This is a genomic window from Roseomonas indoligenes, assembly GCF_017813365.1.
GTDB classification, from domain to species: Bacteria; Pseudomonadota; Alphaproteobacteria; order Acetobacterales; family Acetobacteraceae; genus Roseomonas; species Roseomonas indoligenes.
On sequence record NZ_JAGIZA010000024.1, the window covers coordinates 1 to 55,783 of the forward strand.

The 55,783-nt window shown below is 70.2% G+C and carries 51 protein-coding genes and 1 tRNA gene; 24 read left to right on the forward strand and 28 right to left on the reverse strand.

Annotated elements, in window-relative coordinates; translation table 11 throughout:
* Positions 1–427: 427 nt before the first annotated feature.
* The 4 genes from J5Y10_RS24385 to J5Y10_RS24400 all read right to left on the reverse strand — a co-directional run bounded on the left by J5Y10_RS24385 (position 428) and on the right by J5Y10_RS24400 (position 6,892).
* Positions 428–1,618 (reverse strand): DUF1501 domain-containing protein, encoded by a 1,191-nt coding sequence (locus J5Y10_RS24385; protein ID WP_209376739.1) that lies wholly within the window; start codon positions 1,616–1,618, stop codon positions 428–430.
* Positions 1,615–2,868, reverse strand: coding sequence for a DUF1800 domain-containing protein (locus tag J5Y10_RS24390; RefSeq protein ID WP_245215057.1), 1,254 nt, complete (start codon positions 2,866–2,868; stop codon positions 1,615–1,617). Before J5Y10_RS24390 ends, J5Y10_RS24385 begins: the two co-directional genes overlap by 4 nt.
* Positions 2,869–3,335: 467 nt before the next feature.
* Positions 3,336–6,056, reverse strand: a complete 2,721-nt coding sequence (locus tag J5Y10_RS24395; protein ID WP_209376741.1) for a glycosyltransferase — start codon at positions 6,054–6,056, stop codon at positions 3,336–3,338.
* A 26-nt stretch (positions 6,057–6,082) separates the two neighbouring features.
* On the reverse strand, positions 6,083–6,892 hold the full coding sequence (locus J5Y10_RS24400; RefSeq protein ID WP_209376742.1) for a hypothetical protein: 810 nt from the start codon (positions 6,890–6,892) through the stop codon (positions 6,083–6,085).
* Positions 6,893–7,723: 831 nt separating this feature from the next.
* On the opposite strand from J5Y10_RS24400, the gene J5Y10_RS24405 reads away from it, so the two are divergent.
* Positions 7,724–8,146 (forward strand): BLUF domain-containing protein, encoded by a 423-nt coding sequence (locus tag J5Y10_RS24405; protein ID WP_209376743.1) that lies wholly within the window; start codon positions 7,724–7,726, stop codon positions 8,144–8,146.
* 767 nt (positions 8,147–8,913) lie between these two features.
* Here J5Y10_RS24405 and J5Y10_RS24410 read toward each other — a convergent pair.
* The 3 genes from J5Y10_RS24410 to J5Y10_RS24420 form a co-directional block, all read right to left on the reverse strand.
* Positions 8,914–8,989 (reverse strand) — tRNA-Glu (locus J5Y10_RS24410).
* Positions 8,990–9,011: 22 nt separating this feature from the next.
* Positions 9,012–9,209: a DUF2256 domain-containing protein gene (locus J5Y10_RS24415; protein WP_209376744.1), complete on the reverse strand. Its 198-nt coding sequence runs from the start codon at positions 9,207–9,209 to the stop codon at positions 9,012–9,014.
* Between the two features lie 4 nt (positions 9,210–9,213).
* A complete protein-coding gene (locus J5Y10_RS24420) occupies positions 9,214–9,504 on the reverse strand; it encodes a DUF6476 family protein (RefSeq protein ID WP_245215058.1) in 291 nt (96 codons plus the stop codon).
* Here J5Y10_RS24420 and J5Y10_RS24425 point away from each other — a divergent pair.
* Both J5Y10_RS24425 and rpoH read left to right on the forward strand, forming a co-directional pair.
* Entirely contained in the window at positions 9,491–10,501 is a 1,011-nt protein-coding gene (locus J5Y10_RS24425; RefSeq protein ID WP_280855978.1) for an RluA family pseudouridine synthase, read from the forward strand. The genes J5Y10_RS24420 and J5Y10_RS24425 overlap by 14 nt on opposite strands.
* 302 nt (positions 10,502–10,803) lie before the next feature.
* On the forward strand, positions 10,804–11,688 hold the full coding sequence (gene rpoH / locus J5Y10_RS24430; protein WP_209376746.1) for an RNA polymerase sigma factor RpoH: 885 nt from the start codon (positions 10,804–10,806) through the stop codon (positions 11,686–11,688).
* Positions 11,689–11,751: 63 nt separating this feature from the next.
* On the opposite strand, the gene J5Y10_RS24435 is transcribed toward rpoH, so the two are convergent.
* Together J5Y10_RS24435 and J5Y10_RS24440 are read right to left on the reverse strand one after the other, a co-directional pair.
* On the reverse strand, positions 11,752–12,918 hold the full coding sequence (locus J5Y10_RS24435) for an MFS transporter (protein WP_209376747.1): 1,167 nt from the start codon (positions 12,916–12,918) through the stop codon (positions 11,752–11,754).
* Positions 12,919–13,054: 136 nt separating this feature from the next.
* Positions 13,055–14,338 (reverse strand): Gfo/Idh/MocA family protein, encoded by a 1,284-nt coding sequence (locus tag J5Y10_RS24440; protein WP_209376748.1) that lies wholly within the window; start codon positions 14,336–14,338, stop codon positions 13,055–13,057.
* A 149-nt stretch (positions 14,339–14,487) separates the two neighbouring features.
* Here J5Y10_RS24440 and J5Y10_RS24445 point away from each other — a divergent pair, with 149 nt between their 5' ends.
* Together J5Y10_RS24445 and J5Y10_RS24450 are read left to right on the forward strand one after the other, a co-directional pair.
* Positions 14,488–14,997 carry a VOC family protein gene (locus J5Y10_RS24445; protein WP_209376749.1) on the forward strand — a complete coding sequence of 170 codons (510 nt, stop codon included), beginning with the start codon at positions 14,488–14,490 and terminating at the stop codon, positions 14,995–14,997.
* A gap of 32 nt (positions 14,998–15,029) precedes the next feature.
* Positions 15,030–16,403, forward strand: a complete 1,374-nt coding sequence (locus J5Y10_RS24450) for a deoxyribodipyrimidine photo-lyase (protein WP_209376750.1) — start codon at positions 15,030–15,032, stop codon at positions 16,401–16,403.
* Positions 16,404–16,424: 21 nt separating this feature from the next.
* On the opposite strand, the gene J5Y10_RS24455 is transcribed toward J5Y10_RS24450, so the two are convergent.
* The 6 genes from J5Y10_RS24455 to ykgO all read right to left on the reverse strand — a co-directional run bounded on the left by J5Y10_RS24455 (position 16,425) and on the right by ykgO (position 23,437).
* A complete protein-coding gene (locus J5Y10_RS24455; protein WP_209376751.1) occupies positions 16,425–17,456 on the reverse strand; it encodes an ABC transporter substrate-binding protein in 1,032 nt (343 codons plus the stop codon).
* 95 nt (positions 17,457–17,551) lie between these two features.
* Positions 17,552–18,217 carry a hypothetical protein gene (locus J5Y10_RS24460; protein WP_209376752.1) on the reverse strand — a complete coding sequence of 222 codons (666 nt, stop codon included), beginning with the start codon at positions 18,215–18,217 and terminating at the stop codon, positions 17,552–17,554.
* Between the two features lie 91 nt (positions 18,218–18,308).
* Positions 18,309–19,499, reverse strand: a complete 1,191-nt coding sequence (locus tag J5Y10_RS24465) for an FAD-binding protein (RefSeq protein WP_209376753.1) — start codon at positions 19,497–19,499, stop codon at positions 18,309–18,311.
* Entirely contained in the window at positions 19,496–20,944 is a 1,449-nt protein-coding gene (locus J5Y10_RS24470; RefSeq protein ID WP_209376754.1) for an FAD-linked oxidase C-terminal domain-containing protein, read from the reverse strand. Before J5Y10_RS24470 ends, J5Y10_RS24465 begins: the two co-directional genes overlap by 4 nt.
* A gap of 64 nt (positions 20,945–21,008) precedes the next feature.
* Positions 21,009–23,075, reverse strand: coding sequence for an MASE4 domain-containing protein (locus J5Y10_RS24475; protein WP_209376755.1), 2,067 nt, complete (start codon positions 23,073–23,075; stop codon positions 21,009–21,011).
* 236 nt (positions 23,076–23,311) lie between these two features.
* Positions 23,312–23,437, reverse strand: a complete 126-nt coding sequence (ykgO, locus tag J5Y10_RS24480) for a type B 50S ribosomal protein L36 (RefSeq protein ID WP_209376756.1) — start codon at positions 23,435–23,437, stop codon at positions 23,312–23,314.
* A gap of 315 nt (positions 23,438–23,752) precedes the next feature.
* On the opposite strand from ykgO, the gene J5Y10_RS24485 reads away from it, so the two are divergent.
* Complete coding sequence (locus J5Y10_RS24485; RefSeq protein ID WP_209376757.1) at positions 23,753–24,082, forward strand: hypothetical protein; 330 nt, start codon at positions 23,753–23,755, stop codon at positions 24,080–24,082.
* Here J5Y10_RS24485 and J5Y10_RS24490 read toward each other — a convergent pair.
* Positions 24,073–25,335 carry an Hsp70 family protein gene (locus tag J5Y10_RS24490; RefSeq protein WP_209376758.1) on the reverse strand — a complete coding sequence of 421 codons (1,263 nt, stop codon included), beginning with the start codon at positions 25,333–25,335 and terminating at the stop codon, positions 24,073–24,075. The two genes, J5Y10_RS24485 and J5Y10_RS24490, sit on opposite strands and share 10 nt — an antisense overlap.
* A 64-nt stretch (positions 25,336–25,399) precedes the next feature.
* The gene (locus J5Y10_RS24495) at positions 25,400–26,230 is read right to left on the reverse strand and encodes a sulfite exporter TauE/SafE family protein (RefSeq protein ID WP_245215059.1); all 831 of its coding nucleotides are present in this window, start codon (positions 26,228–26,230) and stop codon (positions 25,400–25,402) included.
* A gap of 119 nt (positions 26,231–26,349) precedes the next feature.
* Here J5Y10_RS24495 and J5Y10_RS24500 point away from each other — a divergent pair, with 119 nt between their 5' ends.
* Genes J5Y10_RS24500 through J5Y10_RS24510 form a run of 3 tightly spaced genes read left to right on the forward strand, consistent with a single transcriptional unit; the run spans position 26,350 to position 29,495 of the window.
* A complete protein-coding gene (locus tag J5Y10_RS24500; RefSeq protein WP_209376759.1) occupies positions 26,350–27,111 on the forward strand; it encodes a sulfite exporter TauE/SafE family protein in 762 nt (253 codons plus the stop codon).
* A 25-nt stretch (positions 27,112–27,136) separates the two neighbouring features.
* Entirely contained in the window at positions 27,137–27,856 is a 720-nt protein-coding gene (gene cuyB / locus J5Y10_RS24505) for a cysteate racemase (RefSeq protein WP_209376760.1), read from the forward strand.
* 52 nt (positions 27,857–27,908) lie between these two features.
* Positions 27,909–29,495: an ABC transporter substrate-binding protein gene (locus J5Y10_RS24510; RefSeq protein WP_209376761.1), complete on the forward strand. Its 1,587-nt coding sequence runs from the start codon at positions 27,909–27,911 to the stop codon at positions 29,493–29,495.
* 7 nt (positions 29,496–29,502) lie between these two features.
* On the opposite strand, the gene sugE is transcribed toward J5Y10_RS24510, so the two are convergent.
* The 3 genes from sugE to J5Y10_RS24525 all read right to left on the reverse strand — a co-directional run bounded on the left by sugE (position 29,503) and on the right by J5Y10_RS24525 (position 31,376).
* Positions 29,503–29,823, reverse strand: a complete 321-nt coding sequence (sugE, locus tag J5Y10_RS24515; RefSeq protein ID WP_209376762.1) for a quaternary ammonium compound efflux SMR transporter SugE — start codon at positions 29,821–29,823, stop codon at positions 29,503–29,505.
* A 102-nt stretch (positions 29,824–29,925) separates the two neighbouring features.
* Complete coding sequence (locus J5Y10_RS24520) at positions 29,926–30,165, reverse strand: hypothetical protein (protein WP_209376763.1); 240 nt, start codon at positions 30,163–30,165, stop codon at positions 29,926–29,928.
* Positions 30,166–30,305: 140 nt separating this feature from the next.
* Positions 30,306–31,376, reverse strand: coding sequence for a tartrate dehydrogenase (locus tag J5Y10_RS24525; RefSeq protein WP_209376764.1), 1,071 nt, complete (start codon positions 31,374–31,376; stop codon positions 30,306–30,308).
* Positions 31,377–31,477: 101 nt separating this feature from the next.
* Here J5Y10_RS24525 and J5Y10_RS24530 point away from each other — a divergent pair, with 101 nt between their 5' ends.
* Positions 31,478–32,764 (forward strand): NAD(P)/FAD-dependent oxidoreductase, encoded by a 1,287-nt coding sequence (locus tag J5Y10_RS24530; RefSeq protein WP_209376765.1) that lies wholly within the window; start codon positions 31,478–31,480, stop codon positions 32,762–32,764.
* Between the two features lie 70 nt (positions 32,765–32,834).
* Positions 32,835–33,440 (forward strand): hypothetical protein, encoded by a 606-nt coding sequence (locus tag J5Y10_RS24535; RefSeq protein WP_209376766.1) that lies wholly within the window; start codon positions 32,835–32,837, stop codon positions 33,438–33,440.
* Positions 33,441–33,443: 3 nt separating this feature from the next.
* Here J5Y10_RS24535 and J5Y10_RS24540 read toward each other — a convergent pair whose 3' ends face one another.
* Positions 33,444–34,442, reverse strand: coding sequence for a mitochondrial fission ELM1 family protein (locus tag J5Y10_RS24540; protein ID WP_342453006.1), 999 nt, complete (start codon positions 34,440–34,442; stop codon positions 33,444–33,446).
* A gap of 105 nt (positions 34,443–34,547) precedes the next feature.
* Here J5Y10_RS24540 and J5Y10_RS24545 point away from each other — a divergent pair, with 105 nt between their 5' ends.
* Positions 34,548–35,273: an orotate phosphoribosyltransferase gene (locus J5Y10_RS24545; RefSeq protein WP_209376768.1), complete on the forward strand. Its 726-nt coding sequence runs from the start codon at positions 34,548–34,550 to the stop codon at positions 35,271–35,273.
* Positions 35,274–35,327: 54 nt separating this feature from the next.
* Here the strand turns inward: J5Y10_RS24545 and J5Y10_RS24550 are convergent, their stop codons facing one another.
* Positions 35,328–35,948, reverse strand: a complete 621-nt coding sequence (locus J5Y10_RS24550) for a hypothetical protein (RefSeq protein WP_209376769.1) — start codon at positions 35,946–35,948, stop codon at positions 35,328–35,330.
* A 213-nt stretch (positions 35,949–36,161) separates the two neighbouring features.
* On the opposite strand from J5Y10_RS24550, the gene J5Y10_RS24555 reads away from it, so the two are divergent.
* The 6 genes from J5Y10_RS24555 to J5Y10_RS24580 all read left to right on the forward strand — a co-directional run bounded on the left by J5Y10_RS24555 (position 36,162) and on the right by J5Y10_RS24580 (position 43,137).
* Positions 36,162–37,499 (forward strand): Nramp family divalent metal transporter, encoded by a 1,338-nt coding sequence (locus J5Y10_RS24555; RefSeq protein ID WP_245215060.1) that lies wholly within the window; start codon positions 36,162–36,164, stop codon positions 37,497–37,499.
* Positions 37,500–37,574: 75 nt separating this feature from the next.
* Complete coding sequence (locus J5Y10_RS24560) at positions 37,575–38,507, forward strand: 2-hydroxyacid dehydrogenase (RefSeq protein ID WP_209376770.1); 933 nt, start codon at positions 37,575–37,577, stop codon at positions 38,505–38,507.
* An 11-nt stretch (positions 38,508–38,518) separates the two neighbouring features.
* Positions 38,519–39,652 (forward strand): DUF2252 family protein, encoded by a 1,134-nt coding sequence (locus tag J5Y10_RS24565; protein WP_209376771.1) that lies wholly within the window; start codon positions 38,519–38,521, stop codon positions 39,650–39,652.
* A gap of 32 nt (positions 39,653–39,684) precedes the next feature.
* Entirely contained in the window at positions 39,685–41,379 is a 1,695-nt protein-coding gene (locus J5Y10_RS24570; protein ID WP_209376772.1) for a peptide ABC transporter substrate-binding protein, read from the forward strand.
* A gap of 1 nt (position 41,380) precedes the next feature.
* On the forward strand, positions 41,381–42,319 hold the full coding sequence (locus J5Y10_RS24575) for an ABC transporter permease (protein WP_342453007.1): 939 nt from the start codon (positions 41,381–41,383) through the stop codon (positions 42,317–42,319).
* The gene (locus J5Y10_RS24580) at positions 42,316–43,137 is read left to right on the forward strand and encodes an ABC transporter permease (RefSeq protein ID WP_209376773.1); all 822 of its coding nucleotides are present in this window, start codon (positions 42,316–42,318) and stop codon (positions 43,135–43,137) included. Before J5Y10_RS24575 ends, J5Y10_RS24580 begins: the two co-directional genes overlap by 4 nt.
* A gap of 9 nt (positions 43,138–43,146) precedes the next feature.
* Here J5Y10_RS24580 and J5Y10_RS24585 read toward each other — a convergent pair whose 3' ends face one another.
* Positions 43,147–43,743 carry a TetR/AcrR family transcriptional regulator gene (locus J5Y10_RS24585; RefSeq protein ID WP_245215061.1) on the reverse strand — a complete coding sequence of 199 codons (597 nt, stop codon included), beginning with the start codon at positions 43,741–43,743 and terminating at the stop codon, positions 43,147–43,149.
* A 140-nt stretch (positions 43,744–43,883) separates the two neighbouring features.
* On the opposite strand from J5Y10_RS24585, the gene J5Y10_RS24590 reads away from it, so the two are divergent.
* The gene (locus J5Y10_RS24590) at positions 43,884–44,282 is read left to right on the forward strand and encodes a RidA family protein (RefSeq protein WP_209376774.1); all 399 of its coding nucleotides are present in this window, start codon (positions 43,884–43,886) and stop codon (positions 44,280–44,282) included.
* Between the two features lie 13 nt (positions 44,283–44,295).
* On the opposite strand, the gene J5Y10_RS24595 is transcribed toward J5Y10_RS24590, so the two are convergent.
* Together J5Y10_RS24595 and J5Y10_RS24600 are read right to left on the reverse strand one after the other, a co-directional pair.
* Positions 44,296–46,269, reverse strand: coding sequence for a PhoX family protein (locus tag J5Y10_RS24595; RefSeq protein WP_209376775.1), 1,974 nt, complete (start codon positions 46,267–46,269; stop codon positions 44,296–44,298).
* 98 nt (positions 46,270–46,367) lie between these two features.
* The gene (locus J5Y10_RS24600) at positions 46,368–46,940 is read right to left on the reverse strand and encodes a DUF2585 domain-containing protein (RefSeq protein WP_209376776.1); all 573 of its coding nucleotides are present in this window, start codon (positions 46,938–46,940) and stop codon (positions 46,368–46,370) included.
* A 131-nt stretch (positions 46,941–47,071) separates the two neighbouring features.
* Between J5Y10_RS24600 and J5Y10_RS24605 the strand changes: the two genes are divergently transcribed.
* Positions 47,072–48,331, forward strand: a complete 1,260-nt coding sequence (locus tag J5Y10_RS24605) for an O-antigen ligase family protein (protein WP_209376777.1) — start codon at positions 47,072–47,074, stop codon at positions 48,329–48,331.
* Positions 48,332–48,413: 82 nt separating this feature from the next.
* Complete coding sequence (locus J5Y10_RS24610) at positions 48,414–49,148, forward strand: NADPH-dependent F420 reductase (RefSeq protein WP_209376778.1); 735 nt, start codon at positions 48,414–48,416, stop codon at positions 49,146–49,148.
* A 7-nt stretch (positions 49,149–49,155) separates the two neighbouring features.
* Here J5Y10_RS24610 and J5Y10_RS24615 read toward each other — a convergent pair whose 3' ends face one another.
* Together J5Y10_RS24615 and J5Y10_RS24620 are read right to left on the reverse strand one after the other, a co-directional pair.
* A complete protein-coding gene (locus J5Y10_RS24615) occupies positions 49,156–50,352 on the reverse strand; it encodes a Zn-dependent hydrolase (RefSeq protein ID WP_209376779.1) in 1,197 nt (398 codons plus the stop codon).
* Positions 50,353–50,432: 80 nt separating this feature from the next.
* Positions 50,433–51,620, reverse strand: coding sequence for a calcium-binding protein (locus J5Y10_RS24620; protein WP_209376780.1), 1,188 nt, complete (start codon positions 51,618–51,620; stop codon positions 50,433–50,435).
* Positions 51,621–51,817: 197 nt separating this feature from the next.
* On the opposite strand from J5Y10_RS24620, the gene queA reads away from it, so the two are divergent.
* Genes queA through queF form a run of 3 tightly spaced genes read left to right on the forward strand, consistent with a single transcriptional unit; the run spans position 51,818 to position 54,494 of the window.
* A complete protein-coding gene (queA, locus tag J5Y10_RS24625) occupies positions 51,818–52,885 on the forward strand; it encodes a tRNA preQ1(34) S-adenosylmethionine ribosyltransferase-isomerase QueA (RefSeq protein ID WP_209376797.1) in 1,068 nt (355 codons plus the stop codon).
* Positions 52,882–54,036, forward strand: coding sequence for a tRNA guanosine(34) transglycosylase Tgt (gene tgt / locus J5Y10_RS24630; RefSeq protein ID WP_209376781.1), 1,155 nt, complete (start codon positions 52,882–52,884; stop codon positions 54,034–54,036). Before queA ends, tgt begins: the two co-directional genes overlap by 4 nt.
* Positions 54,033–54,494, forward strand: a complete 462-nt coding sequence (gene queF, locus J5Y10_RS24635) for a preQ(1) synthase (protein ID WP_209376782.1) — start codon at positions 54,033–54,035, stop codon at positions 54,492–54,494. Before tgt ends, queF begins: the two co-directional genes overlap by 4 nt.
* Positions 54,495–54,519: 25 nt before the next feature.
* Here the strand turns inward: queF and J5Y10_RS24640 are convergent, their stop codons facing one another.
* Positions 54,520–55,245: a GntR family transcriptional regulator gene (locus J5Y10_RS24640; RefSeq protein WP_209376798.1), complete on the reverse strand. Its 726-nt coding sequence runs from the start codon at positions 55,243–55,245 to the stop codon at positions 54,520–54,522.
* Positions 55,246–55,783 lie beyond the last annotated feature (538 nt).

Consider the following 55,783-nt stretch of genomic DNA (forward strand, 5'->3'; position numbering starts at 1 on the left):
GCCATGAAGGGCAACGTCGTCCTCGACCTCCGCAACGCATGGGACCCCGAGGCCTTCCGCGAGTGCGGCTTCCAGTACAGCTCCATCGGACGACAGTAAGAAAAGCACCAGCCAGGCCAGCGCTGAGGAGCAATGGTGAATGGGGTCTGGAGCGCCGCTCCTGAATTCGAGCGGCTCGAACCACCAACGCCGCGCGCTCGGAGCGGCAGCCGATGGAGCAGCTGGACGACGGCCAATTGCACCATCGGTTCGTGGTGCGTCGATGGATGGGCATGAGGCGCCGGTGGACCGCGGCCCCGCCCTGCGCGGCCATTCCCGATTGCCCCGTTCGCCGGATGGCCGATCCGGTGTGGCGAGCGGCTAGGTCACCAACACCTTCGCGGGTCCCATACCGAGCACGTCGAGTTCAGGAGCGTCCCTCGCCTCTTCAGGTTACGAGCAACCCACCCTTCGGCTTGATCGCCTCACTGTTCGGGAAGGCAACGGCGATCGCGGGATCAGGCAGTTGAAGGTGGCTCGACAGCAGTCCCTTCGCCACCGACCGAAGATCGAGAGTCGGCTGGAGGTCACGCTGCTCTAGTAGCTTGTCCGGGCCCAGACCCGGCCAGTCCGCCAAGACCCGCCCCCCCGACACCGCGCCGCCCAGCAGGAAAGCGGCACTGCCCGTTCCGTGGTCCGTGCCGTTGCTGCCATTCACGCGCACGGTGCGGCCGAATTCCGTCATGACCAGGACGACCGTGGTCGACCAGGCCGCTCCCAGGCTCAGACGCAGCGCGTCCAGCCCATCATCCAGCTGAGCGAGAATGGGCACCAGACGATTGGCCTGGTTCTGGTGCGTATCCCAGCCGCCGATTTCCATTGCGGCCACGCGTGGACCATCCTGGGCCGCCATGAGGCGTCCGGCGGCGCTCGCCAGCTCGGCAAAGCCGCCGCGCTGCTCGTTGCGGGGCACCACGCCGGCGGTGAAGCCGCGCGCCCGCAATCCCTCGGCCAGGGCCGGGCCGATCAAAGGGTCGGCGTGGTTCAGCTCCATCAGCTGGCTGTAGACGTCGTTCGGGGGGCGATCCGTACGAGAGGGGGTATACATCCCGACCGGCTCGGCACCGCGCAGGATCAGCGGCAGATCCGCGCCGATCGCGAAGGCCTCCCTGTTCCGCGCGTTCATCTGGGCGGGCCGGCTTGCCAGAGCCCGGTTCAGCCAGCCCGAGGCCATGCGCTGCTCCGCCCCGCTCTCCAGCATATCCTGCGCCTCGAAATGGCTGCGGGAACGAGTGGGACCGCAAACGGCATGCAGCGGCATGAGCTGACCGCTCGTGAACATGGCGTGCATCTTCGTGAGGCGTGGATGCAGCCCGAAAAAGCCGCCGAGATCGAGCAGCCCGCCTGCGGCACCCGGCTCCGGCGAGGCGAGCGACCCGCGTAGGCCAGCCAGGGCCGGATCGCCGTATGGTTGGACCGCCGAGAGGCCATCCAGCGCACCGCGCAGCAGAACAACGACGAAGCGCTGCCCCCCACCCGGCCCTGCGGCGAAAGCCAGGCGGGAATTGCCGAACACCGCTGCCGTCGCGAGGCCGAGCAGGAAGCCGCGCCGGCCGATCCCGGGAGAGTGGTGCCTCATCGCCGCTGGAACTCCGGGCTGCCGAGAAGGAAGGTGAGCGCCTCGCGATTGGAGCCTGCGCGCAACACGGCTTCACGCGTCGATGCGGAGGCGAGCGGGCCGAGAGTGACGTCGAGCGCCTGCCGCGCATCAGTCCGGGAGAAGCGGCCGGCCAGGTCGTAGGCCCAGTCCAGGCGGAGCAGCAGGCCCTCGGGGCTCGCCCAGCCCTCGGCCTTATCCGGCCAGCCGTTCGGACCGACGGCATTCCAGACGCCCTGCCCCAGCGCCTGAGAGGTGTCCGAGGCCGTTTTGGCCGCCTCGGCACCGGCGCCGAGCGCCCGCAGCCACGCGATCGAAATATCCAGCGGGGAGCGCAGCTTGGACAGGGAGCGATCCCACGCCTCAGGCAGGGCCACCAACTCTCGAGTAACGGCGCCGAGATCGCCGCCCGTCGCTCGCAGCAGCCTCGCCAGGCGGTCCACGACAGGCGTCGGCGGCTCATCAGCGACAAAATGCCGCGCGAGCTTCAGCGCGACGTGACGCTGGGTGGAGGGATGGTTCGCCAGCCACTCGAATGCGGCGTCGATTGAGGCCGCGCCTTCTACAAACGTCTTCCCGAGAATGGTGCGGGTGCCCGGCTCGTGACGGGCCGCCCGGAAGATGGTGCCGCGCGGTTCCTGCCTCGTTTGGACCGTGAGGCCGGTGAGCAGGCGCGCGAATTCGGTCACGTCCGCCTGGGTGTAGCCCGCCGCGGGGGTGAGAGTGTGCAGTTCCAGGATTTCACGCGCTAGGTTCTCGTTCAGCCCAACCTTGCGGCTGAGGCCGACGGGACTGTTCGGCCCCACGGATGCGGCCTGGTTGAGATAGGCCAGCATGGCGGGATGAAGGACCGCGGCACGCAAGAGATCGACGAACCGGCCCGTGACATGCGGCCGAATAGCAGTCCGAACGTAATCTCCCGCCAGCACGGCCACCGTGCGGCCACCACGCAGGCTGATCGTGAAGTGGTTTGCCCAGAATGCGACCAGACGCTCCCGGAACGGGGTGGGGGTGACGATCAGGCGGGCGAGATAGGCCAGCACTTCCGCATCGGGGATCTGCCGCCTGGGGAGGGACGGTGCTTCACCAGGAACGGAGGGACCGCCCGAGGTCGAAAGGATTGCGAGCAAACCGTCCAGCTTGGGCTCGGCTTCCGACCCTTTCAGCGGTTGTGGCGGGTCCGGCGGAGCGTCAAGCTGGGCTAGCAGCCAGTCTCGTGTGCTTCCCGCCATCTCAAAATCGGGACGAGCGCCGAGTCCAAATCGGATTGCTGCGATGTGACTTGGCGACGACATGTCTCACAACCTAACCCAGTGGGCAGATCCCGAGAACAGCGGCGTTGTTTCGTAATGCATCAAGGTGCCACTTCCCGAAAAGGGGGATCGGCCCGCCCGAGCCGGTGAAGGCTGAAGGTTGACCCGTCCCTTGTCGGCGAATTTGGCCGAATTGCCGCCGGGAGGGTCCGCTTTCCTCGCCCATCAGCGCAATTCACCGCCGTGATTCTGAGTTTCGTGCGCGCCGTCTTCATCAAGGGCAGTTAGGTGCCGACTGGCTTCTGGCCCGCGCCATCCTGGCGCTGCAGAAACAGCCGGTACCAATCTGATTTACGTATGCGATCTCGGACGGAAATCCTTGGGAAGCGGTAAACCTAGCACGAGCTGACCGACCCGCCGGCACCACTTACCGGCGGCGGTTGCCCTTAAGATTTTCGAACAGCCCAATCCTGCGCATTGTGAACCCCCGCATCCGCCAAGCGCGACATGTGCAGCTCGTAGCTGAAGTTGCTGCTGACATAATTCAGGGCTCGGTTCACTTGCGCTGCATAGGCTTCATCATTGGCGTGCAGCGCCTTCGCAAGACCGACGACTTCTTCCGGTTCCGCATAGATCGCCGCGTCCTGGAACAAGGGCCTGTAAACCGGGGGCAGGATGACAGGCACACCGACCGCCATTGCCTCGATGATCGACCGACCGAAGGACTCGATCCAGTCTGGGTGGGTGAAATAAACGAAGACATCGACCTCCGCGAGGAATGCGCGCGGGGAGCGCGCCCCGAAGTCATAGACCGTCCAGTTCTGAGGGACGTGGCCAATGAGGGACGCCGGTGTCGAAGCGCCGCCGAGTACGTGAACCTCCACATCGTCGCTCTCGGGATAGGTCAGCAAGACCAATTCCCGGGTATTCGGCCACTTGACCATATTGTCCCGCGAATGCCGCCCGATCCGGAGGCGATCCTTCGCACTCCGCGTCCTCGGTCCACGGAACCAGCCACCGAAGTCGATGATGTTGTACCAATCATCCGGTGAGAGTTTGATGTGGTCCAATTCGTGACTGTGATGGTCGTTCAAAGCGTCCCGAACGAGTGGACCGATCGGGTACCATTCCGCGTCCTTGCCGAAAAAGCGCCGGCAGTTCTCCGCGGCTTCACGCATCGTGAACCGAACATCTCCCTCTCCGGAGTAATCGCTAAGAGGGGTTTGGTTGACGATCACGTTCACCTTGGAAGCATTCACCTTCGGCAGGAATCGTTGAAAGTGCTGCAACACCGGTGGATAGCGAACAATCAGGAGATCACAGGACGCTTCCTCACCATAGACCAGGCAGTTCAGTTCGCTGACATCCATCTTTTCCCGGAAGACGTTGAGGAAGTTCCTTCTCGGGTCGATATCGTAGCGGAACATCTGCATGATCGCGGTATTCAGGCCAAACTTATTCTGACAGAGGAGCTCTTCGATGCTCGAACGTGTGCTGCCACCCGTCATACGGAAATCCGAGGCGATGATGACGTCGAAATGCCTCGGCTTCAAAGGAAGCTTTCTTTGCGGCAGCATTGGATAGGGTGCCGGGAACGACCGCTTAGAGTGATCCTTCCCATATCGGAGCTTCTGTGGATCCTCGTGCACCGAAGTGTAGGAATCCAGATACGCGTACCTGGCTCCGAAATGCGCTCCTTCAATGCCGAAGAATTCGTTGGCCACGATACTGGATGACGATATGCGCTGAAACGAGAGAGGGCCCGTTTTCATCATTCCAAGGCCGGTCTTGGGTGCCAGGGTCTGGATGCGCTTCAGCATCTCGGTGTCCGCCCCGAAGCGGACAGTATCCCAGTATCCCAGCTTGTCCCTGACCGCAGCGGCCCGGAACATGAGGGAGGACGTGTTGAGCGTCGTCAGATCGCCATTCTGATTCGGGCGCTCAAAAATCAGGTCCACCGTTGCCCTTGCCTGCTTGGAGGTGCACGCAAGCATGGCTTCATTCGCCAGGAGAAATTCGGCCTGGGTTCGCAGCTTGATCGGGTGGGACCAATCATCGGCATCATGGATGGTGGCAATGGCGCCACTGGCCTCGTCCAATCCCCGGTTGCGTGCGACATAGGCGCCGCCGTTCTTTTCCATTTTGATGAGGCGAACGCGATCGTCGCTTTTCGCGATTCTCCGAACGACCGCGCGTGTCTGGTCGGTACTGCAATCGTCAATGACGAGGATTTCGAGCTTGCGCCAACTCTGCAGGAGCAGTGAACGCAGCGTTGTCGGAATAGTACGCTCGGCATTGTACGCGGCGATGATGACGGAGATAAGTGGCTCGGACTCATCATTTCCCGAAGCGGTACTTGTGCCGGTCAACTGATCGTACAGCTCCGTGGAAAGCGACTCATCAAGCCTGACCGGCGGTATGCCGGTCTCCTCCAGGGCAGTGTTGATGAGGGCGAGACGCTCTCCGTTGTCCGTTGCAAAATTGGCTTGCGCCAGGAGGAAATCGGTGTTGTTCGCGGTCGCCCGCCTCTCCGGGCGGAGAGCTATTCCGTCCGATTTGTGGTTCAGTCCGTGAAGGCACAGGCTCTGCAGCGTGAGGGCCTGGGTGAATTCAACATCGTCCTGGGCTGTCGAAAGGCAAACCTCAGATAGCCGGTAGGCCTGCTCAAAATCGGAAGGAGAGCGTCTTCTGTAATGCCAGAGTAGCAGCGTCTTGGCCGCCAGGAAGCGCTCGACCGGCTGGATGCTCTGAGAAAGTTTTGTCAACTCGTCGATTGGCAGGTCTACGAACCCGCAGGGGTACATTTTCAGCGCGATCTGGGATACCCTCTGGCGCGCCCTCTCCCTGCGCTGCTGAAGGTCTTCCAGACATTGAAGCCGGCCTTCGTTCTTTCCATGCAAGATATAGTGGATAAGAGGATTCAGGCCGGAATCCCGGACGTCCGGGTATCTGTCAAGATAGAAGTTTGTATCAAATCCGTTCCGAGGGCGCCGGCCCATCCTCGCACCGTAAAGAAGGTAATGCTCGAACGGGTCCATTCCCGCGAGCTGGACGTCCGGGTACTCGGCCAGATACCACTTGGGATGCATCTGCTTTGATTTCTTGATAACACTAACTTCAGCCTCCAGAGACAGAGGTTTCGACTTTTTGAAATCGTCAACTCCCATCGATTATCTCCTCTGTCTGGCTCGTGTCAGCGCTGAATGCGGAGCAGCGGAAAGACCTTTGCAATCTCACTCAGCTCGACTTTCTCGGCAGTCTCCTCAATCCGTTCCTCAGAAAACTGGGCTTCGAACCGTAGCGGCCGGCTCGGGTCGAACACGCCGTCGTCTCCGAGGAAGCTCAGGTTGGAGCCGTGATTCTTGATATAGACGACGTGCGGTTCCCGGGACTTCTGCCAGGCTCCGCCGAACCGCTCGATAAGCTTCTGCCAGAGCTTATGGCTCATCGGGACCTTTGAAAGACCGTCCCCGTCCAGGTTGGTTCCACCCTTGCCATTCGCGCCGAAAAAGAGAGCGCAGGCACTGCCGCAGAACTGATCGAACCGCTCCCGCAGATAGATTTCCTGCGTCTTCTCGTTGAACACGTAGCCTACGCGGAAAATGATGGATGTGTTCCCCTTTGACCTGATGTGGGACACGATCGAGTTGCTCACGACGTCGTCGGCATCCAGCACGAAGAGGTGGCAGCTGCCGTCCTTCGAGGCGTGCTCCACCAGGGCGCCCATCTTTCGATGCTTGTCCTGACGCCGCTCCATCTTGCTCGCGTCGTTCGCGGGCGGCGGGGTATCGGATTGCAGAAAGGTGACTTTCTCGAGCAGATTGTCGGAAGAAAGCTTTAGTTCCGGAACCTCATGGCAAGCGATCACCACCCTGACATCAGCATCCTCATTCAACAGGCAGCTTTCAACGGTCCTGCTTACCAGGGAGCATGTCAGTTCCCAGTTCGGGCTCACTTGTTTGGAAAGCAGCGGTATGCCGAAGTAAAATGCAGAGCCGGACATCAAAGCCTCCTCACGATCCGCCATGCTTCAGAAACCCCCGATAGGTGGGAGCAAGGTATGGCCGCGCGTGACGTTAGGTGATCGCCGTATCACATTTTGATCTTACCGCAAACGGCGGTTCCGAGCATGCGGGGCGGCCTGAACTGAGCCTGCTGCGCATGGCTTGCCGGCCGATCGGACGCTTTGCCGGTTTTCACCTCGGGCCAGCACCGCTCCTCAGACCGCAAGCGGCATTCGGACATGTCATGACCGTGACTGGCGGCGTGGCGGGGCACCGCTTCCCGGGGTGGGTTGCCACTGACTTGGCCGCGGCGGCAACCGACCGATACGGCCTGGCTCGCAGGACCTGCTTGTGGGGCCGACGAGCCTCATAGGCTGGCGCAGGACGCGGCGAACTGGGCACGCGACGCGAGGCGCCGAAGCAGCGCGTGACCGAGTCTGAATGGGGAGAACTGGCAGCCAGCGCCAGCCACCGTCGTTAGGCTGCGCCTTTCGGTTTTCAGAAGTTCGGAGAGGCGGCCGATCCGAGTACCCTCTCGGCAACAGCGAACGGCACACGGGGGGAGCTCGACGTGCACGCGTTCGATAGATTGCCGTTTGCGCTGACAGTCGGTCTTCTTGCCTCCTCCCATGAGTTAAGGCTCAAGCCGGCCATGCCCGATGTATCTGATGCGGATACAAAGGTCCTGCTCGCATCAGGGAAGTCACGAAAATTGCGCGTTGCCCGCTGGGCATCAACGATTACCCGTTGTTTAATTGTTTGCACAACGACGGGACGCTCGGGACCGCAGGCCGAGCCAAGGAGTTAGCTTGTCTGCCCAAGAACCACGCTTGTTTCGACTCATTTACAAAAGTACATCCAACATTGCTACGGCAGGGCACCCGTTCAACGAGGACATCCTGAGCATCCTCGAACATTCCCGGACACTGAACCCGGTCTACGGAGTGACTGGCGCCCTGATGGCGAGTAACAGCCAGTTCGCCCAGGTTCTCGAAGGGGAACGGGAGGCCTTGCGCGTCCTGTACGGCAGAATCGCCTGCGATCCGAGGCACCGCTTCTGCACCCTCCTGCAGTTTGAGCCGGTGAATGCCCGCACCTTCGGCGATTGGTCCATGGCGTTCGTGGACGAAGAGCGTCAGCGGCGCATTCCGTTGTCGGCAAGGCCGCCGGGATCCGATCTGACCCAACCCTCCGTTTCCGCCTCAGGCATCCTGTCGCTGCTGCAGTTTCTGGCGCGGGAGGGCGAGCCTTAGCTGCTCACTCCGCCTTCAGCATTGAATCGGCAGGGGACCCATGAGCGCGTGAAGGCCAAGTCCTGCCATGGCTAGGCTTGCCGCCCCCCTGCAAAGCCAAGCGCCCCGAGGTGATAAGATGCCCGGGGCGCCTGTGGCTCATGCTAGCCGGTCCGCGCCGCCACTATCGGAACTACCATCCGACGATCTGGCCTAGGATTTCGCCCGGCCCCTGGCGGCTCTCATCCCGGTATGCATCGCGGCGGCCCTGCTCATAGGCTCTGCGCCTCTCGTAGTCAGCATGCCGGCCACGATCATGGTCGCCACGGCGATCGCGTTCCCGGCGATCCCGCTCCGACCATCTCCGCTCCTCACGGTTCTCGTGACGCCCACGGCGCCCGTTACCACTCTCGTCTTTCCACGGGTCTGCCAGGGCAAGTCGCTGGCGCCAGCACCACCGTTGCCAGTCCGCCCATCAGAAACAGTCGGCTCAGGTTCAGTCCATGGATGAGGAATGGTTCAGTCGTACCCGGCCGGAGAATAACCCGGGGCCTGGCCAACCGACCGAAAACCAGAGGGGCAGGCTGAAAACGACGGTCTGATCGTCTTTTGAGGTCCGATACGGCGCTGCGAGCCATTCATTAGAATGGGGGATGCTGAAGCCTGAACCAACCACGACAGCACTGCTTTTCAGCAGCAGCATTCGCCAGCGTTCGGAACTGAGTGTGAGGGGGATTGTGGGGTGCTGGTCCGCACTGACCATACAACCCTGCAAAACCAACGCCGGATGGCGTCCCCAAGGGGATTCGAACCCCTGTTACCGCCGTGAGAGGGCGGTGTCCTAGGCCTCTAGACGATGGGGACATTGGCCGTCGGGAGGCGCCTTCTATCCGCGATGCGCAGGGCGGGCAAGCCGGTCGGGGACGGATTTTTCGCTCTTTTTTTCCTCAGTCCGCCGTGCCCGCCGGCAGGCATCGGAGCAGTGCCGCACGGCTTCCCAGTCCCGCGCCCACTTCTTCCGCCAGGTGAAGGGCCGGCCGCAGGTGGCGCAAGGCTTCTCCGGCAGGTGCGGCTTGCGGTGCACCGCCTCACTCCCCGACGCGGATCTCGCCCAGCACCGTGCCCCCGCGCGTGTCCAGGATCACCAGCCGCTCCCCGTCCGGCCTCTGCACCCACACCGCCAGCCGGCCTTCCGCGCCGGGCGCGATGCCGGCAATCCGGGTCCCAGGAGGCTGGCGGAGCGAAAGATCGGCGGCGGCGGCCGCCGGCGCGGCAGGAACGGCCTTGCCGGCGCGCTGCACGATCATCACAACCAGCGTCACGGTGCCGCCGATGATCAGCACCCCCATGACAGCGACGAGAATCTTGAGCGCGCGCAACGACACCTCCGATGATGGACCCGGCGAGAACGGGCCAGGGATCCTCTCCTTCACCGCCACCGCCGAACAGGCGGGGGATCGGCTGGACAGGGCCTTCGCCGGCATGGGCGGTCTCTCCCGCTCCCGCGTCAAGGCGCTGATGGAGAGCGGGCACGCGGCGCGGGACGGGGCGGTGACACGCGACCCCTCGGAATCGGTGCGGCCTGGTGCGGTCTACTCCCTGACCGTGCCGCCGCCCGATGCCGCCACACCTCTGCCCCAGGCCATGGACCTGACGATCCTCTACGAGGATCGGGACCTGATCGTGCTCGACAAGCCGGCGGGGCTGGTGGTCCACCCCGCACCGGGCAACCCCGACGGCACGTTGGTGAACGCCATCCTCGCCCATGCCGGGGAGGAACTGTCCGGCATCGGGGGGGAGAAGCGGCCGGGAATCGTCCACCGGCTGGACAAGGACACAAGCGGGGTGATGGTGGTGGCCAAGTCCGAGGTCGCCCATCACGCTCTTTCCACCGCCTTCGCGGAGCGGGACCTGGACCGGAGCTATCTGGCCCTGGCCTGGGGCGTCCCCTCCCCCGCCTCCGGCAGCGTGGAAGCCGCCGTCGGGCGCCACCCGGCGGATCGCAAGCGGATGGCCGTGGTGACCCGCGGGGGCAAGCATGCCCTGACCCACTACGTGACGGAGCGGGCCTGGGGCACGGCCTGCGCCCTGGTCCGCTGCAAGCTGGCGACCGGGCGCACCCACCAGATCCGCGTGCACCTGGCGCATATCGGCCACCCGCTGGTGGGCGATCCGGTCTACTGCCGGCGCGTCCCGGCCGTGTCGCGGAGCCTCGCGGAGGAGGCGCGTGAGGCCCTGATGGCCTTCCCCCGGCAGGCCCTGCATGCCCAATCCCTGGGCTTCCGGCATCCCGTGACGGGGGTGCCCCTGTCCTTCTCCTCCCCGCTTCCCCCGGACATGGCCGCGCTGGTGGCGGCCCTGGACACAGCTGCGTGACCCCCGGGCTTAACCTGACCTGGACGGTCTAGTTTAGCTTGCGAACAGGGCGGGAATAGATTACAAGCTCGTCAGCTTCAGCTGGCCGGGTGCCGCGTCAGGGCACCGTAAGGAAGTCGGCCCACTCTCGCTTCGCGTCCGCAAAATCGGACGGAAAACATCGGGGGTGGCGGGCGTTCTTCAGGGCTCAAGGGCCCGGTGCGCGGAAGAGAGGTACGGATGTTCCGTGCCGACGACTTTGCCGTCCGCGCGCCCGCCGCTTCCCGGGGGCTGCCCGGCCGGTTTAGGAGGCAATTGCTTCTATGGCTTCCACTGCGATGATCCCGATTGCCCCCGAGGGCAACCTCTCCCGCTACCTGCAGGAGATCCGTAAGTTCCCAATGCTCGCTCCCGAGGAGGAGCTGAACCTCGCCAAGCGCTGGCGCGATAGCCAGGACGAGGGCGCGGCGCACAAGCTCGTCACCTCGCACCTCCGCCTCGTTGCGAAGATCGCCATGGGCTACCGCGGCTACGGCCTGCCGGTGGGTGAGCTGATCTCCGAGGGCAATGTCGGCATGATGCAGGCGGTGAAGCGGTTCGATCCGGACCGCGGCTTCCGTCTGGCCACCTACGCCATGTGGTGGATCCGCGCCGCGATCCAGGAGTACATCCTGCACTCCTGGTCGCTGGTGAAGATGGGCACCACGGCCGCGCAGAAGAAGCTGTTCTTCAATCTGCGCCGCCTGAAGGGCCAGATGGCCGCCCTCGAGGAGGGCGACCTGAAGCCGGAGCAGGTGGAGAAGATCGCCCGCGTGCTCCAGGTGCCGGAGCAGGACGTGGTCTCCATGAACCGCCGCCTGGCCAGCCCGGACAACAGCCTGAACGCGCCCATCCGCTCCGACAGTGAGGGCGAGTGGCAGGACTGGCTGGTGGACGATAGCGAGAGCCAGGAGGAGGAGCTCGCCGACCGGGAGGACATGACCAACCGGCGCGACCTGCTCAACTCCGCGCTGCAGTCGCTCAACGACCGGGAGCGCCACATCCTGATCGAGCGGCGGCTGAAGGACGAGCCGACGACGCTGGAGGAACTCTCCCAACAGTACAACATCTCGCGCGAGCGGGTGCGCCAGATCGAGGTGCGCGCCTTCGAGAAGCTGCAGAAGAACATGAAGCGGCAGATCGTCGAGCGCCGGCTCGCGGTGGACTGAGAGGCGGCATCAAGGCCGGAGCGAGAAGGGGCGGCGGAGTGATCCGCCGCCCCTTCTGCTTGCTTACGCCGTGCTCTGCGGCCTCCGGCGGATCAGGAGGAGCGGTCCGATCAGGCAGCCGATCGCCCCCGCCAGGAATACGGCGGGGTAGCCGCCGATCCCCACGATCAGCCCCGCCAGAGGGCCTGCAAGGCCGACGGCAATGTCGAGGAACGCGCTGAAGCTGGCGATGGCGAGGCCCCGGCTGGCCTCCGGCACGCGCCGCACCACCTCCACGCCGAGGGCGGGGTAGATGAGCGAGAAGCCAGCGCCGGTGAGGGTGGCGCCCAAGAGGGCCATCGTCACGTTCGGCGCGGTCCAGAGCAGCGCCTGGCCGAAGGCCTCCACCACCAGCGAGACGATCGCCACCTTCGCCCCGCCAACCCGGTCCGGCATGTGGGACAGGAAGGCGCGGACGGCGATGAAGCCGATCCCGAAGCCGGTGAGGGTGAGCCCCGCCCCTTCCCAGCCACGGCTGGCGAAGTAGAGGGCGACGAAGCTGGCGAGCACGGCCTGGGGGGCAATGCCCAGGCAGAGCGCGAGCCCCTCCCTCCAGACCAGCCCGATCATCCCGATGAAGGAGGTGCGCCCGCCGCGCGCGACAGGAGCGATGGCCGGCCGGGAGAGCGCGATGGCAAGCCCGGCCAAGGGCAGGGCGGCAGTGACCAGGGCGACGGCAACGAAGCCGCCCTGCGCCATGAAGAAGAGCCCGATCGGCGCCCCGAGGCCGATCGCCACGAACATGGCGATGCCTTGCCAGGTCATCACCACCCCCGTGCGCCGCGGGCCGAGGGTGAGGATGCCCCAGGTCATGGCGCCCGTGAGGAAAAGGCTCTCCGCAGGCCCCATGATCAGCCGCCCGATGATGAGGACGGCGAGTGAGACCTGCGGATCGGCGATGAGGGTTGAGGCGAGGTAGGTAAGGCCCGAGAGGACGGCCAGCGGCAGCCCCGCCAGCGCGCCCCAGCGCGGGCCGCGCCGGTCGATCATGGAACCCGCCCATTGGCGGGTGAGGATGGTGGCAAGGGACTGGATCCCCGCCACCCAGCCGGCGGTGACGAGGCTGAAGCCCAGCTCGTTGTGGACGCGAAGGGAGAAGACGGGCAGCGGCAGTGCTATGGCCAGGAAGCCGGTCAGCACGATGGCCACGAAGGGCCAGAGCCGCCACGCGGGGACAGATTCGGAATTCATGCGCGATGCGCCTCGTTCAGGGCCGTTAGCGGCCCGGGGGCGCGTTGGATGACGCTAACGCTTGCGGCCGGCACAGGCAGCGCCGGGCGGCGATTTCTGCCCGCCCGGCGCGCGCGTCGTCAAGGCGTCAGCCCCCTCACCCGGCCTGGACCGGCTCCGGCCCGCGGGTGGGGCCGGGGGGCTTCGGCAGGTCCACCGGGCGGCCTTCAGCGGCGGAGCGGTATATGGCAGCCATCAGCGCCTGGTCATGCGCGCCCTCCTCACCGGGAGTGTGGGGCTGGCGGTTCTCCTTCAGGCATTGCGCGAAGTGGTCCAGCTCCAGCGCGAACTGGTTTTTCGGCTCGATGCGCTTCTGCTCCCGCACGGCCACCCCGCCTTCCCGGCGGGACACGTACATCTGCTGGCCGTGATAGGAGAAGGCGTCCGGCATCTCCACCGTCCCCTTCTCGAAGTGCAGGGTCATGCTCTTGTCGTTGAAGCTGTCGTAGGAGGCGAGGCAGTTCGCGATCACGCCAGAGGGGAAGCGCAGCATGAAGGAGACGCTCTCCTCGATCTCCTTCCAGCGCGCGTCGACGGGCGGGGAATAGATGCGCGCGAAGACGTCGTTCGGCTCCTCTCCCGTGATGTAGCGCGTCGCGTTGAGGCAGTAGAGGCCGATATCCGGCAGCGCGCCGCCACCGGCCAGCGCATGGCTGAAGCGCCACTGGTCCACCGTGCCGGAGGATTGCACGTTCACCGCCTCGATGGAGCGCAGCTTGCCCAGTTCCCCGCTGCGGGCGATGCGGATGGCCTCGCGGTTGAAGGGCTCGTACTGGCAGCGATAGGCGATCATCAGCCTGACCCGCGCCCGTGCGCAGGCCGCCACCATCGCGGCCGCGTCCTCCGGCGAGGTGGCCATGGGCTTCTCGCAGAGCACGTGCTTGCCGATCCCGGCGCATCGCTCCACGTACTCGCGGTGCAGGGCATTGGGCAGGCCGATATAGACGGCCTGCACCGCCGGGTTGTCCCGCAGCTTCTCCAGGTCCTGGTAGGAATGGACGGCGCTCTCGGGGATGCCGTAGCGGCGGGCCACGGCGCGGCCCTTCTCCGGGCTGCCCGTCACCAGCGCCACGGGGCGGGCCATCTTCGCCTCGCCAAAAGCCGGCAGCGTCTCCTCCACGCTGATGCGGCCGAGGCCGATGATCGCGTATCCCACGCGCTCGCCGGGCGGCAGCGGGTTCGGGGTCGGCGCCGGGGGTGGCTCCGCCTCGCCGCGCCAGTTGGGAAAGCGCACGCGGCCGTCCTGCACGCCGCCGAGATCGGTCTCCGTCGCCGGCGGGTAGCCCGGCGCGCCGGCGGCGCCCAGGGCAAGGCCGGCGGCGGTCAGCCCGCCCGCGCGCAACAGGCCGCGGCGGCTCGCGCCTTCGGAATCCTGGGCCATGTCATTCTCCGGCTCTGTCGGGGTCGCCCGTGAAAACGCCCGCCGGCAGGGGCCGTTGCCCATTGGCCGCGTCCATGCCGCCCATTCCCGATGACGATTGGGCGCGCGGGGCCGAAGGGACCAGATTGGCGGGGACAAGGATACTCCCCATGCCCGACACCAACGCCGCCCCGCTGCAACAGCCCGCCATCGCGCCCGCCGGGCTGCGGATCGGACACACGCATCTGAAGGTCTCGAATCTAGAGCGCGGCCTGGCTTTCTGGCGCGACGTGATCGGGCTGGAGGAAACCGCCCGCTACCCCGGCGCGGTCTTCCTCTCAGCTGGCGGCTACCACCACCACATCGCGATCAACACCTGGGAAAGCGAGAACGGCCCGCCCCCACCCCCCGGCACAACGGGGTTGTTCCACGTCGCGCTGCTCTACCCGGACCGCACCTCCCTCGCCCGGGCAGTGAAGGCGGTGCTGGCGGCGGGGATCAGGCTGGATGGCGCTTCGGACCACGGCGTGTCGGAGGCGATCTACCTGCGCGACCCCGATGGGAACGGCGTAGAACTCTACGTGGACCGGCCGGAGGCGGAGTGGCCGCGCAACCCGGACGGATCCTTGGCCATGTTCACACGGCGGCTAGACCTGCCGGGGCTGCTGGCGGCGGGCTGACAAAGCGGCGCCCGGCCCTACATGGCCGGGCAATGATCCAGACCAGCCGCATCGAAACGATCAAGGACGCGCCGGAGAACCCGGCCGGCCGCTACGTCCTCTACTGGATGGGCCTGTCCCAGCGCGCTCGCTTCAATCCCGCGCTGGAGCACGCGGTGGACCTGGCGAATGAGCGCGGCCTGCCCGTGCTCGTCTGCTACGGCATCGCCGAGGACATCCCGGAGACGACGGCCCGCCACTGGGCCTTTCTGCTGGAGGGATTGGCGGAGGTAGGCCCCGCGCTGCAAAAGCGGGGGATCGGCTTCGTGGCGCGCCGCAGCCCGCCGGTGGAGACGGCGCTGGAGTTCGCGGGAGATGCGGCCCTGGTCGTTTGCGACCGGAGCGAGATGCGCCCCGTCCTCGCCATTCAGGCACAGTTCACGGCGCGTGCGCCCTGCCGCGTGGTGCGGGTGGAGGGCGACGTGGTGGTGCCCGTGGGCACCGCATCCCCCAAGCACGAGATCGGGGCGCGCACGCTGCGGCCGCGCATCGGGCGGCTGCTGCCGGAATACCTGGTGCCAATGGAGGAGCGGCGGGTGCGGCGGAAGATCGAGGCGGTGCCGGAGAGCACGCTGGACCTCTCCGACATTCCCCGGCTCGTCGGGCAGTTGAGGACCGACCAGTCGGTGCGCCCGGTGCGCCGCTTTCGCGGCGGCACGGCGGAGGCGGAACGGCGGTTGAAGGCCTATCTGTCCGGCCCCTTCGGCGACTACGGCACCAACCGCGGGCGGCCGGAGGCGGGCGCGGCCTCCCATATGAGCCCCTATCTCCATTTCGGGCAGATCTCGCCGGTGGCGATCGGACTGGCCGTGCGGGAATCGCCCGTGGGCGAGGCGGAGGACCGGCAATCCTATCTGGAGGAGCTGGTCGTCCGGCGGGAGCTGGCGATGAACCACCTGCGCTACGAGCCGCGCTACGACAGCTACGAGGCCGCCCCGGCCTGGGCGCGCAAGACCCTGGACGCGCACCGCACCGACCCCCGCCCCTTCCTCTACACGCGGGAGCAGTTCGAGCAGGGGCTGACGCATGACCGCTACTGGAACGCGGCCATGAAGGAGATGCGGGAGACGGGTTACATGCACAACCATATGCGCATGTACTGGGGGAAGAAGATCCTGGAATGGTCCGCCTCCCCGGAGGAGGCCTTCGAGACGACGCTGCGGATGAATAACCGCTTCTTCATCGACGGGCGGGACGCGAATTCCTTCACCAACGTCACCTGGCTCTTCGGCCTGCACGACCGGCCCTGGGGACCGCGCCCGGTCTACGGCAACGTGCGGTCCATGGGCGCCGCGACGCTGAAGAAGTTCGACGCGGACGCCTATCTGCGAACCGTCGATGAGCTGGCCGCGGCGGAGGCGGGCTGAGGGCCCGCCCCCTTCCCTGCCTCAGAGCATCCGCAGGTTCTTCGGCGGCAGGAACTCGTCGGTGAAGGCCTGCTCCGGTGTCGGACGGGTGGGCAGCTTGAAGGTGTCGACCGTGGCGTCGATCTGCCGCCGCAGCCGCGCCGCTTCCACGTAGGACAGGCCGTTCTGGCGCACCGGATCGGAGAGCAGCATCTGGTCGAAGGCGAGCTTCTGCCGCTCCGCCTCGATGGCCACGTCCGTCAGCGCCTCCCGCGCCTTCAGGGCGGCAATCGCCTCGTTCGGGTTCCTGTAGGCCCAGACCATGCCCTCGGTCAGCGCGCCCACGGCGGCGCGGATCGCCTCCGGCTTCTCGCGCAGCACCGCGCGGGTGGTGACGAGGCCGGAGCCGTAGAAGTCCAGCCCTGCATCCCGATAGTAGAAGATGCGCTGCTGCGGCAGATCCATGCCCAGCGCCTTCAGCGAGAGCGCGGTGGAGGTGACGAAGCCCGTGATGCCATCGGCCCGCTTCTGCACGAGCATGGGCTCCCGCAGTTCCGGCGAGACACTCATCCAGTTGATGGAGGCGAGGTCGATGCCGATCGCCTGCGCGAAGACGGGGAAGATCTGCCGGCCGCCGTCGAATTCCGGCGCGGCGAGCGTCTTGCCGGCGAGCTGCTTCGGCTCCTTGATCGGCCCGTCCATCCGCACCGTGGCGGACAGGGGGGAGCGGTCATAGAGCACGGCGATGCAGACGAGGTTGCGGTCCGGGTTCTCCGCCATGAAGCGGAGCTGCGGCGTCAGGTCGCCGAAGCCGAGCTCATAGGTGCCTGCGGCGATGTCGATCGGCACGCGGCCGGAGCCGTAGCCGCGATTGATCGGCATCTCCAGGTTGTACTTGCGGAAGAGGCCGTTCCGCTCAGCCGCCACGGCGAAGGAGTAGCCGCCGTGGATCGTCCAATCGAGCGTGAACTTCAGCCGGTGCGGCGCCTGCGCGAGGGAGAGGCGCGGGGCCGCAAGCAGCCCCGCCCCCAGCCCCGCCATGCCCAGTGCCCGGCGGCCGATCGGTCCCGTCATGCCCTGCTCCCCCTCACGATGGGCGCTTCCGCCCGATCGTGTTGGGATCGCAAGAACCGGGCCGCGTGTCCGGCGGTCCCGGTCAGCCCCCTCTTTCAGCCCCGGTCGGGGAAGGTCACGTCGCTGACGCTGCAGAGGTCCACGCCGTGCACCTCCTCGGCGGAGCGGTTCTCGTACTCCACGCGGACATCGTAGTTGCACTCGCCGGCGGGCAGGCGGATGGCGAAGCGGCCGCCGGGAGCCACGGTGGCGTTGCCCAGCCGGTCCTCGCCCCAATTGCTGTCGGAGGCCGGGGAGGCGCGCAGGACCGAGATCGTCTTGTTGGTGCGGTTCACCAGGTTGAAGGAGGGATTGCCGGAGCGCCCGGGCTGGGCCGCGCCGCCGCGCTTGCCATCGGCCCCGCGCTGGCCCTGCCCCTGGCCGGCTTGGCCGAAGACCACCTCGTTCGTGCGGCAGGTATCCACGCCGCGACGCTCCTCGGAGCGCCCGCCCTCGTAGACCACGCGGATGTCGTTGGTGCACTGGCCCGCGGGCAGGCGCACGGCGAAGGTGCCGCCGTTCTGCAGCACGTCATTCCCCAGCAGGTCGCGGCCCCAGGTGCTCTGCTGGGCAGAGGACGCGTAGGCCTGCTCGATCGTCTGGCCGGAACGGTTCACGAGGTTGAAGCTCGGGTTGCCCTGCCCCTGTGCGAGGGCCTGACCGGAAAGGCCGGCGATGAAGGCGAGGGCCAGGGCGCCCTGGCGGGAAGTCGGCAACCGCATCACGTCTGTTGTTCCTCCGCTGGATTCGGAGGCGGAGATTGGCCGTGACGACGCATCTGCAACAGACAGCAATGCGTGATCAGGCCCCCTATCAGACGCCGGCGCGCATCCGGCCGGGGTTCAGCCGGCCAGCCGGGTCCAGCGCGGCCTTCACGCGGGCGGCGATGGCGGCCAGCGCCGGCGGTTCCGGCGGGATCACGGCGATGGCGGCGCGCAGCGCGTCCGGTGCGCGGAACAGGGTGAAGGTGCCGCCCGACGCGCGGGCTGCCTCCATCACCGCCGCATGCGCCGATTCGGTGGCGGGACCCACCGCCCAGACGAGGCCGCCGCCCCAGTCCAGCAGGCAGCGGGCGCCGATCGCGGCCCGCAGCGCCCCCACGGCGAAAGGTGCAGCGGAGGGACGGAGGGAAAGGCGCCAGACCGCCTCCCCCTCCCCCGGCACCAGGGGCGAGGCATCGCGGATGGCGCGCCAGAGGGCCCGTGATTCCTCGCCCTCCAGCACGCGGCCGCCGGGCAGGGCTACCTGCAGGCGGCCCATGCGGTAGTTAACGGAAGCCTCCACGTCCTCCAGCCGCAGCAGGGCCAGGGGACCGGAAAGACCCGCCACCGCGGCGCCCGCCGGCAGCATCGCCGCGCCGGTGATGCCGTAGGGGCTGGTCAGGCCGGTCGAAAGGACGGCGATGCCGGCCGCCTCGTCCTCGACGGGCACGGCCAGGGTGGCGGTGCGTGCGGCGGCGGGGCCGAGCTTCAGCGTCACCTCCGTGATGATCCCGAGCGTGCCGTGGCTGCCCGCCAGCAGCTTGCAGAGATCCAGGCCGGTGACGTTCTTGTGGACCCGCCCGCCGGAGCGCAGCACCTCCCCCGCGCCGTTGACGAACCGGATGCCCAGCACGGCGTCGCGCAGGGCGAAGCCGGTGATGCGCCTGGGGCCGGAAAGGTTGGCCGCGACGAGGCCGCCGATGGTGGGGGGCGGCGCGTCCTCCGCGCCCATCAGGGCGCGCAGGTCGGGCGGCTCGGGCACGATGATCTGGTTCTTCTCCGCCAACGCGGCCTCGATCTCCGGCAAGGTCGTGCCGGCGCGGGCGGAGAGGACCATCTCCTGCGGCCGGTAGAGGGTGATACCGGTCAGGTTGCGGGTGGACAGGGTGCGGGAGGCCTGGACGGGGCGCAGCATGCCCCGCTTGCTGCCGTTCCCCTCCACCGCCAGCGGCGCGGCGGCGTTGCGCAGCGCGGTGGCGATCCCTTCCTCGGTGCCGGGCGCGAGGTCGAGGACGGCGCTCATTCCGCGGCGACGGAGAGGGCGCCGTTACCCTCCAGCGGGAAGACCTTGGCAGGATTCAGCAGCCAGTCCGGGTCGAAGGCGGACTTCACGCGGCGCTGCTGGGCGAGTTCCGGGGCGGTGAACTGCACGGGCATCAGGTCGCGCTTCTCCACGCCCACCCCGTGCTCCCCCGTCAGGCAGCCGCCCACCTCCACGCAGAGCTTCAGGATGTCGGCGCCGAAGGCCTCGGCCTTGCGGAAGCTCTCCGCATCGTTGGCGTCGAACATGATGAGGGGATGCAGGTTCCCGTCGCCGGCGTGGAAGACGTTGGCGACGCCCAGCCCGTACTCCTCGCTCATCTCCCCGATCCGGCGCAGCACGTGCGGCAGCTCCCCAGTGGGGATGGTGCCGTCCATGCAGAGGTAGTCCGGCGAGATCCGGCCCACGGCCCCGAAGGCGCCCTTGCGGCCCTTCCAGATGGCCGCCGACTCCTCCGCGCTGGTGGCCACGCGCATGGAGATGGGATCGAAGCGCGCGCAGATGCCGCGGATGCCGTCCAGGAGCACGTCCTGCTCCTCCGCGCTGCCCTCCACCTCGATGATGAGCATCGCCTCCGCATCCAGCGGGTAGCCGGCATGGGCGAAGGCCTCGCAGGCGTGGATGCAGGGGCGGTCCATGAACTCCAGCGCCACGGGGATGACGCCGCTGGCCATGATGGCGTCCACGGCCGCGCCCGCGACTTCCGTGCTGCGGAAGGCGGCGAGCATGGCGCGCTGGCCCTCGGCCGCGCGGAGGATGCGGACCGTCACCTCCGTCACGATGCCGAGCTGCCCCTCGCTGCCGGTAATGATGCCCAGCCAGTCCAGCCCCGCCGCGTCCAGGTGGCCGCCGCCAATCTCCAGCACGTCGCCGTCGACCGTGACGATCTTCACGCCGAGCAGGTTGTTGGCGGTGACGCCGTATTTCAGGCAGTGCGCACCGCCCGAGTTCATCATCACGTTGCCGCCGATCATGCAGGCGAGCTGGGAGGAAGGATCGGGCGCGTAGAAGAAGCCCTGCCCCTCCACCTCCTTCGTGATGCCGAGATTGGTGACGCCGGCCTCCACCACCGCCAGCCGGTCCTCGAAGGAGACCTCCAGGATGCGGTTCATGCGCATCATGCCGATCACCACCGCATCCGCCAGCGGCAGGGCGCCGCCGGACAGGCTGGTGCCGGCGCCGCGCGGCACCACCCGCACGCCGTTGTCCCGGCAGAAGCGCAGTATGGCGGCCACCTGCTCGGTCGAGCTGGGCAGGACGACGGCCAGGGGCATCTGGCGATAGGCGGAGAGCCCGTCCGTCTCGTAGGGGCGCAGGCGCAGGGGCTCCCCGATCACGCCGTCCCCCGGCACCAGGGCGCGGAGCCCGGCCAGGATCTCGTTGCGGCGGCCCAGCACCTCCGGCTTGGGCAGGGGCAGGGCGATCATGGGGGCGTCCTCCGGTTCTTGCTGGCCAGAATGGGATCGGGGGGCCGCAGGGGCAAGCGCGCCCTCAGTCGCCCGCGTGGCGGCTGGCCTGGCGCGCCACCCTCAGGCGGTCGGCCAGTTCCTCACGCCGATAGGGCTTGGTGAGGATGGGCACGTCGGAGGGCACGCCGTGCTGCCCGCTCAGCGCCTCGTCCGTATAGCCGGAGGTGAGGAGCACGCGCAGGCCCGCGCGGAGGCGCCCCGCCTCCACCGCCAGCTGCACGCCGTTCATGCCGCCGGGCATGACCACGTCGGAGAAGAGGATATCCACGCGGCCACTGCCGCGCAGGTGCTCCAGCGCCTCCGCCGCGTCCCGGGCGGGGATGACGCGGTAGCCGAGGTCCTGCAGGTTCTCCACCACGGCCGCGAGCACGGCAGGCTCGTCCTCCACGGCCAGCACCACCTCGCCCTCCTCCGCGCGGCGGAGGGAGGAGGCGCCGGTCGCGGTGCCGGCGACCGGCGCCTCCTGCGCGACGTGCTGTGCCCGGGGCAGCCAGATCTCCACCAGCGCGCCCCGGCCGGGGCTGGAGGTGATCTCCACGGCCCCGCCGGCCGCGCGGGCGAAGCCGTAGACCTGGCTCAGGCCGAGGCCGGAACCCTTGCCGAACTCCTTCGTCGTGAAGAAGGGTTCGAAGGCCTGCAGCCGGGTGGCCTCGTCCATGCCCCGGCCGTTGTCGGCCACCGAGAGGACGACATAGTCCCCGGCCGGCAACGGCTCCGGCAGCAGCTCAGCCGCCGCGGGCCGGGCGACGCGGGACCGGGTGCCGGTGGTGATCGTCACGCGCCCGCCCCCGGGGGGCAGAGCATCCCTCGCGTTGACGACGAGGTTCAGCACCGCGGCCTCGAACTCCCCGGGATCGACGCGGGCGGGGTGCAGCGCCGGGTCAAGCTCCAGGCGCAGTTCCGCCGCCTCGCCGAGGGCGCGGCGCACCAGGGGCTCGAACTCCAGGAGGGTGGCGTTGAGGTTCATCGTCTCCGGCCGCAGCTTCTGCCGCCGCGCGAAGGTGAGGAGCTGGCGGGTAAGCCTTGCGCCGCGCTGCGCCGCCTCCAGCCCCGCATCGGCAAGCTTCAGCACCCGGGCATGGTCCTCCGGGCGGCGCCGGATCATGTCGAAGCCTGAGGTGACGACCATCAGCAGGTTGTTGAAGTCGTGCGCGATGCCGCCGGTCAGGCGGCCCACCGCCTCCATCTTCTGTGCCTGCCGCAGCGCCGCCCCGGCCAGCGCGGCCTCCGCCGCCGCTGCCTCGGCCCGGGCGCGCAGCGCATCCACCTCGTGCAGGTAGGCCCAGAGGATGACGAAGGCGGAGACCAGCGCCTCGATCCGCCCGACATACCAGCCGACGGAGCCGCGGGAGGCCCCGGCCATGGTCAGGAAGTTGTCCAGCACCAGCAGCAGCATGGAGGCCGCCACCCAGAGGTCCAGCACCGTGCGCCGCCCCCTGGCGGCCCGCCAGACGAGGACCAGCGCGGCGATGGTGAGAAGCTGCACCGCCGGGCCGACGCCGGAGGTGGTGAGGGCCGTGTAGTCGTCGCCAGTGACCTGATGCGGCAGCCAGGGCAGTCCGAGGGTAGAGATGACGGCGGAGAGCCCGGCCGCGGAGAGGGCGGCGAGCGCGGCCAGCGCACCCGCCTTCCGCGGCATCGGGCGGTCCTGTGCACGGCGCAGCGTCAGCGCATAGGCGATGGTGCAGGCCGGCGGGCCGAGGTGCCAGAAGGTCCAGAGCCAAGTCGTCGTCTCCGGCCCCGCGCCGAGCACCCGGCCGCCAGCGACGAGGTTCGGCACGCTGAGGAGCTGCAACAGGACGATGGCGGCCGTGTAGAGCGTGCCCGCGGCGATGAGGAGAAGCGGCATTGCCGGGGCGCGCCGGAACTGCGCGAAGAGGACCCATGCGCTCAGCCCGTATGCGATGACGAGCGAGGTCTGGTGGACGAGCATGAAGCCCGGAATCGCGGGCCCGGCCACATCGGCGAAGGGCAGCAGGAACACTGTGGCGACGACCGCCAGGAGGCAGAGGCACCCGGCGGCGAGCCGCTGCCCGCGCATGGCCGGCGTGCCGGCCGGCGCCGCGGAGAAATCATACACCTTTTGCATGACGTCGCTGTCCCACCCGGCGGCACCCCGGCCGGAAGATGGCGCGCGGGCCGGGCAAGATGCATGAGGACGGCCCGGCGCGCCAGACGGCGCTCGGCCCGCCCCTGTCACAAGCTGGCCCGAAGAAGGCCCGGAAACGCCGAAAGCCGCCGGGGCAGGCCCTGGCGGCTTCGCGACGCATCCCAACCTGACGGGAGAGCCTCCGGCCAGAACCCCGGCCGGTCAGCCCTCGCCGATCAGCCCTGGCGGGCCTTCAGGCGCGGGTTCTTCTTGTTCAGGACGTACAGGCGGCCGCGGCGGCGGACCAGCACGCAGTTCTTGTCCCGGGTCTTCGCGGTCTTGAGGGAGTTACGGATCTTCATCTGTCAGCCTGGCCACACGTCGAGGGGCGGGGCGACGTGAGCCGTCCCCCGGGGAAGGGGCGCGGTATATGGGCCTCGGCGCGCCGGGTCAACCGCGCGGGCGGCGAACCATGTCGGCGCGGTGACGTTCCGTTCACCGACCGCACGGCAACATGGCCCTGACAAGGGGGCCTTCCCATGATCCAGCGCCTGCGCCGCGCCCTGCGCAGCCTTCTCTTCCGCTCCGCCTACCGGCCGGAAAGGCGGTATATGCGCGGGAACCGCGCCGCGGGCTAACCCCGAGAGCATCCGGGCGGCAGCTGAGGAGAGGACCCGATGCCCGATCCCGCCCCGCCGGAAGACCTGAAAGTCGCGCGCCAGGTGCTGCCCAGTGCCGCCACGATGATCGGCATCTGCACCACCCTCGTAGGATTGGTGAAGATCATGGAGAACCAGAGCGGGGCGGATAGCCGGGCGGACGAGCTGGGCGGGATGCTCAGCGCGATCTTCCTGGCCAGCGTCATCCTCTCCTACGCGGCGATACGCCTGGCCGGGCTGCGCACCGGCCTCAGCCAGTGGCTCGAGCGTGGGGCGGACCTGCTTTTCGTGGTCGGACTCCTGGGGATCGCCGGCCTGACGCTGCTCTTCGCCTACGATCAGATCTGATCCCGCCCCATCAGGGCCAGCCCCTCCGCCACGGAGACGAACTCGCCCCCGCCGAAGATCCTCTCCTCCCCGAAGCGGCGGGCGAACAGGGCGCGCACGGCCGGCACGAGGGAAGTGCCGCCGGTGAGGAAGACCCGGTCCACCGCTTCCGGGCCCAGCCCGGCATCGGCCAGGGCGGCGTCCACGGCGGCCTCCATCCGGGCCAGGTCGGGGGCGATCCAGGACTCGAAATCGGCCCGGGCGATCGGGGCCTCGATGGTGAAGTCCTCGTGCCGGAAGGTCAGCACCGCCTCCTCAGCGGAGGAGAGGGCGGCCTTGGCGGAGGAGACGGCTCGGTAGAGGGCGTAGCCCGCCTCGTCCTCGATCAGCTGCACCAGCCGGTGCAGCCGCTCCGGATGATCGGCGGTGCGGGCCACCTCGGCGATCTCGCGCAGGGTCTTCGGGCCGCGCATCAGGGGCAGCTGGTGCCAGCGGGCGAAGCTGGCGTACCAAGCGGGCGGCACGGGCAGCGGCTTGCCCATGATCCGGTACTCGTCCCCCTTCCCCAGCTGGGGAGAGACGACGCGGTCGATGATCCGGGTGTCGAAGGCATCCCCTGCAAGGCCGACGCCGGCATGGCCCAGGGCCGTCACCGCCGCCGGGGGGCCGGGATCGAAGCGCATGACGGAAAAGTCGCTCGTGCCACCACCGAAATCGCCTACCAGCACGGTGGCGGGGCGATCGATGCCCGCGGCGAAGCGCTGGCCGGCGGCGGCGGGCTCCAGCGCCACCTCCACCGCGGGCAGTCCGGCGGCGGCGAAGGCGGCGCGCAGCCGCGTCTCGCCGAAATCGTCGTCGGCGCCCTTGGCCGAGGGGTTCGCGCCGACGAAGCGGACGGGGCGGCCCACCACCACGCGCGCCCCCTCCATCGCCGCGCCGAAGGGGGCCAGCAGATCGCGCAGGAAGAGGGCGATAAGGGATTCCAGCGTGAAGCGGCGGCCGAAGATCCGCGTCTCCGTGAAGCTCCGCTGGGCCAGGTAGCTTTTCATGGACATGACGAGGCGGGAGGCGAGAGGCTCCTCCAGATAGGCCTCGATCCCCGCGGGGCCGGCAGCGTGGCGCGTGGCGCCGCCCTTGGGGTCCGACCAGAAGCAGAGGACGGAGCGGAACACCTCCCCCGTGTCCCGCGTCAGCGTCTCCGCCGTGCCGTCCGGGCGCAGGGCGGTGACGACGCTGTTGGTGGTGCCGAAATCGATGCCGATGACGGGCTGCATGCGCCGGGGCCCCTTCGCAAAAGGGGGCGGGTTCAACCCCGCCCGGCGCGGGATGGCAAGCCCCTCAGGTGACGAGGGAGTAGATCATCCGGACCGCGGTGATGCCGAGGAAGACCGCGAAGGCCCGCTTCAGCGCCAGCGGCGGGATGGTGTGCGCGAGATGCACGCCCCAGGGGGTGGCGAGCATGGAGGTGGGCACGATCAGCAGGCAGCCGATGAGGTTGACATAGCCCAGGCTGAAGGGGGGCAGCAGCGGGTTGCCCCAGCCGGCATAGATGAAGCCGAGCGCCGCCGGGATGGAGATGACGATGCCGAAGGCGGAGGCCGTGGCCACCGCCGAGCGGATGGAGGTGCCGAACAGGTTGAGCAAGGGCACGCCGACGGTGCCGCCGCCGATCCCCATCATGGCGGAGACGCCGCCGATGAAGATCCCGAGGATCTGCCGGAGGATGCCCGTCGGAAAGGTCTCCCGCAGTCGCGAGTCGACGCCGGTGAAGCCCATGTTGAGGGCCACCAGCAGGGCGATGACGGCGAAGACGGCCGTGAGGGTGGAGCCGCGCACCCAGATCGCGATCACCGTGCCGATCAGCACGCCCACGACCAGCGAAGGGATCATCGCCTTCAGCAGCGGCACGTCCATCGCCCCCTTCGCGTGGTGCTTGCGGGCGGACTGGATGGAGGTGGGGATGATGGTGGCGAGCGAGGTGCCCACCGCCAGCTTCATCTGCACCGCCTCCGGGATGGAGAGGAAGGGGAAGACGTTGAACAGCACGGGCACGATGACGATGCCCCCGCCCACCCCCAGCAGCCCGGCCAGGGTTCCGGAGACGAGCCCGGTGGCCGCCATGACGGCCGCCAGGGCGGCGATCCAGACGGGGTCCTGCATGTGGTCCATGGGCATGTCCTGCGGCGGAGCGGCGAGGCAGGGGCTGTAGGCCGGAACGCGCGGCCTGTCAGGCCCCGATCAGGCCGGGGCGCTGGCGCGGGGCTGCCCGGGGGCGCATCCTTCCGGCCGTGCCGCTGATCACCGACCCCTGGTTCTATGCCCTGGCCATTCCGGGCTTCCTGCTGAACGGGATCAGCAAGGGGGGCTTCGCCTCCGGGGCGGGGAACATCGCCGTGCCTGTCATGGCCACCGTGGTGCCGGCCCCGCAGGCCGTGGGGATCGCCCTGCCCGTTCTCTGCGTGATGGACGTGGCGGGGCTGCGCGCCTGGTGGGGGCGCTGGAGCGGGCGGGAAATGCGGGCGATCCTGCCCGCGGGGCTGCTGGGCGTGGTGGCCGGCAGCCTCACCATCGGGCTCTTCACGGCGCAGGGGATCAGCCTGCTTCTGGGGGTGCTGACGCTGGTCTTCCTGGCGCGGGGCATCCTGCAGCGCCTGCGCGGCGTGCTGCCGCCACCGGCGGCGCCCAGCACGCCGAAGGCCTGGTTCTTCGGCGCCGCCTCCGGCTTCACCAGCACCCTGGCCCATCAGGGCGGGCCGCCGCTGGCCATGTATCTCTATCCGCTGAAGCTGGACCGGCAGGCGCTGGCGGCCACCACCACCGTGTTCTTCGGGGTGATGAACTACGTGAAGCTGGTGCCCTATGTCGGGATGGGGCTGATCGACTGGAGCAACCTCCTCACCAGCCTTGTCCTGATCCCCTTCGCGCCGATCGGCGTCCACATGGGCATCTGGCTGCAGAAGCGGGTCAGCGACCGCGCCTTCTACAACGTGGTGTATGTGCTGCTGGCGGTCAGCGGCACGAAGCTGGTCTGGGACGGGCTGGGGGGCTGAGCGCCCACCCATGGGGAGTGATGCGATGACGGATCGGGTGCTGGGCGTCCTCGGCGGCATGGGCCCGCTGGCGAGCGCGGAGTTCATGCGGCAGCTCACCCTCCTGACCCCGGCGGAGAGGGACCAGGACCACATCCCCGCCATCCTCTGGTCCGACCCGCGCGTGCCGGACCGCACCGCCGCCCGCCAGGGGCGCGGGCCGGATCCCCTGCCCGCCCTGGTCCGGGGCATCCGGGGCCTGGAGGCGGCGGGGTGCGGCGCCATCGCCATCGCCTGCAACACCGCCCATGGCTGGATCGACGGCATGCGGGCGGCCACGCACCTCCCCATCCTGCACATCGTGGAGGCGGCCGCCGAGGCGCTGCGCCTCCAGGGGATCGGGCCGGGACCCGTAGGGGTGATGGGCACGGCCGGGACGCTGGCAATGGGCCTGTACCAGCAGGGGCTGGAGGGCGATGGCTGGGCCGTCTCGGTGCCCACGGAGGAGGAGATGGCGCGCCTCGTCTCGCCCGGCATCGCGCTGGTGAAGGCGAACCGGGTGGCGGAATCCTATGCCCCCCTGGCGGAAGCGGCGCGGGCCCTGGCGGAGCGCGGCGCGCGGGCGGTGGTTCTGGGCTGCACGGAGATCCCGCTGGGGATCGCCGCCGGCCCCGCCCTGCCCTTCCCCGTCGTGGACACGATCGAGGCGCTGGCGCTGGCGGCGATCCGCTGGGCCAGCCCGGATGCGGCGCGCGCGGCGGCCTGATCCGCCCCGCTTCTTGCATAATCCTGCCGAACCGGAAGCCGAGGACACCGCGATGAGCACCACCCGCCGCAATCTTCTTGCCGCCGGCGCCGCCATCGGCGCGGCGGGCATGCCCTGGATCGGGCCGGCCCGCGCGCAGGCCGCCGCGCCGCTGCGCTTCATCCCCTCCACGCCGCTGCCCTCGCTCGATCCCATCGTGGCGACGAGCTACGTGATCCGGAACCACGGATACCTCATCTACGACACGCTCTTCGCGACGGATGAGAACTTCCAGATCAGGCCGCAGATGGTGCAGCACTGGGAAGGCGCGCCGGACGGGCTGCGCTGGACCTTCCAGCTCCGCGACGGGCTGATGTTCCACGACAACACGCCCGTGCGGGCGCAGGACTGCATCGCCTCCATCCGCCGCTGGTCCGCGCGCGATGCCTTCGGGCAGACCTTCGCGGGTTTCGTCGACGGCTACGACGCGGTGGATGCCCGCACCTTCGCGGTGAGGCTGAAGCGGCCCTTCCCGCAGATCACGGCGGCGCTCGGCAAGCTCTCCTCCAACGTGCCCTTCATCATGCCGGAGCGCGTGGCGAGCACGGACCCGGCACGTAACATCACGGAGGCGGTCGGATCCGGTCCCTGGCGCTTCCAGACCGGCCAGTGGATCCCCGGACAGAACGCGATCTACGAGCGGTTCGCCGCCTACAAGCCGCGCGAGGAAGCGCCCTCATGGGCGGCCGGCGGTAAGGTCGCGAAGATCGACCGGATCGAGTGGCTGGCGCTGACCGAGCCTTCCGCCGCGGTGGGCGCGATGATCCAGGGCGAGGTGGACTGGTACGAGCAGCCACCGGTGGACCTGCTGCCCGTGCTGCGGCGCGACCGCAACGTCACCATCCAGAACGTCCCGCTCGGCCTCGCCCTGCTGATGCGGTTCAACCACCTGCAGCCGCCCTTCAACAACCCGAAGGTCCGGCAGGCCGTCATGACGGCCATGAGCCAGGAGGACTACATGCAGGCGGTGGTCGGCAGCCCCGACTACTACGCCGAGGCGAAGACCTTCTTCACCCCGGGCTCACCCATGTCCACCGGCGCGGGCGGGGCGGAGGCCATTCGCGGCGACATCGGCCGCGGGCGGGCCATGCTGCGGGAGGCCGGGTACAAGGACGAGAAGGTCGTGCTGCTGGCGCCGGCGGACCAGCCCATCGCCTACAACCAGTCCCTCGTGACGCAGGAGCTGCTGAAGAAGCTCGGGATGAACGTGGAGCTCGTCTCCACGGACTGGGCGAGCTTCATCGGCCGGCGGGCGAATCGCGGCGCGCCGGATGCGGGCGGGTGGTCGGTGTTCCACACGCTGTGGTCGGGCGCGGATACGCTGAATCCCGCGCTGCACCCGCTGATCCGCGCCAACGGGGCCGCCGCCTGGTTCGGATGGCCGGAGGATCAGGAACTGGAGTCGCTGCGGGACCAGTGGATCGCCAGCGACGACCTCAACACCCAGAAGACGCTCGCGGCCCGGATCGAGCGCCGCGCCTTCGAGGTGGCGCCCTATGCCCCGGCGGGGAAGGTCGAGCAGCCCATGGCCTACCGGAAGAGCCTGACGGGCATGGTCGTCTCCCCCGTCCAGTTCTTCTGGAACATGGAGAAGAGGTAGCCGCGCCTCAGGAGGGCGTGGCCAGCTTCAACCCGATCAGACCGGCCAGGATCAGGGCGGCGCTGCCGATCCGCATCGGCGTCGCCGCCTCCCCCAGCGCGAGAATGCCGAGGAGGAAGGCGCCCAGCGCACCGATTCCTGTCCAGATGGCATATGCGGTGCCGAGGGGCAGGCTGCGCATGGCCAGGGCGAGCAGCCCCACGCTCGCGGCCATGCCGGCGAGGGTGACGGCGCTCCAGAGCGGGCGGGTGAAGCCCTGGGATGCCTTCATCCCGTAGGCCCAGAGGATTTCAAGAAGTCCGGCGAGGACGAGGTAAAGCCAGGCCATGGCAGGGCCCCTTCGGATGGGGCCGGGCCGTCCCGGCGGGTCAGAAGTTTCCGTGGGGTCGTCCCCGGCGGGATCGGGCGCCCGTGGTAGCGCCCGGAAGTGTCAGTCGCACTCGCAGCCGGCGGTCGGGCCGGGATCGACGCGGACGACATGATGGTCGATCCACTCCGCGACGAGGCGGCGGGCCTCGGCCACCGAGGCCTCGGGGTGATGGATGCGGTACAGCGAGGTGCAGGCACCGAAGGCGCTGTAATCGTTCGTGCCGACGTCGCGCAGCTCACGATAGGCCGTGACGACCGCCCGCTCGCAATTGCGTGCGATGTAGCTGTAGTCGTGCCCCATCCGATCCAATCCCGTTCCCCGTGCTGCGATGTTGTTGAGAATAACTCGCAACACCTGATCGTGTTATACCGATAGCTGAACAAGCGTTCAAGTGTTCAGTGGTGACCGGGCCGCGCAAACGCCACCCGGCCGGCGAAAGGCTAGCCCCGCCCGACCACCTCGGCCAGCGCCTTTCCGACTTCCAGCGTGCCGGCATTGCCCCCCAGATCACGGGTGCGTGGTCCGCCGTCGGCGAGAAGGGACTCGATGGCATCCGTCACGGCGGCGGCGGCCTCGTGCTCGCCCAGGTGCTCCAGCATCAGCGCGCCAGACCAGATCTGTGCGATGGGGTTGGCGACACCTTTCCCCGCGATGTCGGGCGCCGAGCCATGCACCGGCTCGAACATGGAGGGGTGCGCGCGCTCCGGGTTGATGTTGGCGGAGGGCGCGATGCCGATGGAGCCGGCGACCGCCGGGCCGAGGTCGGACAGGATGTCGCCGAAGAGGTTGGAGGCAACCACCACGTCGAACCAGTCGGGGTGCTGCACGAAATGGGCGCAGAGGATGTCGATGTGGAACTGGTCGGTTTTGATATCCGGGTAGGCCTTCGCCATCTCGGCGAAGCGCTCGTCCCAGAAGGGCATGGTGAAGGTGATGCCGTTGGACTTGGTGGCGGAGGTCAGCTTCTTCCGCGGGCGCCTCATCGCCAGCTCGAAGGCGTACTTCATCACGCGGTCGCAGCCCGTGCGGGTGAAGACGCTCTCCTGCGTGACGAATTCCCGCTCCGTCCCGCGGAACATGCGGCCGCCGGAGGAGGAGTACTCGCCCTCCGTGTTCTCCCGCACCACGACGAAGTCGATCTCCTCGGGGGTGCGGTTCGCGAGCGGGGAGCGCACGCCCGGCATCAGCCGGCAGGGGCGCAGCGAGATGTACTGGTCGAAGTCCCGGCGCATGGGGATCAGCAGGCCCCAGAGGGAGACATTGTCCGGCACGCCCGGCCAGCCAACGGCGCCGAGGAAGACGGCGTCCGACTGCCGCAGTTGGTCCAGCCCGTCCTCCGGCATCATCCGGCCGGTCTTCGCATAGGTCTCGCAGGACCAGTCGTAATGGGTCAGCTCCAGCTCGAAGCCGAAGCGGCGGGCGGCGGCGTCCAGCACGCGAAGCCCCTCGGGCGTGGTTTCCTTGCCGATCCCGTCCCCGGGGACCACCGCGATGCGGTGCTTGCGCGCCATGACCGTTTCCTTCGCCTGAGGCTTGGGGTTGGTGCCCCGCAACCGGACGGCCGGCAAGCCCCTTCAACCCGGAGGCGATCGAGCGCGAGAGGGGGAACCCAATGACCGGACCGCACCGGCTGGTGGTGGTGGGCGCAGGCGCCGGCGGGCTGGACCTCGCCACGCGGCTCGCGCGCCGCGGCGTGCCGGGGCTGGTGGTGACGCTGGTGGACCGCGCCTCCTCCCATGTCTGGAAGCCCAGGCTGCACCAGGTGGCGGCGGGCACGCTGGACACGGCGCAGGACGAGATCACCTACCTGGATCACGCGGCGCGGCTGGGCATGGCCTTCCGCCCGGGCCTGCTGCGCGGGATCGACCGCGCGGCGCGGCGCATCACCCTCGGCACGGTGCAGGACGAATCCGGGCGGGACGAGGTGACGGCGGTGGTACCCTACGACACGCTGGTGCTGGCGATCGGCAGCACGGCGGATGATTTCGGCACGCCGGGGGTGCGGGAGCATGCCGTCTTCATCGACAGCCGGGAGCAGGCGGAGGCCTTCCGCGTGCAGCTGCGCCGCGCCGTGATCCGCGCCCTGGACGACCCGGCGGTGCGGGAGGTCTCGATCGTCATCGTCGGCGGCGGGGCCACGGGGACGGAGCTGGCGGCGGAGCTGCACCAGGCACTGGACCTCGCCTCCGGCTACGGCGTGCCGGACCTGCGCGGGCGCCTGCGGGTGACGCTGGTGGAGATGGCGCCGCGCATCCTCTCCGCACTGCCGGAGAAGGTCTCCGATTCGGCCACCGTCGTGCTGCGGGATCTGGGCGTGAAGGTGCTGACCGGGGCGGCGGTGGCCTCGGTGGATGAGACGGGGGTGGTGCTGAAGGACGGGAGGCGGATCGAGGCCTCCATCCGGGTCTGGGCCGCCGGCGTCCGCGCCCCCGCCGTCACGCGCGAGTTGGATGGGCTGGAGACGGACCGGGCCGGGCGAATCCGGGTGGGGGAGGATATGGTGAGCGTGACGGATCCCGCGATCCTCGCGCTCGGCGACTGCGCCGCGCTGGTCCCGGCCGGCCAGGAAAGGCCGCTGCCCGCCACGGCCCAGGTGGCGCACCAACAGGCCCGGCATTTGGCGCGGCACCTGCCGGCCTGGCTCTCCGGCACGCCGATCCCGCCTTTCCACTATGTGCAGCGCGGCTCCCTCGTCTCGCTCGGGGACTACGACGCCTTCGGCAGCCTGGGGCGGCTGGGCATCCTGAAGGGCGCCTTCATCGAGGGATGGCTGGCCCGGCTGAGCTACGCGATGCTGTACCGGCAGTTCCAGCTGGTCGTGCATGGATGGCGGGCGCCGCTGGTCTGGCTGGCGGGGGCGCTGCGGTCGCTGGCACGGCCCTCCGTGCGGCTGGACTGACCCGCGCGGGCGGGGCTTGGAAGCTTTCTGCGGAACGGGCAGACCGGCGCCGCATCGTCGAGGAGCCGGCATGAAGGCGGCCTTTGTCCTGGTTCCCGCGTTCTGGCTCGCCCTGGCTGCCGGCGTCCGTGCCCAGGAAGCACCGCCGGGGGCAACGCCAGGGGCGTCGCCCTCCTTCACCCCGTCCCGCGACGTGGCCGTGACCTACCGCATTTCCGGCGCCGGGCCGGGGACGGCGGAGATGCGGGTGGCCTGGACCGCCGCCGGCCTCTCGCGGATGGACCCGCCGGGCGCGCCGGGCTGGATCCTGGTGGAACGCGACCCGCCCCGCGCCACGATGGTGGTGGATTCCGAGCGCGCCTTCATGGAGATGCCGGCCGAGATGGCCGCCGGGATGCGGCTGGACCCGCCCCCCGGTGCCGCCCTGACGAAGGGCAAGGAGGACCGGGTGGCGGGCGAGGCCTGCACCCAGTGGGCCGGGCCGCGCCGGACAACGGTCTGCGTGACGGCCGACGGGGTGCTCCTCCGCTCCGTCTCCGCCCTGCCCAATGGGGGCGAGAACCGGATCGAGGCGATCTCGGTCCGCTACGGCCCGCAGGACCCGGCGCGCTTCCGGGTTCCGGCAGGCTACCGGCGGAAGCAGGCGCCCGCGCCGCTGATTCCCCAGAGGCGGTGACGGTCAGCCGCCCAGAAAGCGATCCCGGACGATGGCCGCCACGCGCCCGCTCTCGTCCAGCGGCGCGCGGGGCGGGGATTCGGGGAAGGACTCGAGGGGAACGGCCTGGCCGGCGGCGATGAGGCTGTCCCGCAGGGCCCTGTGGCGGGGCGCATCGGGCGGGGTGCCGGCGATGAAGACGGGCGCGGCGGTCGTCAGCGCCTCGGAGAGCATGGAGACGGAATCGCCCGTCACCACCACCGCGTCGGCCAGGGCAAGGAAGGCGGCATAGGGATTCGGCCCCTCCCCGCCCCAGCGGTGCAGCAGGCCGGGCACGCCGGACAGGCGCGCGGCCACCGCCCTCCCCGCCGCAACGCCGGTGCGCCGGCTGGTGGTGGCGAGGACGCTGCCGGCGCCGGGCAGCACCCGGTCGATGATCGCGGTCGCCTCGGCGGGGTCCATGCCCTCTCCCCGCACCGCGCCGCCGAGCAGCACGGCCACGCGCGGCCGGGGCAGCGCGGCCAGGTCCGGGCGGGATACGCGCGCCGCCTCCAGCACCGCAGGGGAGATCCGGTGGGTGGCGCCCAGGACCGTCAGGATGTTCGGGGCGGGCGCGGCGCGGTCGTGCCGGCCGATCACCAGCAGGTCGAAATCACCCGCCCCAGCGCCCGGCCGCATGCAGTGCACTGTCCGCGCCCCTTTTCGGCGCAGCCAGCGGGAGACGGGGGCCGAGCGGCGCCCGGCGCCGATCACTAGGGATGGCCATTCCGGCACGATCCGGGGAATCGTGCCGGGCGGCACGCGGGACCAGGGCCCCTCCAGCGCTGCCCGCCACAGCCCCTCCCGCGACGTCCTCGTCAGCCCGGCCAGCCCCGGCCAGGGCAGCGGCAGCCGCGCCAGGAGGCCCCATTCCAGATGAATCGTGCGAAAGGGCCGGTCCAGGCGTTCGGCGATCCCCAGCGCCTGCGCCGCCGTGCCCGCGCGCGGGTCGGCGAGGACCCAGATCCTCTCCTCTCCGCTCACCCCTGCCCCGCCCTTCCCTCGCATGGACGCGGCCGGGCCGGGCCGCTAGGGATCGCCCGATTTGCGCCGCCCATTAAGATACCGGCAGGGACGGGAGATACCGACATGGCCATGCAGCACGCCTCCGAGTGGGACCGCGACGCGGCGCTCACCACCGCCCGCATCCTCCTGGAGATCAAGGCCGTCAACTTCCGGCCGGAGGAGCCCTATACCTTCACCTCCGGCTGGAAGAGCCCGGTCTATATCGACTGCCGCCGCATCATCTTCTTCCCCCGAGCGCGCCGCGTGATCTGCGACCTGGCAGCGGAGAAGATCGGCCGGCACATCGGCTACGAGGCGATCGAGGCGGTTGTGGGCGGCGAGACGGCGGGCATCCCCTTCGCCGCCTGGATCGCGGACCGGCTGATGGCGCCCATGGCCTATGTCCGCAAGAAGCCCAAGGGCTTCGGCCGCAACGCGCAGATCGAGGGCGACGTGCCCGAGGGCAAGCGCACCGTGCTGGTGGAGGACCTGACCACCGACGGCGGCAGCAAGATCCGCTTCACCCAGGCGTTGCGCGACGCCGGCGCCATCTGCGACGACACCTTCGTGGTGTTCTTCTACGGCGTCTTCCCCGGCGCCTTCGACACGATGAAGGCGATGAACCTCAACCTGCACCACCTCTGCACCTGGTGGGACGTGCTCGAGGTGTGCCGCGAGCGCCCCTATTTCTCCGAGGAGGCGCTGCGCGAGGTGCGGCGCTTCCTGGAGAACCCGATGTCCTGGTCCAAGGCGCGCGGCGGCATCGGCAGCGCGGAGGAGGCGGTGGCCAAGGGCATCACCGCGGGCTGAGGCCGCGCTGAACCGGGAAAGGGCGGGGCCGGGCGGCCCGGCCTCCCTCTCACCCTACCGGGCCGGCGGCGCCCCCGGGGCGCCACCCGGCGAGCCGGGCATGCCCGGCATTCCCTGCATCGTCTGGTAGCCCTGCGGCACCTGGAAATGGGCAGGGTCCTGCGTGCCGTAGCGCACCTCCGTCGCCTCGATCCCGCCCTGCTGGCCGTTCGGGCCCTGGCCCGTGGCGCGCAGGGTCACGCCGTCTTCCGTCAGGCAGGCCACGCCCTGCCCCTGCGGGCCGGAGGCCGCCCATTCCGTGCAGCCCAGCCCGGCGATGGTCGCGGTGCCCCGGCGCTCGAACCGCACGCCCTCGGGCACGGACTGGGTCAGCGCGCGCACGGCCTGCGACGGCATGGGCATGAGCATGCGCTGCGCGTCCATCACCATCACCGCGGTGCCCGCCTTGCGGTCCACCAGCATCCAGCCCATCCCGCCCGGCGGGTCCACGCGCTGCTTTCCATCGGCCACCGACCAGGCCATGCGGAAGGGTTCCGGCGGCGCCCCGTTGCCGAGGGCACGGTAGGTCACGGCCACATCGCGCGTGGGCAGGGTGGCGGGCGGCGCGTTCTGGGCCATGGCCGGCAGGGCGGGCAGGACCAGGGCCGCGATCGCGGCGAGCCTGAGAAGCGGCATGCGTTGTCTCTCCATGGCCGCTCTATTGGGGTGCGCGGGCCGCGGCTGCCCAGGGATCCGCCCTGCACGATTGGGCGAGGAAAGCGCGCCCACCTGCTTGCGGCGCTGCGGCAAAGCATCCACATTCGTGCAAAGCCTTGAGAATCAATAGGATACCTGGACAGGTCTCCACCTGAACAGCTGTTCATCCATGCTCTGCAACGAGGAAGAAGGATGTCGATGGCCCGAAACGACCTACCCCTGGCCGGTCGGACCGAGGACAGCCTGAGCCTGCCGGAGGTGAACCGCAGCGTTGCCGTCCCGAATGCCGGGTCCTGGCTCCGGCGGCTGATGGCCTTCATCGGGCCGGGCTACCTCGTCGCCGTGGGCTACATGGACCCGGGCAACTGGGCCACCGCGCTCGCGGGCGGCTCGGCCTTCGGCTACACGCTGCTCACCGTCGCCCTGCTCTCCTCCCTCATGGCCATCCTTCTGCAGGCGCTCTGCGCGCGGATCGGGATCGCGACGGGGCACGACCTCGCCCAGCTCTGCCGGGACCGGTTTCCGCGCTGGGTCGGGATCCCGCTCTGGTTCCTGGCGGAGATCGCGATCTGCGCGACGGACTTGGCGGAGCTGATCGGCACGGCCATCGCGCTGCAGCTGCTGTTCGGCATCCCGCTGCTGTTCGGCGTGCTGCTGACGGCGCTGGACGCCTTCCTCATCCTCTGGCTGCAGAACAAGGGCATGCGATGGCTGGAGGCCTTCATCATGGGGATGATCGCCCTCATCGCCGGGTGCTTCGTGGTGCAGGTGGTGCTGGCGGACCCGGTCTGGGGCGAGGTCCTGCAGGGCTACCTTCCCTCCACCTCGATCGTGACGAACCAGACGCAGCTCTACATCGCGCTCGGCATCCTCGGCGCCACGGTGATGCCCCACAACCTCTACCTGCACACCGCCGTCATCCAGTCCCGGGACATCCGGCGTGACGAGGAGGGGAAGAAGGAGGCGATCCGCTTCGCCACCATCGACAGCACGGTGGCGCTCGGCCTCGCGCTGCTCATCAACTCCTCCATCCTCATCCTCGCCGCCGCGGCCTTCCACGCGAACGGCAACACGGAGGTGGCGGAGATCCAGGACGCGCACCAGCTGCTGGCGCCCATCCTCGGCACCGCGGCGCCCTATCTGTTCGCCATTGCGCTGCTGGCCTGCGGGCTGAACTCCACCGTCACGGCCACGCTCGCGGGGCAGGTGGTGATGGAGGGGTTCCTGCACATCCGGCTGAACCCGGTGGTGCGGCGCCTGCTGACGCGGCTGATCGCCATCATCCCCGCCGTGATCGTGACGGCGATCTACGGGGAGAGCGGGACGGCGCAGATGCTCGTGCTGTCCCAGGTCGTGCTCTCCCTCCAGCTGCCTTTCGCCGTTATCCCGCTGATGCTCTTCGCGGCGGACCGGAAGCGGCTGGGAACGTTGGTGGCGCCGTCCTGGCAGTTGCTGCTGGGCTGGGCCTCGGCGGCGCTGATCGTGGTGCTGAATGTGAAGCTGCTGGTGGACTTCGTGCTAGGGGATTGAGGCGGCACGGGGGGGCTGGATGGCGCGGCCTCCCCGGGCCAGCATCATCAGGTTCAGCCGAATGAGCGATCCCCGATGCCCATCCCCGTCCTCGTCCTGATCGAGTTGCTGCCGGAGCAGCAGAGGCGGCTGCGGGAGTCGGGGTTCGACCTGCACCTCGCCGCCGCGGAGCGGGAGCGGGCGGTGGCCGAGAAGGGCCCCATCTTCCGGGCCGTGCTTACCAACGGCTCCACCGGTCTCACCGCCGCCGAGATGGAGCGGATGCCGGCCCTGGAGATGGTCTGCGCCCAGGGGGCGGGGTTCGAGAGGATCGACGTCGCGGCCGCCCGGGCCCGGGGCCTCACCGTCACCCACGGCCCCGGCACGAATGACAGCTCGGTGGCCGACCACGCCATGGCGCTGCTGCTGGCGGCCGCGCGGGGGATCGTGCGGGCGGACGCGGCGGTGCGGCGGGGGGAGTGGCCGCGGCTGACACGGCCCGCGGTGTTCGGCAAGCGGCTGGGGATCCTCGGCCTCGGGCGGATCGGCGCGCAAATCGCGCAACGGGGCGCGGCCGGCTTCGGCATGGCGGTGGGCTACCACGCGCGGCAGCCCCGGGAAGGGGTGGAGCACGCCTTCTTCGCATCCCCCACCGCGCTGGCGACGTGGTGCGACTTCCTGGTGATCGCCACGCCGGGCGGGCCCGGCACGCGGGGCCTGGTGGACGCGGCGGTGCTGCAGGCGCTGGGGCCGCAGGGATTCCTGATCAACATCGCCCGCGGAACCGTGGTGGACACGGCGGCGCTGATCCTGGCGCTGCGGGAGGGCCGCATCGCCGGCGCCGCGCTGGACGTGGTGGAGGGTGAGCCGAAGCTGCCCGAGGGGCTGGCGGAACTGGAGAACGTTACCCTCACCCCGCACGTGGCCGGTCGCTCGCCGGAGGCGGTGATGGCGACGATCGGGCTGGTAATCGAGAACCTGACCGCCCATTTCGCCGGCCGGCCGGTTCTGACCCCGGTGCCCGCCTGAGCGGCCGCGCCATGGACATCCTGGAATCCGCCCGGCGCTACGAGGACGACCTGCGGGCGGAGCTGGGGCCGGAGGTGGTGGAGGAGGGGCTGACGGAGAAGCGCCGGAAGATGGGCGGCGACGATCCCTTCCCCTTCCTCCGCGCCACCTACTGGCGCTGGGCGGAGACGGTGCTGGAAGTGGCGCCGGACCTGGCCTCCGCGCCGGCCGTGCTGGCGGTGGGGGACATCCACCTGGAGAATTTCGGTACCTGGCGCGACGCGGATGGCCGGCTGGTCTGGGGCGTGAACGACCACGACGATGTGGCGGTGATGCCTTACGCGCTGGACCTGCTGCGCCTGGCGACGAGCGGGCTGCTGGCAGGCGGCGGGCGCGGTGCCGCCGCGATCGCGCGGGACCTCCTGGACGGCTACGCCGCCGGGCTGGACCGCCCCGGCCCGGCGGTCCTCGACCGCGACCGCCCCGAGCTCCGCGGGATCGTCATGGTGCCGGAGGAGCACAGGGCGGAGTTCTGGGAGGGGCTGCGGAGCAAGCGGAAGGCCTTCGAGGCCCGCCCGGCGAGGGCGCGCCCGGGGCTGCCGCCGCGCTACGAGGCGGCGCTGCGCGCCTCCCTGCCCGCCGGGGCCGGGGCGCCGCGCCTGTGGTACCGCAGCGCCGGGCTGGGCAGCCTCGGCCGCTCCCGCTGGGTGGCGGAGGCGGAATGGGCGGGGGACCGGGTCATCCGCGAGGCCAAGGGCGTGGTCCCCTCCGCCTGGGGGCGTGTGCACGGGGGCGGGCGCGCTCTGCGCTGCATGGAGGTGGCGACCGGGCGCTTCCGCGCGCCCGATCCCTGGTACCGGGTGACCGACGGCATCGCCGTCCGGCGCCTCTCGCCCAACAACCGCAAAATCGGGGCGGACAAGCTTTTCCTGCCCCCGGCGAAGAAGGGCGCCAAGGGGCCGCTGGGGCGGGACATCCTGCTCGGCACGCCGATGCTGCGGGCCATGGGGGCGGAACTGGCGGCGATCCACCTCGGCAGCGCGGGGGCGGAGGACGCGATCCGGCGGCACCTGAAGGACCAGCGCGGCAACTGGCTGGCCCGCATGGCGGCCGCGGCCGCGGCCATGGTGGGCGAGGAGCACCGGCGCTTCCGGGAGGCCCGCTAGCCCCTGCCGGGGAAGCCCTGCATCATCGGCCCATGCAGACGCCCCCCGCTGCCTTTCCCCGCCGCGCCGCGGCCATCCTCGTCTCTCTGATGGCCGGCGCTTCCCTTCCGGCCCAGGCCCAGGCCCAGGCCCAGACGCGCGACACGCTGACGATCGGAATCGCCCAGGCCACCGGCACCTTCCACCCGAACATCGAGAGCATGGCGGCCAAGGCCTATATCCTGGGCTTCGCGCGCCGGCCGCTGACGGGATACGGGCCGGACTGGAGGCCCGCCTGCTTCGCCTGCGAGGCGGTTCCGACGGTTGAGAACGGCGGCGTGGTGCTGGAGACGATGCCGGACGGGAAGCCCGGCATGCGCGTGACCTGGCGGCTGCGCGAGGACGGGCGCTGGGGCGATGGCCGCCCCGTGACCGCGGAGGACATGCGCTTCGCCTGGGAGGCGGGACGCGCCTTCGAGACGGGGTTCGGCGGTGCGGAGTTCTACCGCAGCGCCTATGAGTTTCAGTCCAGCGACCCGCGCACGGTGACGCTGCGCTTCGACAAGGTGAACTTCGAGGCGGGCAGCGCGGGCGGCTTCGAGCCCCTGCCCGCGCATATCGACCGCGCGATCTGGGAGGCGGACCGGCGCAACTACCGGTCCCGCACCGCCTACGACACGGACACGGCGAACCCCGGCCTTTACAACGGGCCCTACCGCATCGCCGCCGTGCAGCCTGGCGCGGGGGTGACGCTGGAGCGCAACGCGGCCTGGGCGGGGCCGGCGCCCGCCTTCCGGCGGATCAATGTGCGCGTGGTGGAGAATTCGGCGGCGCTGGAGGCGCAGCTTCTCGCCGGGCAGGTGGACATGATCGCGGGGGAGCTGGGGCTTTCCCTGGACCAGGCGATCGCGCTGGAGAAGCGGGCGCGCGGGCGCTTCCGGTTCGAGTACCGGCCGGGGCTGGTCTGGGAGCACCTGGACCTGCGGATGGACCAGCCGCCGCTTTCGGACATCCGGGTACGGCAGGCGCTGATGATGGCGATCGACCGCAGTCGGATCGTGGGAAGCCTTTTCGAGAACCGCCAGCCCGTGGCGGCCACGGCGATACACCCGGACGACCCGATGATCGACCGGTCGCTCGCGCCCTGGCCCTTCGACCTGGCGCGCGCGGGGGCGCTGCTGGACGAGGCGGGATGGAAGCCGGGGCCGGACGGGATCCGGCGCAACGCAGCGGGCGCGCGACTCTCAGTGGACCTTCAAACCACAGCGGGGAACCGGTCCCGCGAGACAGTGCTGCAGGTGATCCAGGGCATGTGGCGCGCGGCGGGGGTGGAGGCGCGCATTGCCAACCAGCCGCCGCGCGTGCTGTTCGGGGAGGCGCTGTCGAAGCGGCAGTTCAGCGGCGCGGTCCTGTTCGCCTGGATCAGCAGCCCGGAGAACGTGCCCCGCTCCACCCTGCACTCCGACGAGATCCCGCGGGCGGAGCGGAACTGGTCCGGGCAGAACTACCCGGGCTATTCTAACCCGGAGATGGACGCGCTGCTGGAGGCGCTGCCGCAGGAGCTGGATGCGGATAAACGGCGCCCGATGTGGGCGCGGTTGCAGGCGATGACCTACAGGGACCTGCCCGCGCTGCCGCTGTGGCATCGGGCGGAGCCGCACGTGCTGCCGACCTGGCTGGAGGGCGTGCGGCCGACGGGGAACATGTCGCCCTCCTCGCTCTGGGTGACGGACTGGCGGGTGCGCTGACGTGCTGCGGACGATCGCATGGCGGGTGCCGCAGATTGTGGCGACGCTCGTGATCCTTTCCCTCGTCGCCTACCTCGCCATCGGGGCCATGCCGGGGGATCCGATCTCGCTCGCCATGATGGCCGATCCGCGGCTGGGGCCGGAGGACGTGGCGCGGATGCGCGCGCTGCACGGGCTGGACCAGCCCTTGCTGGCGCGGTGGTCGGCCTGGGCGACGGGCGTGCTGCGCGGGGAGTTCGGCTATTCCCGCCTCTTCGCACGGCCGGCGGCGGAGGTGCTGTGGCCGGCGCTGCGGGGCAGCCTCGTGCTGCTGGGCACGGCGCTGGCGCTGGCGGCGGGGATCGGCGTGGCGGCCGGGATGCTGGCGGCGCTTCGGCCGCGCTGGCGGGGTGTGGTGGACGCGCTGGCGCTGGTCTCGCAGGCGGTGCCGGCCTTCTGGCTGGGGATCCTGCTCATCATCCTCTTCGCCGTCACGCTGGGCTGGCTGCCGGCGGGCGGGGTGCCGGATTCCGGCGGCGTGGCGGAGACGGCGCGCTTCCTCGTGCTGCCGGTGGCGACGCTCGCCATCGCCCACCTCGCGGCCTATGCGCGCCACACGGCGGCGGCGATGGCGGATGTGCTGCGTGCGCCCTGGATCACCGCGGCCCGCGCGCGCGGGGCACCGGAATCGCGAATCGCGTTCCGCCACGCGCTGCCGAACGCGGCGGTGCCGCTGCTCTCCCTGCTGGCACTGGATGCGGGCGGGCTCGTCTCCGGCGCGCTGATCACGGAAACGGTCTTCGCGCGGCCGGGCATGGGGAAGCTGCTGACGGATGCGGTGATGGGCAGCGACCAGAACCTCGCGCTGCTGGCGCTGCTGCTGGTGGCAGGGGTGACGATGCTCGCCACTCTGGCGGCCGATGTCGCGCAGCGCGCGCTGGACCCGAGGCTGGCGGCATGACGCGGCTGCGGGCGGGGCTGGCGATCCTGCTGCTGCTGGTCATCGCCGCAGTGGCGGCGCCGGGGGTGGCGGCGTGGCTGGGGGTGGACCCGGACGTGCCGGACATCCTGGCGCGTCAGGCGCCGCCCTCCGCGGACCACCCGCTAGGCACGGATGAACTGGGGCGGGACATCCTGGTGCGGCTGCTGGTCGGGGCGCGCGTCTCGCTGGCGGTCGGGGCGGCGGCGGCCGTGGCCTCCACGGTGATCGGACTGGCGGCAGGGCTGCTGGCGGCTTGGCGGGGGGGATGGGTGGATGCGGTGGTGATGCGGGTGGCGGACGGGCTGCTCGCCCTGCCCGCGCTGCCGCTGCTGGTGCTGCTGGCGGCGCTGGACCCTTCCGCGATCGGGTTGCCGCGCGGGGATGCCTCGGCCGACGTGGTGCGGATCGTGGCGATCCTCGCTCTGTTCGGCTGGGTCGGCGTCGCGCGGCTGACGCGCGCGGCGGCGATTTCCGTGCTGGCGCGGGATCATGTGCGCGCGGCGAGGGCCCTGGGCGTGGGCGAAGGGCGGCTGCTGCGGCGGCATGTGGTGCCGGCCCTGGCGGCGCCGCTGGCGGTGGCGGGATCCCTGGCGGTCGCGGGGGCGATCCTGGCGGAGAGCACCCTGTCCTTCCTCGGCCTGGGCATCCAGCCGCCGGCGGCATCCTGGGGGAACATGCTGGCGAATGCGCAGGACCTGGTGTTCAGCGCGCCTATGGCGGCGCTGTGGCCGGGGCTGGCCATCGCCCTCGCCGTGGCGGGGGCGATGCTGGTGGCGGACGGGCTGCGGGAGGGCTGAGGGGCGCGCTCAGCCGGGCTCCCGCAGGAGGCCGGAGGCGAGGAGCCGGAAGGCCTCGATGGCCTTCGCGAGCACGGCGGGCGGATTGTCGGATGCGGCGACCCAAAGCGCGGCGTTCAGCGCCGCGCCGTTGATCAGCCGGGCCGCGGCCTCGACGTCCACCGGGCGCACCGTCCCCTCCTCGATCAGGGCCTGGATCGTCGCCATCGTCGTCCGCAGGCAGGCGTTCTGCCCTGGCCAGCGGGAGGGATCACCGAGCACGGCCGGGCCATCCAGGAGCACGATGCGCTGGATCTCCGGCTCCAGCGCCATCTCGATGTAGGAGACGCCCTCCTCGATCAGGCCGAGCCAGAGGGTCTTCGCGCGGTCCCGGGCCGCGCGCGCGCCTTCCGCCATCTCCGCGTCGATCTCGTCCACCACGGCCCGCAGCAGGCCCTTCTTGTCGCCGAAGTTGTGGTAGAGCGCGCCCCGCGTCAGGCCGGCCTCCGCCGTCAGGTCGTCCATGGAGGCGGCCGCATAGCCCTTCTCGGCGAAGGCCTTCCTCGCTGCCCGGATGAGCTTGGCCCGGGTTTCCTCCATCATCCTCGCGCGCAGACCAGTGGCCAAGATCACCCTCGCCATTCACATGCATTGCGTATGCGGGTTGACATACGCGTCGTATGTCCCGAATTAGTCACATACGGGGCGTATATGGATCGTCCCCGCGGCCGGCGCAAACCCCGGCCTCGCGGAACAGGAGAGACATGATGAACAAGCGCGACGTGATCTTCCCGCCCGGCCGGCAGGCCCTTTACGAGAAGCACCGCTACTCGGCGGCCGTCCGATCCGGCGACCTCCTCTTCGTCTCGGGCCAGGTCGGGAGCCGGGAGGACGGATCGCCCGAGCCGGATTTCGAGAAGCAGGTCCGGCTCGCCTTCGACAGGCTGAACGCCGTGCTGAAGGCGGCCGGCGGCAGCTTCGACGACGTGGTGGACGTGACGACCTTCCACACCGACCCGGAGCGGCAGTTCGAGACGGTAATGGCGGTCAAGAACGAGGCGATCGGGGCGGCGCCCTACCCCACCTGGACGGCGGTGGGCGTGACCTGGCTCGCCGGCTTCGACTTCGAGATCAAGGTCATCGCCCGCATCCCCGCGGCAGGCTGAACCGGGCGCGCGGTCAGCTCCCGACCACGCCCCCGTCCTTCCGCACGATGGCGATCACGGAGGGCCGCGGCGGCATGTCCGGCCGAAAATCCGGCCAGCGGGTCGAGGGGTTCTCGAATGTGCTCTCCGCGTCCTCGCCGGGGTGCTGGACGGCCAGGAACACGGTGCGGTCCCCCGGGCCGATCAGCGGGCCGCAGACCTCCGCGCCCTGGGGCGCCGCGTAGAAGCGGCGGGTGAGCGCGCGGCCTTCGCCGTCCGTATCGGCGGCGTAGAGGCCGTCCGCCACCTTCGCGGCCGTTGGCGCGCCATCGGTGGCGATCCAGATGCGGCCCTTGCTATCGAAGGCGCAGTTGTCGGGGCAGGAAAGCCATCCGGATTCCGCCCCCACCGCCCGGTGATAGGCCGCGCCCGCGCTCGTGCCGGGCTGGCCGGCCATCAGGAAAATTTCCCAGCGCGCCGTGCGGGCGGCGTGGTCGCAGTTCCCCGGCGGGATGATCTCCAGCGCATGGCCGTGATGGTTGTTCGGGCGCGGGTTGGGCGCGTCCAGCCGGTCCGGGCGGCGGCTGCCGTTGTTCGTCAGCATCACGTAGACCCGGCCGTTGACGGGGTTCGTCTCCACGTCCTCCGGCCGGTCCATCGGCGTGGCGCCGAGAAGGTCGGCGGCGCGGCGCGCCTCGATCACCACGTCGCCCTGGCTGCGGAAGCCGTTCGCCTCGGTCAGCGGGCCCTCGCCATAGGTCAGCGGCAGCCAGTCCAGCGTGCCGTCGTCGTGGAAGCGGGCGACCATCAGCGTGCCGTTATCCAGCAGGTCGCGGTTGCCGGCCGGGTCGCCGGGATTCCAGGGGCGGGCGGTGACGAATTTGTAGACGTAGTCGAAGCGCTCGTCGTCGCCCATGTAGATCACCACGCGGCCATCAGGGGCCAGGGCGTGGGTGCAGCCCTCGTGCTTGAAGCGGCCGAGGGCGGTGCGCTTCACGGGCTGGGAATCCGGGTCGTAGGGGTCGAACTCCACCACCCAGCCGAAGCGGTTGGGCTCGTTCGGCTCAAGCCCCACGTCGAAGCGCGGCTCATGGCGCAGCCAGGGGAACTGGGGATCGCGCACCAGGCCGTAGCGCTTGTAGGCGGCGGCCTGCGCGCCGGTCGTCACCGCTTCCCCGCCGAAATAGTAGTTGAAGTTCTCCTCGGCGATCAGGACCGTGCCCCAGGGCGTATTGCCGCCGGCGCAGTTGTTCAGCGTGCCCAGCACGCGCGTGCCGGTGGGGTCGGCCGCCGTGCGCAGGCGCTCATGGCCCGCGGCGGGGCCGCTGATCCGCATGGCCGTCTCGGCAGTGATGCGGCGGTTCATCGTGCCGCCCGCGACGGGAGCCCAGCGGCCGTTCTCGCGCCGGATCTCCACCACGCTGGCACCGTGCGCCATCATCTGCGTGCGGACCTGCGCGGCGGTGGAGCACGTGCGGGCGGCACGCGCGTTGCCGAGGCCGGGGAACATCAGCTCGGGGTTGGTGTACTCGTGGTTCACCACGAGAAGCCCGTGCTCGCCGCCCTTCGTGCCTTTCGGCAGGGGGAAGAAGTCGAGGTAGTCATTGTTGTAGCCGAACTGCAGCGCCTGGGCCTCCGGCGTCTGGTTGGCCGGGTCGAAGGCGGGCGCGCCGGGCAGGACGGGATCGCCCCAGCGCATCAGGGTCTGAATCTCGTAGCCCTCCGGCACCACGGAGTCCGGGCCGCTAGAGTGGGGCAGGCCGTGGAATCCGAGGGTGGAGCCGCCCTCCGTCGGAAGTTGGGCCTGGGCGCGCGCCCGCCCGGGCAGGGCTGTTGGCAGCACGCCGGTCGCGGCGGCGCCGAACAACCCGCGCAGGGCCGTGCGGCGGGCCAACCGGCGGCCGATCACGGAGCCGATCGTGTCCTCCGGCGCGGGATTGCTGCCGAGATCCTCCATGGCCTGCTGCGTCAGCACAGGCTCATCCACGCGCACCGGCACCCTGCTCATCCCCCTGGTCGATGCGGCGCCTCCTAGACGGCCTTCCTGCAGGACGGGATGACAGATCAATGTCGTTTCCGCGACACGAAACGCGGGACCGCTCCCGGTCAGCCCGGCAGAGCGGCCTGCCAGCGGCGGATGGCCTCCACGGGATAGAGCAACATCAGGACGTTCAGGGTCAGGTTGTCCCGGATCACCGCCAGCGCCAGGAGCTCCATGCCGAGGCCGAGCAGGACGGAAGCCCACCACGGCAGCCGGGCCGCGATGAGGAAGCCGAGGAGCATGAAGCCGAAATCGGCGAGGGAGTTCACGACGCTGTCGCCGCTGTAGCCCAGCGCGGCCGTGGCCTCGCGGTAGCGGTCGATGACCATGGGGGTGTTCTCCACGACCTCCCAGGCCGCCTCCAACAGGGCGGCCATGACCGCCCGGGCCCCTGAGCCGGCGCGCGGCGCCAGGGCCCGGAACCCCGCATAGAAGAGCAACCCGTGGACGAGGTGCGAGAGCGAGTACCAGTCCGCCAGGTGCTGCGAGTTCTCCGCGCTGTTCACCGCCCCGTGCCAGAGCTTCACCGTACCGCAGGCGCAGATCGGCACCCGCCCCATGGCGAGGAGGATGGCAGCCATGGCCAGGGCGATGGCGGCCAGGGCGAAGGCCGTCCGGCCGGGTCGTGGAAGGCGCATCCCCGTGGCTTGCCACGGCCCCGCCCGGAACGCACGCGGCAGAGAGGAAGATGCTGGCGCCGCACGGGCTTGGGTCCCGCGCGCGGCGCAGCTAGAAGCGGCGCACCTTCCCCCGTTTCACTGAGACCCGCATGGCGCCGCGCGCCGCCTCCCCCCTGATCGGCCAGCCCCCTGCCCTGCGCGAACTGCCCGCCAGCGAATTCGCGGATGGCCCGGGCCCGGGTGCCCTCTACCGCGGCTCGCCGGGCCCCTGGTGGCGGGCGGCGACCCTGCCGGTCTCCATTGCCGCCCTGGCCGGGCCGGTGGTGGCCTTGCTGACGCCCTGGGCCCTGGCTCCGCTTCTCGGCCTCGCCCTGCTGCTGGCCGTGCCCGGGCATTGGCGGGAGCAGCGCGCCCTGCCCTTCGCCCCTTTCGGCGCCGCACTGGTGCCCCTGGCACTGGCGGGCTGGGCTGGCCTCTCTGCCCTCTGGGCACCCGACCCCGGGCGGGCTCTGGCGAGCGTGGGGGTCCTCGCGGCCGCCGCCCTGCTCGGCGGCCTCGGCGCGGCGGTGGTGGCGGAGGACCGGCCGGCCGCCCGGCGGGCGCTGGGGGCCTGCGTCGCCCTCGGGCTCGGCGGCGGGCTGGCCCTCGCCCTGTCCGGCCTTGCGTCCGCGGCCACGATGCCCGGCCCTGGTCCGGCGGCCGGCCTGATTGCGCTTCTGCCGCCGCTAATGCTGCGCCTGCGCCTAGCCGGACCCTGGCGGTGGCTTCTCCTGGCTCTCGCGACCGGGGGTGCCCTGCTGCTGCCGGACGAGGCGGCGGGCCTGGCGGCCCTGGCCGGGGCCGGGGCCGCGCTGCTCGTAGGGCTGGGCGGGCGGTTCGTCTCAGCCCTCCTCGCGCTGCTCCTCGCCGGTGCGGTGATGGCCACGCCGGTGCTGCTGCCCCGGGCGATGCCGGATCGCGTGCCCGGCGCCTCGCCAGCCGAGTTGCAGCGCCTTCTGACCTGGGACTTCGCACTGGAGCAGGCGCGGCGCTTGCCCCTGACCGGCTGGGGCGCGGAGGCGAGCCATAACCTGCCCGGCGCGCACGCTTCCCCAACGCCGGAGTCCCTGGCGCGGCTCGGCATTCCCGCGGAGGCGCGGAACCAGCTTCTCGCGGCCGGGGCGGAGCGGATGCCCACCCACCCGCAGAACGCCGCCGTCCAGATCTTCCTGGAACTCGGCTGGATCGGCCTCGGCCTCGCCGCGCTGGCGGTGCTGGCACTGGGCTGGGGCGCAGGGGCGGCCGGCGCCGGGGTGCTGGCGGCCGCGGCCGCGATGAGCCTGGCCGTCGGTGCCTGGGAGCCCTGGTGGCTGGCGGCCCAGGCCTTTGCCGGCGCGGTGGCGGCAGGGCTCTCCGCGCGGCGGGTTTGATCGGGCGCAATGCCGGTGGCTGCCGCCGGCCCTGCGGGACTAGGCTCGGGCCTCTGCCCCCACCCCGCAGGAAACGCCCGCCATGACCGAAGCCGCAGACCCGATCCTCCGCCGCGCCCTGCTCCTGGCCGGCGGGGCCGCCCTGATCCTTCCGGCGCCGAGGGGCGCCATGGCGCAGCCCGCCAGCCGATCGCCGGTCGGGATCATCGGCTCCGGCCGGCTGGGCGGCACGGTGGGAACGCTCCTGGCGAGGGCGGGGCATCCCGTCCTCTTCTCCTCGCGCCATCCGGAGCGGCTGAAGGAGTTGGTGGAGGCCGCCGGGCCGAATGCCCGGGCCGGGCTACCGGCCGAGGCCGCCGCCTTCGGCGAGGCCCTGCTGGTGGCCGTGCCCTACGGCGCCCTGCCGGATGTAGGGAAGGAACTGGGGGCGGCGCTGCGCGGCAAGGTCGTGCTGGATGCCTGCAACGCGGTCGTCGCGCGCGACGGCGCGGTGGGTCAGGCGGCGATCGAGCGGGGCATCGGCCTCGCCTCGGCGGAGCACCTGCCCGGTGCCCGCGTGGTCCGGGCCTTCAACACGCTCGGCTCCCGGGTCCTGGCGGAGCAGGCGCACCGGGCGGGGGCTCCGGTGGCCATTCCCCTGGCCGGGGATGATGCGGCGGCGCTGGAAGCGGCCGCCGCCCTGGTGCGCGATGCCGGCTTCGATCCCGTCATCGTCGGCCCGCTGGCGCGCGCCCCGGAGTTCGCCATGGGCGCGCGCGGCTACGGCCAGGCCGTGACCGCGCCCGAGCTGCGGCAGATCCTCGGCCTGTCCGGCTAACGCCGGCTCACGCCGCCAGGATGCGGCGCGCGCCTTCCGCCAGGACGCGCATGCCGAGCGCCAGGTCCTCGTCCTTCGTGTCCTCCGTCCAGTGGTGGCTGATGCCGTTGATGGAGGGCACAAAGAGCATGGCGGCGGGCATGACGCGGGCCAGGTACTGCGCGTCGTGCCCGGCGCCGGATGGCATGCGCAGCGACTTGCCGGGGGCCAGTGCCTCGGCGGCCGCTTCCAGCGCGTCCTGGAAGGCGGGGTCGCTCACGGCAGGGGTGGAGAGGGACAGGGCCTCGAGCGTCGCGACCGTCCGCTCCCGCCGGTTGCTCTCGGTGACGCAGCGGCGCAGGACCTCCTCAAGCCGGCGCAGCACGTCGATATCCACGTCCCGGTACTGGAACAGGATCTCGGCGCGGCCGGGGATGATGGAGGGAGCGCCGGGGGAGAGGGCGATGCGCCCGGCGGTCCAGACCGTCCGCTCCGCGCAGTGGCGCGGGAACTCGGAGTCGATGGCGGCGAGGAGGCGCACGGCGGCCATGCCGGCGTCGCGCCGCTCGTCCATGGTGGTGGTGCCGGCGTGGTTCTGCTGGCCCTCGATCACGATGCGCCACTGCCAGATGGCGACGATGCCGGTGACGACGCCAATTCCCAGGTCGCGCTTCTCCAGCTGGCGGCCCTGTTCGATATGCATCTCCAGGAATCCGCGATAGCGGCCGGGCTCCGCCCTCAGGCGCGGGCGGCCCTCCAGCCCGGCCTCGCGCAGGGCGTCCCGCAGCGGCTTGTCGTGGTACTTGTTGGCGAGGCGGTCGATCTCCGTCTCCTCCAGCAGGCCGGTGAAGGAGCGGCTGCCGATGAAGCTGCCGTAGTGGCCTTCCTCGTCCGCGAAGACGGCCACGTCCACGGGCAGGCCGGATGCGGCCAGGTGCAGCGCGGCCACGCAGCCCAGCGCGCCGTCCAGCCAGCCCGCCTCGTTCTGGCTCTCCAGATGGCTGCCGGACAGAAGGTGCGGCCCGGGCTTCGGGCTGCGGCCGAGGATGTTGCCGATGCCATCCATCTCCGCCTCAAGCCCCTCCTCCCGCAGGCGGGAGAGGAACCAGTGGCGGGCTTCCATATCCACGGGGGAATAGGTGGGGCGGTGGACGCCGGTCTTGAACGCGCCGAACTCCCGAAGCCGCTTCAGGTCCGCCAGGAAGCGATCCGTATCCACCTGCATGCCCAGTTCCCGTCCTCTCGCGTTGCGGCGGGCAGGTTACGGCGGATCGGCCGCGCGCAGAACCGCCGCGCGGCCGGATTTCAGGCCAGCCAGTCGGAAGCGGGCGGGGCGAGGCCGTTCACGGTCAGCTCCATCACCTCGATGCCGGAGACGGAAAGGCCAAGGCGAAGGTCGGTGTAGGCGGCCTCCTCGCCATGGCTTTCGGAGATCCAGCGCGCCAGGGCGGCGGCGGCCTCGCGGTGAGCAGGAGCGCCCCAGAAACCGGGATCGAAGTCCAGCCGCAGCGTGTCGCGGCCCTTGCCGCCGATCAGGATGTCGGGCGCGGGGCCGCGATCGGCAAAGGCGTGGATCAGCAGGTCGTTTCCGGCCCCGCCGATCAGGATGTCGATCCCTGCCCCGCCGTCCAGGATATCGTCGCCGTCGCCGCCGCGCAGCGTGTCGCGCTCGGCGCCGCCGTAGATCAGGTCATCCCCGGCGCCGCCATCGGCGGTGTCGTCCCCTTCGCCGAGGAGGATCAGGTCGTCGCCGGCACCACCGAGGACGATGTCATCGCCCGCGCCTGAGGAGATGAGGTCGAGCCCGTCGCCGCCGCGGATCGTGTCGTTGCCGCGGCCGGTGTTGATCAGGTCGATGCCGGGGCCGCCATCGACGAGGTTGTCGCCGTCCCCGGCCCGGATGGTGTCGTCGCCCTCGCCGCCGAGGAGGGTGTCGTTCCCCGCGCCGGCGCTGATGGAGTCCCGCCCCGTGCCGCCGTCGAGGTGGTTGTGACCCTCGCCGCCAATGAGGATGTCGTCGCCGAAACCGCCGAGGAGGATGTCGCTTCCCGCACCACCGATGAGGAGGACCGGGACGGGGGCGGCGGCCTTCGGCGGCGTCGGCTCGGCGGGCGCCGGCGCCGGGCTGGCGGGCGGGGCGGCAGGTTCGGCCATGATCGGCCAGGCGGGGGCGGCGGTCGTCGGGACGATGTCGATGGGGGCGGCATCGACCGGGGGACTGTCCGGCAGCGACGTCCCGGGCACGGGGGCCTCGTCGGCCGGGACGGCCTGCGCTGTGGCTTCGCGAGGAGACATCGCCGGAACCGGATCGGCGCTCGGCGCGGCGTAGGTTGGCACCGGGTCGTCAGCGGAGGGTGCGCCCGGGGCAGTGCCGGGCGGCGGCAACGTGGGGGAGTCCTCCCAGGCGGACAGCCAGAGGGCCAGGTCGAGCGCGTGCAGATCGCCGCGGACCGCGATGCTGTCGGGGCGGGGGACAGGAGGGGAAGCGCGCACGAATCGTTCACCAATCCCTAACGATCTTTTTTCTGAGACATCGCCGTGGCGCCGACAACGTCGGACATCGTTAACGATTTTGATGTTCTCGTGAGCGGCCGCGCTTGCCCCCGCGCGCTGGAAGGGCTACCCGCCCCCGCCCCCTCGCCGCCTACCCCCCCGCCCCTCAAGCGACAGTTCCCGCCCTGCCCCGCCCCCTGCACACCGCCGACTTCGCCTTCGATCTACCGGAGGCGCTGATCGCACAGTCCCCGGCCCGCCCGCGCGATGCCGCGCGGCTGCTGCGCGTCGCACCCGGCGCGCTGGGCGATGCTGGCGTGCGGCACCTGCCGGGAATGCTGCGCCCCGGCGACCTGATGGTGGTGAACGACACGCGCGTGATCCCCGCGCGGCTCCACGCCCGCCGCATGCGGGATGGGGGCGAGGCGCGGGTGGAGATCATGCTCAACCGGGCGGAGGCGGACGGCACCTGGCACGCGCTGGTGCGGAACGCCCGGAAGCTGCGCGCTGGCGACGTGCTGGCGGTGGAGGGAGCACCGGAACTCGCCCCCCGCGTGGTGGAGGCGCCGGTAGAGGGTGCCGTGCGGCTGGATTTTGGGCCGGATCAGGCCGCGCTGGCCGCCGCGCTGGAGAGGGCGGGGGAAATACCCCTTCCCCCCTATATCGCCCGACCGGACGGCCCGCGTCCGGAGGACCGGGAGGACTACCAACCGATCTTCGCCCGCACCCCCGGGGCGGTCGCGGCGCCGACGGCCAGCCTGCACTTCACGCCGGCGCTTCTCTCGGCCCTGGAGGCGCGCGGGGTCGGGCGGGCGACGCTGACGCTGCATGTCGGCGCGGGCACCTTCCTGCCGCTGCGCGGCGAGGATCCGCGCGGGCAGCGGCTGCACGCCGAATGGGGCGAGGTGACGGAGGAGGCCGCGGCCGCGATCAACGCGACGCGGGCAGCGGGCGGCCGCGTGGTGGCCATCGGCACCACCGCGCTGCGCCTGCTGGAGGCAGCGACGGGCCCGGACGGCACCACCCGCCCCTTCCGCGACCTGACGGACATCTTCCTGCTGCCCGGCCACCGCTTCCGCGGCGCGGACATGCTGCTGACGAACTTCCACCTGCCGAAGAGCACGCTCTTCATGCTCGTCTGCGCCTTCGGGGGCACGGCGCGGATGAAGGCGGCCTACGCGCACGCGGTCGGGGCCGGCTACCGCTTCTACAGCTACGGCGATGCCTGCCTGATCGACCGCGACGAGGACGAGCCAGACCGATGAACGGCCCCCTCTCCTTCTCCCTGGCCGCCACGGATGGCGGCGCGCGCGCGGGCACGCTGCACACGGCGCATGGCGAGGTGCAGACCCCCGTCTTCATGCCCGTGGGCACCGCCGGCACGGTGAAGGCGATGACGGCGGACGCGGTGCGCTCCACCGGGGCGAGAATGGTGCTGGGCAATACCTACCACCTGATGCTGCGGCCGGGTGCGGAGCGCGTGGGGCGGCTGGGCGGCCTGCACAGGCTGATGGATTGGCAGGGACCGATCCTGACGGATTCCGGCGGCTTCCAGGTGATGTCGCTCGCCGGGCTGCGGAAGATGGACGCCGACGGCGTGACCTTCCAGAGCCATATCGACGGCAGCAAGCACCGGCTGACGCCGGAGCGCAGCATCGAGATCCAGCACCTGCTGGATGCCGACGTGACCATGTGCTTCGACGAGTGCACCCCCTTCCCCGCCACGCCGGAGGAAGCCGCGAAGAGCATGCGGCTGTCCATGAAGTGGGCGGCGCGGTCGCGCGAGGCCTTCGTGGCGCGGGACGGCTACGGGCTGTTCGGCATCCAGCAGGGCAGCGTCTTCGAGGAGCTGCGCGCGGAGAGCGCGCGGGCCCTGACGAATATCGGGTTCGAAGGCTATGCGATCGGCGGCCTCGCGGTCGGCGAGGGGCAGGCGGAGATGTTCCGGGTGCTGGACTTCTCCGTGCCCATGCTGCCTGTCGATAAGCCGCGCTACCTGATGGGCGTCGGCACGCCGTCCGACATCATCGGCGCCGTGCGGCGCGGCGTGGACATGTTCGACTGCGTGATCCCCACGCGGTCCGGGCGCACGGGGCGCGCCTATACCAGCCGCGGCGTGCTGAACATGCGGAACGCGCGCTATGCCGACGATGCGTCCAGCCTGGACCCGGAATGCGATTGCCCGGCCTGCACGCGGCATTCCCGTGCCTATATCCAGCATCTCATCAGGGCCGAGGAGATGCTCGGCCCGATGCTGCTGACCTGGCACAACATCCGATACTACCAGACCCTGACCGCGCGGCTTCGTGCCGCCATCCTGGAGGGGCGCTTCGAGGACGAGGCCGCCGCCATCGCGGCGCACTGGGAAACCCCCGCCCCGGCCGAGCCGCCCTCTCCGGAGGAGACCACCTCATGAGCCACGACGTTTCCGGCCTCACCATGCTCGGCCAGTCCACCGCCCAGCCGAACAGCCCGGAGGAGGCGGTGCTGGAGCGGGTGCCGAACCCGCATCCCGGCACGCACTACGTCGCCCGCTTCACGGCGCCGGAGTTCACCAGCCTCTGCCCCATCACGGCGCAGCCGGATTTCGCGCATCTGGTGATCGACTACATCCCCGGCGAGTGGCTGGTGGAGAGCAAGAGCCTGAAGCTCTACCTCACCAGCTTCCGCAACCACGGCGCCTTCCACGAGGCCTGCACGATCGACATCGCCAAGCGGCTGGTGGAATTGCTCCGGCCGGAGTGGCTGCGGATCGGCGGCTACTGGTACCCGCGCGGCGGCATCCCGATCGACGTGTTCTGGCAGACCGGCGCCCCACCCGCCGGCGCCTGGATCCCCGACCAGGGCGTGCCGCCCTATCGCGGCCGGGGCTGAGCCCAGCCCCGGGCCCTGGCGGCCGCTAGGCGATCTCCACGGCGTAGCGGTGCGCGCGCGTGTCGAGGCGTGACACGCGCAGCTCCACCGGGCGGCCGGCGGCATCGAAGGTCACGCGCTCGATCAGCAGAAGCGGCGTCCCCACGGGGCAACCGAGGATGGCCGCGTCCGCCTCCGTCGCGGCGGTGGCGGACAGGTTTTCCTCCGCCTGCACCACGATGATGCCGTGCGCGTTGCGGTAGTGGACGTAGATCTCCGTCCCCAGCTGCTTCGGCGCCAGGGGCAGGGTGAGGTTGGGAAAGAAGGCCGCGGGCAGGCTGATGCGCTCCGCGATGCGCGGCTCGCCCTCGAAGACGCGGCTGCGATCGATCCGATGCACCTCCTCCCCGGGCGCGAGGCGCAGGCGCCGGGCCTCTTCCTCCGAGGCCGGGCTGGTGGTGACGGCGGTGATGACAGTTTCCGGATCGACCGGGCGCCCGGCTAGGTTGCGGACGCGGAAGAACTGGCCCAGCGCCTGCTGGCTGGTCTGCTGGGCGACATAGGTGCCCCGCCCCTGCCGCCGCTCGATGAGGTGGCGCTGTTCCAGCCGGGCCAGGGCGCGGCGCAGCGTGCCGGCGGAGACGCCGAGCTCGGCCGCCAACTCCGGCTCGGCCGGGATCGCCTGGCCGGACTTCCAGGAGCCGGAGACGATCCGGTCGTTCAGGATCGCCTCGACCTGGACATAGAGGGGGCGGGCGTCGGGCCGACGCATCTCGTTCAAGGGACGCTTCCGCGCTGTATGGTCGGGGCACCTTATCATCCCGCGGCGCAGCGATGCGAGAGCGGCTCGCCCGAACGACCGGCGATGCCATGGAGATTAAAATTCCGTTGTCCGCCCCCGGCGGGAAAGAAAGCGTCTTGTGTCTTATACAAGACCATGCGAGACAAACCTCGCCGCCGTCAAAGACGGGCCGGGTTTGGGGTAGGAAACGAAGGAGACGGCGCTGGACCGCCGCGTCGCTGTTGGGATGCCCTGCATCCTCAGCGGGCGGGCAGCGCCGTCATCCTCATTTCAGCCACCTTCTCACATCGCACCCCCTCTCTCACACCTGCTTCCCAGGCGTCCGTTCGCGCCTCTCAAGGGCCGACTCAAATCGTTGCTACTCCGGATCGTTTCCGGGCACGGAAGCTTCTTTACCCCGGCTGAATACTGTCATTCCAAGTCCTCGCGTCCGGCGTAGGGCGAGGCCCCAAGTAGAAGTTTCTGACCGATTACTTACTTCCGCCCGGATGAAGAAACGTCCACCGGC

Coding starts and splice junctions, on each gene's coding strand:
- rpoH (WP_209376746.1), top strand. CDS start 10,804: ATGGCTTCCACTGCGATGATCCCGATTGCCCCCGAGGGCAACCTCTCC.
- J5Y10_RS24450 (WP_209376750.1), top strand. CDS start 15,030: ATGATCCAGACCAGCCGCATCGAAACGATCAAGGACGCGCCGGAGAAC.
- cuyB (WP_209376760.1), top strand. CDS start 27,137: ATGACGGATCGGGTGCTGGGCGTCCTCGGCGGCATGGGCCCGCTGGCG.
- J5Y10_RS24435 (WP_209376747.1), bottom strand. CDS start 12,918: ATGAATTCCGAATCTGTCCCCGCGTGGCGGCTCTGGCCCTTCGTGGCC.
- J5Y10_RS24595 (WP_209376775.1), bottom strand. CDS start 46,269: ATGAGCAGGGTGCCGGTGCGCGTGGATGAGCCTGTGCTGACGCAGCAG.
- sugE (WP_209376762.1), bottom strand. CDS start 29,823: ATGGCCTGGCTTTACCTCGTCCTCGCCGGACTTCTTGAAATCCTCTGG.
- J5Y10_RS24440 (WP_209376748.1), bottom strand. CDS start 14,338: ATGGCCCAGGATTCCGAAGGCGCGAGCCGCCGCGGCCTGTTGCGCGCG.
- queF (WP_209376782.1), top strand. CDS start 54,033: ATGAGCCACGACGTTTCCGGCCTCACCATGCTCGGCCAGTCCACCGCC.
- J5Y10_RS24560 (WP_209376770.1), top strand. CDS start 37,575: ATGCCCATCCCCGTCCTCGTCCTGATCGAGTTGCTGCCGGAGCAGCAG.
- J5Y10_RS24530 (WP_209376765.1), top strand. CDS start 31,478: ATGACCGGACCGCACCGGCTGGTGGTGGTGGGCGCAGGCGCCGGCGGG.
- J5Y10_RS24510 (WP_209376761.1), top strand. CDS start 27,909: ATGAGCACCACCCGCCGCAATCTTCTTGCCGCCGGCGCCGCCATCGGC.
- J5Y10_RS24555 (WP_245215060.1), top strand. CDS start 36,162: ATGTCGATGGCCCGAAACGACCTACCCCTGGCCGGTCGGACCGAGGAC.
- J5Y10_RS24520 (WP_209376763.1), bottom strand. CDS start 30,165: ATGGGGCACGACTACAGCTACATCGCACGCAATTGCGAGCGGGCGGTC.
- J5Y10_RS24470 (WP_209376754.1), bottom strand. CDS start 20,944: ATGATCGCCCTGCCCCTGCCCAAGCCGGAGGTGCTGGGCCGCCGCAAC.
- J5Y10_RS24490 (WP_209376758.1), bottom strand. CDS start 25,335: ATGCAGCCCGTCATCGGCATCGATTTCGGCACCACCAACAGCGTCGTC.
- J5Y10_RS24590 (WP_209376774.1), top strand. CDS start 43,884: ATGAACAAGCGCGACGTGATCTTCCCGCCCGGCCGGCAGGCCCTTTAC.
- J5Y10_RS24565 (WP_209376771.1), top strand. CDS start 38,519: ATGGACATCCTGGAATCCGCCCGGCGCTACGAGGACGACCTGCGGGCG.
- J5Y10_RS24600 (WP_209376776.1), bottom strand. CDS start 46,940: ATGCGCCTTCCACGACCCGGCCGGACGGCCTTCGCCCTGGCCGCCATC.
- J5Y10_RS24615 (WP_209376779.1), bottom strand. CDS start 50,352: ATGCAGGTGGATACGGATCGCTTCCTGGCGGACCTGAAGCGGCTTCGG.
- J5Y10_RS24485 (WP_209376757.1), top strand. CDS start 23,753: ATGCCCGATCCCGCCCCGCCGGAAGACCTGAAAGTCGCGCGCCAGGTG.
- J5Y10_RS24610 (WP_209376778.1), top strand. CDS start 48,414: ATGACCGAAGCCGCAGACCCGATCCTCCGCCGCGCCCTGCTCCTGGCC.
- J5Y10_RS24455 (WP_209376751.1), bottom strand. CDS start 17,456: ATGACGGGACCGATCGGCCGCCGGGCACTGGGCATGGCGGGGCTGGGG.
- J5Y10_RS24605 (WP_209376777.1), top strand. CDS start 47,072: ATGGCGCCGCGCGCCGCCTCCCCCCTGATCGGCCAGCCCCCTGCCCTG.
- J5Y10_RS24545 (WP_209376768.1), top strand. CDS start 34,548: ATGGCCATGCAGCACGCCTCCGAGTGGGACCGCGACGCGGCGCTCACC.
- J5Y10_RS24640 (WP_209376798.1), bottom strand. CDS start 55,245: ATGCGTCGGCCCGACGCCCGCCCCCTCTATGTCCAGGTCGAGGCGATC.
- J5Y10_RS24580 (WP_209376773.1), top strand. CDS start 42,316: ATGACGCGGCTGCGGGCGGGGCTGGCGATCCTGCTGCTGCTGGTCATC.
- J5Y10_RS24385 (WP_209376739.1), bottom strand. CDS start 1,618: ATGAGGCACCACTCTCCCGGGATCGGCCGGCGCGGCTTCCTGCTCGGC.
- J5Y10_RS24550 (WP_209376769.1), bottom strand. CDS start 35,948: ATGCCGCTTCTCAGGCTCGCCGCGATCGCGGCCCTGGTCCTGCCCGCC.
- J5Y10_RS24475 (WP_209376755.1), bottom strand. CDS start 23,075: ATGCAAAAGGTGTATGATTTCTCCGCGGCGCCGGCCGGCACGCCGGCC.
- tgt (WP_209376781.1), top strand. CDS start 52,882: ATGAACGGCCCCCTCTCCTTCTCCCTGGCCGCCACGGATGGCGGCGCG.
- J5Y10_RS24460 (WP_209376752.1), bottom strand. CDS start 18,217: ATGCGGTTGCCGACTTCCCGCCAGGGCGCCCTGGCCCTCGCCTTCATC.
- J5Y10_RS24570 (WP_209376772.1), top strand. CDS start 39,685: ATGCAGACGCCCCCCGCTGCCTTTCCCCGCCGCGCCGCGGCCATCCTC.
- J5Y10_RS24445 (WP_209376749.1), top strand. CDS start 14,488: ATGCCCGACACCAACGCCGCCCCGCTGCAACAGCCCGCCATCGCGCCC.
- J5Y10_RS24465 (WP_209376753.1), bottom strand. CDS start 19,499: ATGAGCGCCGTCCTCGACCTCGCGCCCGGCACCGAGGAAGGGATCGCC.
- J5Y10_RS24390 (WP_245215057.1), bottom strand. CDS start 2,868: ATGGCGGGAAGCACACGAGACTGGCTGCTAGCCCAGCTTGACGCTCCG.
- J5Y10_RS24495 (WP_245215059.1), bottom strand. CDS start 26,230: ATGGACCACATGCAGGACCCCGTCTGGATCGCCGCCCTGGCGGCCGTC.
- J5Y10_RS24395 (WP_209376741.1), bottom strand. CDS start 6,056: ATGGGAGTTGACGATTTCAAAAAGTCGAAACCTCTGTCTCTGGAGGCT.
- J5Y10_RS24400 (WP_209376742.1), bottom strand. CDS start 6,892: ATGTCCGGCTCTGCATTTTACTTCGGCATACCGCTGCTTTCCAAACAA.
- J5Y10_RS24525 (WP_209376764.1), bottom strand. CDS start 31,376: ATGGCGCGCAAGCACCGCATCGCGGTGGTCCCCGGGGACGGGATCGGC.
- ykgO (WP_209376756.1), bottom strand. CDS start 23,437: ATGAAGATCCGTAACTCCCTCAAGACCGCGAAGACCCGGGACAAGAAC.
- J5Y10_RS24535 (WP_209376766.1), top strand. CDS start 32,835: ATGAAGGCGGCCTTTGTCCTGGTTCCCGCGTTCTGGCTCGCCCTGGCT.